The sequence below is a fragment of the Bifidobacterium leontopitheci genome, assembly GCF_009193355.1.
Lineage (GTDB): Bacteria > Actinomycetota > Actinomycetes > Actinomycetales > Bifidobacteriaceae > Bifidobacterium > Bifidobacterium leontopitheci.
Map to the genome: position 1 here is coordinate 1 of NZ_WBVT01000004.1, position 57,671 is coordinate 57,671.

42 protein-coding genes, 3 tRNA genes and 2 pseudogenes (1 of these 47 running past the window's edge) are annotated in these 57,671 nt (G+C 64.9%); 33 read left to right on the plus strand and 14 right to left on the minus strand.

Going from position 1 to position 57,671, the window contains the following annotated elements; genetic code table 11:
• The 10 genes and pseudogenes from F7D09_RS11040 to rho form a co-directional block, all read left to right on the plus strand.
• Nucleotides 1-894: ABC transporter permease (locus F7D09_RS11040; protein WP_193312276.1), on the plus strand; the 894-nt coding region annotated here is incomplete at its 5' end.
• Nucleotides 895-1,159: 265 nt separating this feature from the next.
• On the plus strand, nt 1,160-1,459 hold the full coding sequence (gene gatC, locus F7D09_RS01940; protein WP_152233763.1) for an Asp-tRNA(Asn)/Glu-tRNA(Gln) amidotransferase subunit GatC: 300 nt from the start codon (nt 1,160-1,162) through the stop codon (nt 1,457-1,459).
• A gap of 8 nt (nt 1,460-1,467) precedes the next feature.
• Entirely contained in the window at nt 1,468-3,012 is a 1,545-nt protein-coding gene (gatA, locus tag F7D09_RS01945) for an Asp-tRNA(Asn)/Glu-tRNA(Gln) amidotransferase subunit GatA (RefSeq protein ID WP_152233764.1), read from the plus strand.
• A 32-nt stretch (nt 3,013-3,044) separates the two neighbouring features.
• A complete protein-coding gene (gene gatB, locus F7D09_RS01950) occupies nt 3,045-4,544 on the plus strand; it encodes an Asp-tRNA(Asn)/Glu-tRNA(Gln) amidotransferase subunit GatB (RefSeq protein ID WP_152233765.1) in 1,500 nt (499 codons plus the stop codon).
• A gap of 205 nt (nt 4,545-4,749) precedes the next feature.
• A complete protein-coding gene (locus tag F7D09_RS01955; RefSeq protein ID WP_152233766.1) occupies nt 4,750-5,937 on the plus strand; it encodes a GNAT family N-acetyltransferase in 1,188 nt (395 codons plus the stop codon).
• Nucleotides 5,938-5,939: 2 nt separating this feature from the next.
• The gene (locus F7D09_RS01960) at nt 5,940-6,254 is read left to right on the plus strand and encodes a DUF2469 domain-containing protein (RefSeq protein WP_003838651.1); all 315 of its coding nucleotides are present in this window, start codon (nt 5,940-5,942) and stop codon (nt 6,252-6,254) included.
• 260 nt (nt 6,255-6,514) lie between these two features.
• Nucleotides 6,515-8,119 (plus strand): annotated as a pseudogene (locus F7D09_RS11325) (histidine-type phosphatase); the annotation flags it as partial.
• A 324-nt stretch (nt 8,120-8,443) separates the two neighbouring features.
• Nucleotides 8,444-9,583, plus strand: a complete 1,140-nt coding sequence (locus F7D09_RS11330; RefSeq protein ID WP_226835879.1) for a phosphatase PAP2 family protein — start codon at nt 8,444-8,446, stop codon at nt 9,581-9,583.
• Between the two features lie 208 nt (nt 9,584-9,791).
• On the plus strand, nt 9,792-11,411 hold the full coding sequence (locus F7D09_RS01970) for an NAD(P)/FAD-dependent oxidoreductase (RefSeq protein ID WP_152233768.1): 1,620 nt from the start codon (nt 9,792-9,794) through the stop codon (nt 11,409-11,411).
• 682 nt (nt 11,412-12,093) lie between these two features.
• Nucleotides 12,094-14,136, plus strand: a complete 2,043-nt coding sequence (gene rho / locus F7D09_RS01975; protein WP_152233769.1) for a transcription termination factor Rho — start codon at nt 12,094-12,096, stop codon at nt 14,134-14,136.
• 252 nt (nt 14,137-14,388) lie between these two features.
• Here rho and F7D09_RS01980 read toward each other — a convergent pair whose 3' ends face one another.
• Nucleotides 14,389-15,639 (minus strand): pyridoxal phosphate-dependent aminotransferase, encoded by a 1,251-nt coding sequence (locus tag F7D09_RS01980; protein ID WP_376862854.1) that lies wholly within the window; start codon nt 15,637-15,639, stop codon nt 14,389-14,391.
• Between the two features lie 219 nt (nt 15,640-15,858).
• Here F7D09_RS01980 and F7D09_RS01985 point away from each other — a divergent pair, with 219 nt between their 5' ends.
• The 4 genes from F7D09_RS01985 to F7D09_RS02000 all read left to right on the plus strand — a co-directional run bounded on the left by F7D09_RS01985 (nt 15,859) and on the right by F7D09_RS02000 (nt 20,477).
• Nucleotides 15,859-16,320: an Lrp/AsnC family transcriptional regulator gene (locus tag F7D09_RS01985; protein ID WP_376862852.1), complete on the plus strand. Its 462-nt coding sequence runs from the start codon at nt 15,859-15,861 to the stop codon at nt 16,318-16,320.
• A 39-nt stretch (nt 16,321-16,359) separates the two neighbouring features.
• Nucleotides 16,360-16,785 (plus strand): chorismate mutase, encoded by a 426-nt coding sequence (locus tag F7D09_RS01990; RefSeq protein WP_152233772.1) that lies wholly within the window; start codon nt 16,360-16,362, stop codon nt 16,783-16,785.
• Nucleotides 16,786-16,884: 99 nt separating this feature from the next.
• On the plus strand, nt 16,885-19,188 hold the full coding sequence (locus F7D09_RS01995) for a hypothetical protein (RefSeq protein WP_152233773.1): 2,304 nt from the start codon (nt 16,885-16,887) through the stop codon (nt 19,186-19,188).
• 86 nt (nt 19,189-19,274) lie between these two features.
• Nucleotides 19,275-20,477: an AbiH family protein gene (locus F7D09_RS02000; protein WP_152233774.1), complete on the plus strand. Its 1,203-nt coding sequence runs from the start codon at nt 19,275-19,277 to the stop codon at nt 20,475-20,477.
• Nucleotides 20,478-21,010: 533 nt separating this feature from the next.
• Here F7D09_RS02000 and valS read toward each other — a convergent pair.
• The 4 genes from valS to F7D09_RS02020 all read right to left on the minus strand — a co-directional run bounded on the left by valS (nt 21,011) and on the right by F7D09_RS02020 (nt 27,107).
• Nucleotides 21,011-23,755: a valine--tRNA ligase gene (gene valS, locus F7D09_RS02005; protein WP_152233775.1), complete on the minus strand. Its 2,745-nt coding sequence runs from the start codon at nt 23,753-23,755 to the stop codon at nt 21,011-21,013.
• 160 nt (nt 23,756-23,915) lie between these two features.
• Nucleotides 23,916-25,451, minus strand: coding sequence for an ABC transporter substrate-binding protein (locus tag F7D09_RS02010; protein WP_226835857.1), 1,536 nt, complete (start codon nt 25,449-25,451; stop codon nt 23,916-23,918).
• Nucleotides 25,452-25,631: 180 nt separating this feature from the next.
• Nucleotides 25,632-26,294: an endonuclease III gene (nth, locus tag F7D09_RS02015; protein WP_193312277.1), complete on the minus strand. Its 663-nt coding sequence runs from the start codon at nt 26,292-26,294 to the stop codon at nt 25,632-25,634.
• A 36-nt stretch (nt 26,295-26,330) separates the two neighbouring features.
• Complete coding sequence (locus tag F7D09_RS02020; RefSeq protein WP_152233777.1) at nt 26,331-27,107, minus strand: winged helix-turn-helix transcriptional regulator; 777 nt, start codon at nt 27,105-27,107, stop codon at nt 26,331-26,333.
• A gap of 302 nt (nt 27,108-27,409) precedes the next feature.
• On the opposite strand from F7D09_RS02020, the gene F7D09_RS02025 reads away from it, so the two are divergent.
• The gene (locus tag F7D09_RS02025) at nt 27,410-28,195 is read left to right on the plus strand and encodes a hypothetical protein (protein ID WP_226835859.1); all 786 of its coding nucleotides are present in this window, start codon (nt 27,410-27,412) and stop codon (nt 28,193-28,195) included.
• 191 nt (nt 28,196-28,386) lie between these two features.
• Here F7D09_RS02025 and F7D09_RS02030 read toward each other — a convergent pair whose 3' ends face one another.
• The 3 genes from F7D09_RS02030 to F7D09_RS02040 form a co-directional block, all read right to left on the minus strand.
• The gene (locus F7D09_RS02030) at nt 28,387-28,953 is read right to left on the minus strand and encodes a manganese efflux pump MntP (protein ID WP_152233778.1); all 567 of its coding nucleotides are present in this window, start codon (nt 28,951-28,953) and stop codon (nt 28,387-28,389) included.
• Between the two features lie 562 nt (nt 28,954-29,515).
• A complete protein-coding gene (locus F7D09_RS02035) occupies nt 29,516-30,007 on the minus strand; it encodes an inorganic diphosphatase (RefSeq protein ID WP_152233779.1) in 492 nt (163 codons plus the stop codon).
• A gap of 170 nt (nt 30,008-30,177) precedes the next feature.
• Nucleotides 30,178-32,499, minus strand: coding sequence for an alpha-1,4-glucan--maltose-1-phosphate maltosyltransferase (locus F7D09_RS02040; RefSeq protein ID WP_193312278.1), 2,322 nt, complete (start codon nt 32,497-32,499; stop codon nt 30,178-30,180).
• 322 nt (nt 32,500-32,821) lie between these two features.
• On the opposite strand from F7D09_RS02040, the gene F7D09_RS02045 reads away from it, so the two are divergent.
• Nucleotides 32,822-35,074: a peptidase gene (locus F7D09_RS02045; protein WP_226835861.1), complete on the plus strand. Its 2,253-nt coding sequence runs from the start codon at nt 32,822-32,824 to the stop codon at nt 35,072-35,074.
• 351 nt (nt 35,075-35,425) lie between these two features.
• Here the strand turns inward: F7D09_RS02045 and F7D09_RS02050 are convergent, their stop codons facing one another.
• Both F7D09_RS02050 and F7D09_RS02055 read right to left on the minus strand, forming a co-directional pair.
• The gene (locus F7D09_RS02050; protein WP_152233782.1) at nt 35,426-36,703 is read right to left on the minus strand and encodes an OFA family MFS transporter; all 1,278 of its coding nucleotides are present in this window, start codon (nt 36,701-36,703) and stop codon (nt 35,426-35,428) included.
• 707 nt (nt 36,704-37,410) lie between these two features.
• A tRNA-Met gene (locus F7D09_RS02055) sits at nt 37,411-37,487 on the minus strand.
• Nucleotides 37,488-37,654: 167 nt separating this feature from the next.
• Here F7D09_RS02055 and F7D09_RS02060 point away from each other — a divergent pair.
• The 12 genes from F7D09_RS02060 (at nt 37,655) to nucS (ending at nt 49,297) form a co-directional block, all read left to right on the plus strand.
• On the plus strand, nt 37,655-38,689 hold the full coding sequence (locus F7D09_RS02060) for a homoserine O-succinyltransferase (protein WP_152233783.1): 1,035 nt from the start codon (nt 37,655-37,657) through the stop codon (nt 38,687-38,689).
• Nucleotides 38,690-39,277: 588 nt separating this feature from the next.
• Complete coding sequence (gene atpB, locus F7D09_RS02065; RefSeq protein WP_152233784.1) at nt 39,278-40,078, plus strand: F0F1 ATP synthase subunit A; 801 nt, start codon at nt 39,278-39,280, stop codon at nt 40,076-40,078.
• A 153-nt stretch (nt 40,079-40,231) separates the two neighbouring features.
• A complete protein-coding gene (atpE, locus tag F7D09_RS02070; protein ID WP_152233785.1) occupies nt 40,232-40,462 on the plus strand; it encodes an ATP synthase F0 subunit C in 231 nt (76 codons plus the stop codon).
• 64 nt (nt 40,463-40,526) lie between these two features.
• A complete protein-coding gene (locus tag F7D09_RS02075; RefSeq protein ID WP_152233786.1) occupies nt 40,527-41,057 on the plus strand; it encodes a F0F1 ATP synthase subunit B in 531 nt (176 codons plus the stop codon).
• Between the two features lie 32 nt (nt 41,058-41,089).
• Nucleotides 41,090-41,917, plus strand: coding sequence for a F0F1 ATP synthase subunit delta (locus tag F7D09_RS02080; RefSeq protein WP_152233787.1), 828 nt, complete (start codon nt 41,090-41,092; stop codon nt 41,915-41,917).
• A 90-nt stretch (nt 41,918-42,007) separates the two neighbouring features.
• Nucleotides 42,008-43,690: a F0F1 ATP synthase subunit alpha gene (gene atpA / locus F7D09_RS02085; RefSeq protein ID WP_152233788.1), complete on the plus strand. Its 1,683-nt coding sequence runs from the start codon at nt 42,008-42,010 to the stop codon at nt 43,688-43,690.
• A 3-nt stretch (nt 43,691-43,693) separates the two neighbouring features.
• On the plus strand, nt 43,694-44,629 hold the full coding sequence (locus F7D09_RS02090; RefSeq protein WP_152233789.1) for a F0F1 ATP synthase subunit gamma: 936 nt from the start codon (nt 43,694-43,696) through the stop codon (nt 44,627-44,629).
• An 8-nt stretch (nt 44,630-44,637) separates the two neighbouring features.
• Complete coding sequence (gene atpD / locus F7D09_RS02095; RefSeq protein ID WP_152233790.1) at nt 44,638-46,122, plus strand: F0F1 ATP synthase subunit beta; 1,485 nt, start codon at nt 44,638-44,640, stop codon at nt 46,120-46,122.
• Nucleotide 46,123: 1 nt separating this feature from the next.
• Complete coding sequence (locus tag F7D09_RS02100) at nt 46,124-46,435, plus strand: F0F1 ATP synthase subunit epsilon (RefSeq protein ID WP_152233838.1); 312 nt, start codon at nt 46,124-46,126, stop codon at nt 46,433-46,435.
• Nucleotides 46,436-46,848: 413 nt separating this feature from the next.
• Entirely contained in the window at nt 46,849-47,820 is a 972-nt protein-coding gene (locus F7D09_RS02105; RefSeq protein WP_152233791.1) for a type IV toxin-antitoxin system AbiEi family antitoxin domain-containing protein, read from the plus strand.
• Nucleotides 47,821-47,957: 137 nt separating this feature from the next.
• On the plus strand, nt 47,958-48,281 hold the full coding sequence (locus F7D09_RS02110; protein ID WP_226835881.1) for a pentapeptide repeat-containing protein: 324 nt from the start codon (nt 47,958-47,960) through the stop codon (nt 48,279-48,281).
• Nucleotides 48,282-48,592: 311 nt separating this feature from the next.
• The gene (gene nucS / locus F7D09_RS02115; protein ID WP_152233792.1) at nt 48,593-49,297 is read left to right on the plus strand and encodes an endonuclease NucS; all 705 of its coding nucleotides are present in this window, start codon (nt 48,593-48,595) and stop codon (nt 49,295-49,297) included.
• Between the two features lie 716 nt (nt 49,298-50,013).
• On the opposite strand, the gene F7D09_RS02120 is transcribed toward nucS, so the two are convergent.
• Nucleotides 50,014-51,006: an FKBP-type peptidyl-prolyl cis-trans isomerase gene (locus tag F7D09_RS02120; protein WP_152233793.1), complete on the minus strand. Its 993-nt coding sequence runs from the start codon at nt 51,004-51,006 to the stop codon at nt 50,014-50,016.
• Nucleotides 51,007-51,098: 92 nt separating this feature from the next.
• Here F7D09_RS02120 and F7D09_RS02125 point away from each other — a divergent pair.
• From F7D09_RS02125 to F7D09_RS02135, 3 genes and pseudogenes are all read left to right on the plus strand, one after another.
• Nucleotides 51,099-52,247 (plus strand): annotated as a pseudogene (locus F7D09_RS02125) (hypothetical protein); the annotation flags it as partial.
• A 268-nt stretch (nt 52,248-52,515) separates the two neighbouring features.
• A complete protein-coding gene (locus tag F7D09_RS02130) occupies nt 52,516-53,520 on the plus strand; it encodes a hypothetical protein (RefSeq protein WP_152233840.1) in 1,005 nt (334 codons plus the stop codon).
• A 163-nt stretch (nt 53,521-53,683) separates the two neighbouring features.
• Nucleotides 53,684-54,661, plus strand: coding sequence for a co-chaperone YbbN (locus tag F7D09_RS02135; RefSeq protein ID WP_152233794.1), 978 nt, complete (start codon nt 53,684-53,686; stop codon nt 54,659-54,661).
• Nucleotides 54,662-54,808: 147 nt separating this feature from the next.
• Here the strand turns inward: F7D09_RS02135 and F7D09_RS02140 are convergent, their stop codons facing one another.
• The gene (locus F7D09_RS02140; RefSeq protein WP_152233795.1) at nt 54,809-55,438 is read right to left on the minus strand and encodes a CYTH domain-containing protein; all 630 of its coding nucleotides are present in this window, start codon (nt 55,436-55,438) and stop codon (nt 54,809-54,811) included.
• A 110-nt stretch (nt 55,439-55,548) separates the two neighbouring features.
• On the opposite strand from F7D09_RS02140, the gene F7D09_RS02145 reads away from it, so the two are divergent.
• Nucleotides 55,549-55,621, plus strand: a tRNA-Arg gene (locus tag F7D09_RS02145).
• 422 nt (nt 55,622-56,043) lie between these two features.
• Here F7D09_RS02145 and F7D09_RS02150 read toward each other — a convergent pair.
• Nucleotides 56,044-56,134: transfer RNA gene (locus F7D09_RS02150), tRNA-Leu, on the minus strand.
• A gap of 243 nt (nt 56,135-56,377) precedes the next feature.
• A complete protein-coding gene (locus tag F7D09_RS02155) occupies nt 56,378-57,391 on the minus strand; it encodes a LacI family DNA-binding transcriptional regulator (RefSeq protein ID WP_152233796.1) in 1,014 nt (337 codons plus the stop codon).
• Nucleotides 57,392-57,633: 242 nt separating this feature from the next.
• On the opposite strand from F7D09_RS02155, the gene F7D09_RS02160 reads away from it, so the two are divergent.
• Nucleotides 57,634-57,671, plus strand: the start of a protein-coding gene (locus F7D09_RS02160) for an enolase C-terminal domain-like protein (RefSeq protein ID WP_152233797.1). The gene runs 1,246 nt beyond the window's last position; only the first 38 of its 1,284 coding nucleotides appear in the window; the start codon lies at nt 57,634-57,636; its stop codon lies beyond the right edge, outside the window.

Here is a 57,671-nt window from a genome sequence, read left to right on the forward strand (position 1 = left end):
CGCTGGTCGGCCGCGTCAGATGTGTATAAGAGCCTGCTCTCTCGCACCAGACTCACGTTCTTCGGCGCGATGCGCGGCGAACTCGTCAAGGCGCTCAGCCTGACCTCCACCTACGTGCTGCTCATCATCAACGCGCTGCTCATGCCGGCCGGCACCGCGATCACGGCGTGGGCGATCGTCGCGCTCCACACGCACGACAGCACCGGCTCCACCATCGATGCCGGGCCGCTGGCCGGCTCGCTGCTGTGGCAGTCGGTGGGCGCATCGGTCAGCCTGTGCATGATCGTGGCCGGCATCTTCGGCGTGATGGCGGTCACCTCGGAATACGCGACCTCATCGATTCAGTCGTCGCTGACCGCCAATCCGCGCCGCGTGATGTTCCTGAACGCGAAGGCCATGGTCACCATGCTGCTCGCATTCGCCTCGTCGCTGGCCGGCCTACTGATGTCGTGGGGCGTGGCGGCCATGGCGTTCGCCGGTCCCGGCATACGGCCGCTCGGCGACGATGAAGGCGCGCTGCCGGTCGTCGCATTGCTGGGCGGCGCCGCGGTGCTCGCGCTGACGGCGGTGATGGCCTTGGGGTTCGGCGCGCTGTTCCGTTCCACGGTGGGCGGCGTCCTGACGGTCATCGGACTGCTGACGATCATCCCCTCGATCCTGAGCATGGCGACGCTGGCGGGGGAGCGGATGGCGTGGGTGCGTTCGGTGGTCGCCTGTATGCCGGGCAATGCCGCGTCGCAGTTCATGTCCGGACCGTCCGACGGTCTGGCGGCCAGCGCCGCCGATGGCGTATTCACTCCGAACTGGTGGCAGTCCGGCCTGATCCTGCTGGCGTGGGCGGTCGTCGTCTACGCGGCCGGCGTGCTCGTCGCCCGTCGCGCCGACGTCAAGTGACCGGCGTCATGCGGATTCGATGGTGGGCGTCCGTTGTCGGCGACGCCCACCATCGGATTATCGCTGCCGCGTCACGCTGCTCGCCCGCGCAGTGTGACGCGGTGCTGTGAGACATTGGAAACACTGGGTTTTCACTGTAGCGTCACTCTGCGCGGGCGAGCAGCGTGACGGTAGGGGCGTCTCGGCGTCGAGCCCTCGATGCCGCGTGTCCACCGGCGCCGTCGCCGACTCCTGCGTGTCACATACGGCTCATATAGTTAAGGCCATGCCTACATTCACACGCGAAGAAATCGAGCATTTGGGCGATCTCGCCCGAATCGCGCTCACCGATGAGGAGATCACCCGCCTGCAGGGCGAGCTGAACGTCATCGCAGACTCCATCAACAAGGTCCAGGAAGTCGCCGGCGACGACGTGCCGCCGACCGCGAACCCGGTGCCGCTGGAAGCCTACATGCGCCCGGACGTTCCGGCGACGCCGCTCACGCAGGCGGAGACGCTCGCGGGCGGGCCGAAGACCGAGGCCGGCATGTTCGTCGCGCCGCGAATCCTGGGAAGCGAGGAGTGAGAGACGCCATGACCAACGAAGCAACCAACGAGCTCGTCAAGCTGTCCGCCGCCGAGCAGGCCGCGAAGATCAAGGCCGGCGAGGTCTCCAGCCGTGAGCTGGTCGACGCGCATCTGGCCGTCATCGAAGCCGCCGAGCCGTCCATCAAGGCGTTCCTCAAGGTCTCCGCCGACGTGGCCCGCGAGCAGGCCGATGCGTTCGACAACAAGTCCGCTGACGAAAAGGCCGCTCTGCCGGAGTTGGCAGGTGTCCCGATCGCCATCAAGGACATGATCGTCACCAAGGGCATCGAGACCACCGCCGCCTCCAAGATCCTCGAAGGCTGGGTGCCGCCGTACGACGCGACCGTCATCGAGAAGCTCAAGGCCGCCGGCATGCCGATCCTCGGCAAGACCAACCTCGACGAGTTCGCGCAGGGCTCCTCGACCGAGCACTCCGCCTACCAGACCACGCACAACCCGTGGGACACCGAGCGCGTCCCCGGCGGTTCCGGCGGTGGCTCGGCCTCCGCGGTGGCCGCGTTCGAGGCCCCGCTCGCCCTCGGCACCGACACCGGCGGCTCGATTCGCCAGCCGGGCGCGCTGACCGGCACCGTCGGCGTCAAGCCGACCTACGGCGGCGTCTCCCGTTACGGCGCAATCGCCATGGCCTCCTCGCTCGACCAGATCGGCCCGGTCTCGCGCACCGTGCTCGACTCCGCGCTCCTGCAGGAGATCATCGGCGGCAACGACCGCCGCGACTCCACGTCCATCCCGGAGGGCCCGCGTCCGATGGCCGCCGCCGCGCGTGAAGGCGCGAAGCGCGACCTCAAGGGCATGAAGGTCGGCCTCGTCAAGGAGCTCGGCGGCGACGGCTACCAGCCCGGCGTCGAGGCCCGCTTCAACGAGGCCGTCAAGAAGCTCGAGGAGATGGGCGCCGAGATCGTCGAGGTCTCCTGCCCGCACTTCGAGTACGCGCTCGGCGCGTACTACATCATCATGCCGTCCGAGGTCAGCTCCAACCTGGCCCGCTACGACGGCATGCGCTACGGCCTGCGCGTCATGCCGCCGGCCGGCGTGCCGCAGACCGCCGCCAACATGATGGCCTACACCCGTGAGGCCGGCTTCGGCGACGAGGTCAAGCGCCGCATCATCCTCGGCACCTACGCCCTGTCCGCCGGCTACTACGACGCCTGGTACGGCTCCGCGCAGAAGGTCCGCACGCTGATCATCCGCGACTTCCACAACGCCTTCGAGAAGGCCGACGTGCTCGTCTCCCCGACCAGCCCGTCCACCGCCTTCAAGTTCGGCGAGAAGATGAACGACCCGCTGGCCATGTACATGAACGACATCGCCACGATCCCGGCGAACCTCGCCGGCGTGCCCGCCATGTCCATCCCGGCCGGCCTGAGCGACGACGGCCTGCCCACCGGCATCCAGTTCATCGCCCCGCAGCAGCGCGACGAGGTCATGTACAAGCCCGCCGCGGCGCTCGAGGCGGCCCTCGAGGAGGACTGGAACGGCCCGATCTGGAAGGACCTCAAGGCCCCGTGGCTGGATTCGCTCGCCAAGTGACGAAGTGACATCGAAGGAAAGAAAGCAACATCATGGCTGAAAAACTGATGAAGTACGCCGATGCCACCAAGAAGTACGATGTGGTGTTCGGCCTGGAGACGCACGTCGAGCTGTGCACGAAGACCAAGCTGTTCTGCCCGGCCGAAGTGAGCTTCGGCGGCGAGCCGAACACGCAGCTCACCCCGGTGAGCCTCGGTCTGCCCGGCTCCCTGCCGGTCGTCAACAAGACGGCGGTCGACTACGCGATCAAGCTGGGCCTCGCCCTGCACTGCGAGATCAACGAGTGGAGCCAGTTCGCCCGCAAGAACTACTTCTACCCGGACATGCCGCGCGACTACCAGATCTCCCAGTACGACAAGCCGACCAACGGCAACGGCTACCTGGACGTCGAGCTTGAGGACGGCACCGTGTTCCGCGTGCCGATCGAGCGCGCGCACATCGAGGACGACGCCGGCAAGAACACCCACGTGGGTGGCGCCGACGGCCGCATCGAAGGCGCCGACCACTCGCTGGTCGACTACAACCGCGCCGGCGTGCCGCTGATCGAGATCGTCACCAAGCCGATCGAGGGCGCGGGCGACCGCGCTCCGGAGATCGCCGGCGCCTACATGCGCGCCATCCGCGACATCGTGCGCGCGCTCGGCATCTCGCACGCCCGCATGGAGCAGGGCAACATGCGAGCCGACGTGAACGTCTCGCTGCGCCCCTCCGCGGACGCCCCGTACGGCACGCGTTCCGAAACCAAGAACGTGAACTCGTTCCGCGGCATCGAGAAGACCATCCAGTACGAGATCCGCCGTCAGGCCGCGCGCCTCGACGAAGGCAAGGAGATCCTGCAGGAGACCCGCCACTGGGACGAGTCCACGCAGACCACCGCCGGCGGCCGCGTCAAGTCCGACGCCGACGACTACCGCTACTTCCCCGATCCGGATCTGGTCATGCTCCACATCACCAAGGAGCACATCGCCGAGATGGAAGCCCAGATGCCGGAGATGCCACGCGAGCGCCGCAACCGTCTCAAGTCCGAGTGGGGACTTACGGACCTGCAGATGCGCGACATCCTCAACGCCGACGCGCTCGATCTGATCGAGGAGACCGTCAAGGCCGGTGCGAAGGCCGCCGGCGCCCGCAAGTGGTGGCTGGGCGAGCTCTCCCGCGAAGCCAACGCGAAGGGCGTCTCGCTTGAGGAGCTGCCGATCACCCCGGCCGACGTGGCCGAGGTCGAGAAGCTGATCGCAGCCGGCAAGCTCAACGACAAGCTCGCCAAGCAGACCGTCGTCGGCGTTCTGGCCGGCGAGGGCACCCCGGATGAGGTCGTCAAGAAGCACGGCTACAAGATCGTCGAGGATTCCGGCGCCATCGAGAAGGCCGTGGACGACGCGCTCGCCGCGAACCCCGACGTGGCCGAGAAGCTCAAGAGCGGCAACATGAAGCCGATGGGCGTCATCATCGGCGCCGTGATGAAGGCGACGCGCGGCCAGGCCGACGCGAAGGCCGTCACCAAGATCGTCATGGGCAAGATCAAGGCCTGAAGCCACCCTGGCGTGAGAACTCCCCGTCCGCAGCCAATCGGCTGCAGGCGGGGAGTTCGCGTTTTTCCGCCTTCCGCCGCTCCCGCACCTCACCCGCGCCCTCACACCGCGCAACGCCCCGCGCCCATTATCTTCCCAGAGAACAATCAGGCGCGTAGAATATCCTCAGACATCGAGTTATGTGAGTATCGCTGAGGAAATGGGAATGTCTGGAAACGTCGAATCGTCATTGGACCTGGAAACGCCGCGCGAGCTGCCCGCCCGTATCGTCATTCCGCCGATCAAGGGCGAGATGGTGCATCTGCGCCCCGCGAGCGTGGATGACCTGCCGCGCCTGGATGAGCTGGATGCCTATTACGGCGCCTCGCGTATCACCGGAAAGGACGCGCAGGCCGAACGCGCGGTCGTGCACACGTGGGTGCGTCGTTCCGAAGCCTGGGCGCACGGGCAGTCGCCCGACGAGTCCGGCGTGGGCGACCCCGAATCACGCCGCACGATCGCATGGGCCGTGCTCACCGACGCCGACCATGACGACGACGGCGAGGTCGACGCCGCCTCGACCGACAATGTCATCGGCATGATCTTCCTCATCGACATCGACGGCTGGTCGCGCTCCGCCCGCATCCAGGTGGTGCTGGGCCGCGACTTCCGCGGCCGCGGCTATTCGCGCGACCTCATGCCGCGCGTCATGACCTACGGTTTCGCGCCCGAACCGGCCGGACTGGGCCTGCACCGCATCTGGGTGGCCGTGCCCGAGAAGAACACCCGCTCGCGTTCCGTGTACCGCTCGCTCGGCTTCGAGCCGTCCGGCACGTCCCGTGACGCGCTGTGGGATGCGGAGAACGGCAAGTACCAGGACCTCATCGTCATGGATACGCTGGTCGACGAGTATGATCCGATCCGCTCGCTCGACGCGTTCGGCATGCACGTGATCGAGGACAATCCCGGCGTGCGTGAGGCGTTGAGCGCCCGCGAGCATTCCATCGCCATCCGCAAGACCTCTGGCGACGCCGGGCAGACGGGCGCCGGACAGACGAACGCCGAACAGACTGGCGCCGCGGACCGTGACGCACAGCCGGAGCGTGCGTCCGAGCCGTCGCGCGAGTCCCGCGCCGACTGGTCGGGCCGCGCGCACCAGCCGGCCGCGTCGGCGACCGGCGATGCCGCCGCCCATGTCGCCGGGGAGACGTCTGGCGATACGACTGCGACCGCCGCGGCCGCCGTCGCGCAGCCTGCCGACGCCGCGTCGAAGACCGCCGCCGACCATGCGCACGACGCGCCGCGCAGCGAGGAGGAAAGCAACTGGCCGTACGGGCAGAACGAACGCAAGTCGTCGAAAGAGGCGTGGTGGCGTATCCTTGGTCGCGGCCGTAAACGTGACGTGGAGGAGTGACCATGAGCGCCGAAGATCTCGACAACTATGAAACCGACGCGGAACTCGCCCTGTACAAGGAGTACCGCGACGTCATCAAGCTGTTCACCTACGTCGTCGAAACGGAACGACGGTTCTACTTGGCGAACAAGGTGGACTTCAACGTCCGCTCAGCCGGGCAGGACGTGTATTTCGACGTGCAGCTCACCGATGCGTGGGTGTGGGACGTGTACCGTTCGTCGCGGTTCGTCAAGAACGTGCGGATCGTCACGTTCAAGGATGTGAACGTCGAGGAAGTGCAGAAAACCGACATCGACATCCCCGACGACATCCACTGACGAACGTACGCCGGCGACGTTCCGGTAATGACGTTCCGGTAATGACGTGAGCAGACGGCCGGAACGTGAGGCATCCCCCACGTTCCGGCCGTCGCCGTTATCCATGAATTCACCGGACGTCGGCCGACAATTCACAGCCGTAACCTTGCGGCCGGGTGTCCCGTTCATCTGAACCGGTTATCCTCGCGCCCGTGAACAAGCAGCATCTTCAGCGCGGACTGTTCTCGTCCGTCGCCACTCTCGCAGCCGCCGCGACCCTGATGGTCGGCGGCGTCACCGTCTCCGCACCCGCGGCCGTCGCCCTTGAAAAGGACGGCCAGTACTACAGCAGCAAGCAGCCCTACGTCGCACCCGACGAGCAGACCGTCGCCTCCTACAGCAAGGCGCCGGCAGGCTACGCGCCCATCTACACCGAGTCGATGGCCCGCCACGGCTCGCGCGGCCTGTCGAGCTACAAGTACGACGCGCTGCTCATGAAGATGGCCGAAGCGGCCGCCAAGGACAACGGCTTCACCTCCGCCGCCGTCAAGGACGAGTTCCTCGCCAACCTCAAGGCCATCACCGCCGCCAACGTGGCCAACGGCTACGGCATGCTCACCGGCCAGGGCGCCGACCAGCATCAGGGTATCGGCGAGCGCGCCTACCAGCGCAACAAGACCCTGTTCGACGCCGCCGCCAAGAGCGGTGACAAGCAGGCCATCGCCTACCAGTCGTCCGGCGAGGCTCGCGCCACCGAATCCGGCGAGAACTTCGCGCGCGGCTTCAACGCGGCGTCCGGTGGCGAGCTGGCGGACAGCACCGTCACCCCGGCCGACCCCGCCGGCACCGGCGAGGCCGCCAAGTTCGACAAGACGCCGAACACGCTGTACTTCCACAAGACCGACAACCCCGACGGCACCACGAAGACCGGCGACGCGCTGAAGATCGCGCAGGAGTACGAGGACTTCATCGCCAACGACAAGACCATCGCCGGCGCCGAGGACACAATCGCCTCGGACCCGCAGCTGACGGCCGCCTCCCATGACCTGCTGCGCCAGATCTTCACCGACGACTTCCTCGCCAAGCTCGCCGACGGCGGCTACACGTGGTACAACACCGCGGACGGCACCAAGAACGGGGCCGTCAACTGCGCGCCCGGCGCCGACCCCGCCAAGGACGCGGACGCCTGCGGCGAAGCCAAGAAGAAGATCGCCTCCGAATACGACGCCGCGATGGACCTGTACAACCTGTACATCATCGCCGCCGACATGAAGAACGAGAACACCGGCAGCCACACGTTCGACTTCGACCGCTACTTCCGGGGCGACCACGCCGCCGACGCACGCCTGTTCGCGTGGGCGCTCGACGCCGAGGACTTCTACGAGAAGGGTCCGAGCCGCGCCGGCCAGAACGAGACGTACAAGATCGCCCAGCCGCTGCTCGACGACTTCTTCAACGCGATCGACAAGCGCGTGAACGGCGGCAAGACCGTCGCCACGTTCCGCTTCGCCCATGCCGAGACCATGATGCCGTTCGCGGCCCTCCTCGGCCTGCCCTACTCCACCCAGCAGGCGGCCGACAGCGCCACCGACGTGTACACGTACGACAACAACGAGTGGCGCGGCGAGAAGGTCACGCCTATGGCCGCCAACGTGCAGTGGGATGTCGTCGCCAAGCCCGGCAACGACCCGGCCACCGGCCGCGCCTACACGCCGCTCGTGCGCATGCTCTACAACGAGAAGGAGATCGGCTTCCGCGACGAGTGCATGCCGATCGCCAAGGACTCCCACTGGTACAAGCTCACCGAGCTCAAGACCTGCCTGAACGCCGACGCCGACGGCAAGCACAACACGTTGGGTGATGCCGCACGCCTGACCGACGGCTCCAACCCGCTCGTGCCGCTCGTCTCCGAGTACGCCAGCTGGTGGCAGGCCCCGCAGTTCAACGAGGACGGCACGCTCAAGTCCGCCGGCAAGGTGCTCAACCGGAAGGTCCTCGCCGAAAACGACGAGAAAGTCGTCGCCATCAACAACGCCGCAGCCAAGGGCGCCACCGCCACCACGCCCAGCGAGCAGCAGCAGCGGGCGCTCTCCGACCGCGACGCCGACAAGGACGTGGCCACCGCCTTCCGCGACGGCTTCGGACCGGTCATCGGCGCGTACTTCGCCGACGGATACAACGACGGCAACCTCGACAAGGTCGCGGCCGTCATGAACGACAACGGCTGGTCCGGCAACCCCGCCAAGAACGTCAACCAGTATCCGCGACCCTACGTCACGGACCGCGGCACGTGGGCGCCGATCGCCGACAAGGCCACCGGCTTCAACCAGAACACCGGCTCCAACGACCTCGCCGGCCTGCCCAAGAGCCTCAACATCATCAAGGTGAACACCGACGCGGACGGCAAGGCGCTCGGCTCCGACGGCAAGCTCCACGCGCCCGACTATCCGAAGAACTCGTACGAGGGCTCCTTCCCCTCCGGCCACACCAACAAGGCGTACTCGCGCGGCGTCGTGCTCGCCACGCTCGTCCCGCAGCTCGCCCCGGAGATCCTTGCGCGCACGTCGGAGGCCGGTAACAACCGCATCGTGCTCGGCGTGCACTATCCGCTCGACGTCATGGCCGGCCGCATCGGCGGACAGGCGTCCGTCGCCGCATACATGAACGAGCACGCCGATGAGGTCAAGGCCGCCTCCGACCAGCTGGTCGGCTACCTGACCGCACGTTGCAAGGCCGACGGCAACGGCGACACACTCGAGGAGTGCATCGCCAACACCGGCGCCGACGGCTCGAACGGCTACCGCAACAGCTTCGTGGACGCCGTTTCCACCAAGCCGGTCACTGACCGTGCCTCCGCACTGGAGGCGTATCGTGCGCGCATGACCTACGGCTTCGCCCGCACCGGCGCCGCCGGCAAGGCGTTCACCGCGCCGCAGGGCGCCTCCGCGCTGCTCGCCTACGCCTACCCGCAGCTGACCGACGCGCAGCGCGACGCCGTGCTCGCCGCCACCGCCATCGACTCCGGCTACCCGCTCGACGCCTCGTCGCAGGGCTGGGAGCGCATCGACCTCGCCGCCGCGCTCAGCGCGACCGTATCAATCGACCGCACAGGCAAGGTCGTCGCCGTCACGCCGGCGGCCAAGCCGTCCGTCGTCACCGTCACCGACAACGGCGGCAACGGCTCCCAGCACAACGGCCGACCGTCCAAGCCGACCGTCACCGTCGACGCGAACGCCGCGAACGGCGGCCAGCTGAGCCGCACCGGCGCCGACGTGAACGCCGTGGCCGTCGCCATGACGCTGCTCGCGCTCGCCGGCATCTCGCTGAGCCTGTGGAAGGTCCGGCGGTAAACCGCATAGGCTGACGCAACGGCCGGGGCCGGGCACGGAAGTGCCTGCCCCGGCCGTTGTCGTATGCGGTGCGGCGGCGGCAGCGGCTGGGTTGCGCTGCCGGGCGCCCGGCAACGCAACGGTTTTGTGAGCAAATGCCGGGTTCCCCCGCGCGCTTCCGGGGTTTCGTATAGACTATCCCTGATTTGTTTTGGTAAGGAGACCTCACGTGACGCAGAAACAATCCGTAGTGATTATCGGCGGCGGCCCTGCAGGCCTGACCGCAGCATGGGAGCTTGTCAACGACAACGGCTCCGACAAGTACGACGTGACCGTTCTGGAAGAGACGCACGAGTTCGGCGGCATCTCCCGCACCGTCAAGCACAACGGCAACCGCATGGACATCGGCGGCCACCGTTTCTTCTCCAAGGACGACCGCATCATGGACTGGTGGAAGAACGTCCTGCCGCTGCAGGGCGCCCCCAGCTACGACGACAAGAAGCTTGGCCGCGAACACGACATGGAGCCCGGCGGCCCCGACCCGGAAACCACCGACGAAGTGATGCTCAAGCGCCACCGCGTCTCGCGCATCTACTGGAACCGCCACTTCCTTGACTACCCGATCTCCCTGTCGTTCGGCACCTTCCGCGCCATGGGTCTCAAGCTGACCATCATCGCCGGCTTCAGCTACCTCAAGTCCATGTTCCACAAGCTGCCCGAAACCAGCCTCGAGAACTTCTACATCAACCGCTTCGGCCGCAAGCTCTACTCCATGTTCTTCGAGGGCTACACCGAGAAGCTGTGGGGACGCCACCCCTCCCAGATCTCCGCCGACTGGGGCGCCCAGCGCGTCAAGGGCCTGTCCATCCTCGGCGTTCTCAAGAACGCCTTCCAGAAGCTCCTGCCCAAGAAGCGTAGCAACAAGGAGGTCGAGACCTCCCTCATCGAAGAGTTCTGGTACCCCAAGTACGGCCCCGGCCAGCTGTGGGAGACCGTCGAGAAGCGTTGCGTCGACTCCGGCGTCAACGTCATCACCGGCGCCAAGGTCGTCGAAGTCCGCCAGTCGGCCGGCCACATCGACTCCGTCGTCTACCAGGACGCCGACGGCAAGCGCACCGAACTGCACGCCGACCAGTTCATCTCCTCCATGCCCATCAAGGACCTCGTCAACGCCATCGACGCCGCCTCCCACGACGACGCCTTCGCCGGCGAGCCCTCCGCCCCCGTCCCCGGCGACATGACCCACATCGCCAACGGCCTGCCCTACCGCGACTTCGTCACCGTCGGCCTGCTCGTCAAGCACCTGCGCCTCAAGAACACCACCGACATCCCCACCCTCGGCAACCCGCCGATCGTCCCCGACTGCTGGATCTACGTGCAGGACCCCGGCTACAAGGTCGGCCGCCTCCAGATCTTCAACAACTGGAGCCCCTACCTCGTCAAGGACGTCGACAACACCGTCTGGGTCGGCCTCGAATACTTCTGCGACGAAGGCGACGACTTCTGGAACATGACCGACGAGGAAGCCACCAAGTTCGCCATCTCCGAACTCACCCGCATGCGCGTCATCAGCGGCCCCCAGGACGTCCTCGACTCCCACCGCGAACGCGTCAAGAAAGCCTACCCCGCCTACTTCGACACCTACAAGGACATGCCCGAACTCGTCGAATACCTCGACTCCTTCGGCAACCTCTACTGCGTCGGCCGCAACGGCCAGCACCGCTACAACAACATGGACCACTCCATGGCCACCGCCATCGAAGCGGTCGACAACATCAAGAGCGGCAAGACGTCGAAGAAGAACGTGTGGTCGGTCAACACCGACAAGTCCTACCACGAGACGAAATAGCCGGCAACGGAGCGCCTTCTGCGTTGCGGGAGGCTCGACGTACCGTCGTACGCCTTCGCCTCCCGCGCCTTGAAGTCGCACGCGTTGCCGACTATTTCGTTCGGAATCGCACGTACGCCTTCGGCCTCAGACGGCGGTCTCCGCACACGCGGATTCCTTCTGCGACAGAAATCGGTGGCGGCGGAGTATCGTCCCGCCCCTCGGTGGAGGGCCAAGCCGGTGAACAGCGGAGCTGACTGTCCCGCTTCCTTGGCCCCCTCGGTGGAGGGGGCTGTCGCGGCCGAAGGCCGTGACTGGGGGAGCGCCACCCGCTACAGCGATTCCGATGCCCTGACAGAACGGTCCCCGATGATCATGTGATCGTCGGGGACCGTTCGTATTCAAGGGGCGGGCGTTGCGTCACTCTGCACGGGTTGAGCGTCACGCTGCTCGGGCTGCATGTCACTGTGCGCGGGTCGCCGTCATCACGACCTCGAATCCGCATGATTGTCCGCGAAGTCGCAAGCCTGCCGCCGTGCGCGCCGGTTTTGCGTTCGTCGTCGGAACGTTATACAGTATGGGAAGTCCGAAACGCATGGCGTGCGGCGGACGTTCACAGCGGTATGACCGCAATCATTCCTGTAAAGACTGTTGGTATACGGTCTGCTCATGCAATGCGGTCTGCTAAGGAAAGGCAAAACGAGTGGCAACGAGCCAGAATCTTGAGGATATGAAGCTGACTGAGCTCAAGGAGCTCGCCAAGCAAATGGGGCTTCGTGGTACGTCGACGATGAGGAAGCCGGAATTGGTAGCCACCCTGCAGGCAGCACGAAGCGGAGGCGCGGCGCCCGCCGGCGTCACGGTCCGTCCCGTAAAGACCCCGGTGCGCAAGCCCGAGACCACCAGCGACAACAACGCCCCCGCGGCGCAGCAGCCGGCCGCCCAGAGCGAGGCCGACACTACCGACCGTCAGTCCGAGCCCGTCGTGCGCACCGTCCGCACGTCCAAGCGCGTCTCCCGCCAGTCCGGCGCGCCCACCGTCACCGTCCAGCCGGCCGACACGACCGCCGACCAGCCGGCCGCCTCGCATCGCCGTGGCACCGACAGCGGCCGCGCGGCCGAAGTCGCCGCCAGCCTGTTCGACGAACTCAACATCTCCGCCTCCGACGGCGCGCCGAAGCACCGCACGGGCGACGACCGCTCCGACTCCCGCGACTCGCGCGAGAGCCGATTCTCCATGGACTTCGACGGCTTCGATTCCGGCACGCAGCGCCGTCGTCGCCGCAACTTCGAATCCCGCGGCGACCGGGCCGACCGCGGCGAGACCCGCGGCAGCGAGACCGTGCGCGACCTTGACGACATCCTCGCCACGCTGCCGGTGCAGAACGCCGACAACGACCGCCGCGCCGACCGCGACAGCCGTGACGACGAGGGCCGCGACGATTTCGTCCGCCGCACCCGCGACCGCGGTGAGACCCGCGGCACCATGAACGGCGATCGCCGTCAGCGTCGCCTGCGCGGCCGCGACCACTTCGACGAGCGTTCCGACCGCGCCGAGCGCACCGACACCCGCGTGGAGCGCCAGGAGCCGAACGACGACCTGGTGCCGGTCGCCGGCATCGTCGACGTGCTCGAATCCTATGCGTTCGTGCGCACCTCCGGCTATCTGCCCGGCCCGAACGACGTGTACATCTCCATGGGACAGGTCAAGAAGTACGGCCTGCGTAAGGGCGATGCCGTGCAGGGCTCCATCCGCGCCCCGCGTGAGGGCGAGCGTCGCAACCAGCGTCAGAAGTTCGTGCCGCTGCAGTCCGTCGACACCATCAACGGCCTGAGCGTCGAGGATGCGCAGAACCGTCCGCAGTTCGCCAAGCTGACGCCGCTATACCCGCAGGAGCGGCTCAAGATGGAGACCACGCCGACCAAGCTCACCGGCCGTCTCATCGACATCGTCTCCCCGATCGGCAAGGGCCAGCGTGGCCTCATCGTCTCCCCGCCGAAGGCAGGCAAGACGATCACGCTGCAGAACATCGCCAACTCGATCACCACGAACAACCCGGAAGTCCACCTGATGGTCGTGCTCGTGGACGAACGTCCCGAAGAGGTCACCGACATGGAGCGCACGGTGCAGGGTGAGGTCATCGCCTCCACCTTCGACCGTCCGGCCTCCGACCACACCACCGTCGCCGAGCTCGCCATCGAGCGTGCGAAGCGACTTGTGGAGCTCGGCCAGGATGTCGTCGTGCTGCTCGACTCGATGACCCGTCTCGCACGCGCCTACAACATCGCCGCCCCGGCCTCCGGCCGCATCCTGTCCGGTGGCGTGGACGCGCAGGCGCTCTACCCGCCGAAGAAGTTCTTCGGCGCCGCCCGCAACATCGAGAACGGCGGCTCGCTGACTATCATCAGCTCCGCGCTCGTCGAAACCGGCTCCAAGATGGACGAGGTGATCTTCGAGGAGTTCAAGGGCACCGGCAACATGGAGCTGCGCCTGAGCCGCGAACTGGCCGACAAGCGTCTCTTCCCGGCCATCGACGTGAACGCGTCCGGCACCCGCCGCGAGGAGCTCATCACCTCGCCGCAGGAGCTGCCGATCATCTACCGTCTGCGTCGCCTGCTCGGCGGCATGGAACCGGAACAGGCCTATCAGACGCTCGTGCCGCGCCTCAAGAAGACCGCGACGAACCGCGACTTCCTCGCCGCGATCGTGCAGCAGGCGAACGGCAACGCCGTCAACGGCAACTGAACGCTGAGCACTGCGCACTAAACGCTGCGCGCTGAATCGGTCCTGTGGCCGCCGTTTCCTCGTGAACGGCGGCCACACGCGTAACTGCGCAAGGGCGAGCACGGTGACGTCGCGTTGCTTGCGGATTGCGTCACTCTGCTCGCCCTTGCACAGTGACGCATCCTCGAAAACCATTGGAAATACTAGGTTTTTATGTGGATGTCACTGTGCTCGGGCGAGCAGAGTGACGTTGGTGACGTCATGTCACCAACGTCACGCCATGCGCACGATGTGATGGTATTCGGGCGTGTGCCGGCTCAGCGCGGGGTCGGCGTGACGTTCGGCGAACGCGCACAGCCGACGTACGCCCTCGCGCAGTTCGTCCGCGTCGCCGGCATAGGACAGCCGCACGAACCCTTCCCCGGCCTCGCCGAACGCGGTGCCCGGCACCACGGCGACGTGCTCCTCGTCCAGCAGCATCCGGCTGAAGCGGTCGGCGCTCATGCCGGTGCCGCGCACGTCCACGAACGCGTAGAACGCACCCTGCGGCGGCACCATGCGCAGCGCAAGGCACCTGTGCAACCCGTCGACCACGATCTGCCGCTTGGCGCGGTACTCCTCGCGCATGGCTGCGACCTGATCCTGCGGGCCATCCAACGCGGCCACGGCGGCGTACTGCGCGGTCGAGTTCACCGACGAATGCATGAGTTCGGCGAGCTTGCTGGTCTGCTCGATGATCCGCTCGGATCCCAGCAGATAGCCGATGCGCCAGCCGGTCATCGCGAACGTCTTCGACAGGCTCTCCACCACGATGGTGTGGTCATGCATGCCCGGCACGGCGGCGATCGACGGGGCCATGGGATCGTCGCCGGCTGCGGCGGCGTCCGTACCGCAGTCACCAAACACGAACGGGTGGTACACCTCGTCGCTGATCGCCCAGATGCCGTGCCGCTTGCACACGTCGGCGATGCGCGCCAGCTCGTCGGCAGGGGTCACCGCGCCGCTCGGATTGCCGGGGGAGTTGATGATGACGGCCTTCGTGCGCGGGGTGATCGCCGCTTCGATGTCGCGCGCGTCAAGACGCATGCGATTGCCGGGCCGCAGCGCCACGGTCACCGGGACGCCGCCGCACATGAGCACCTCGGCGTCGTACGAAGTGAAGAACGGCGAGGGGATGATGACCTCATCGCCCGGGTCGAGCACGGTCTTGAGCGCGAGATACAGGCCGATCGTGGCGCCGTCGACCGCTTGGATCTCGGTTTCAGGGCTGTAGCGCAGTCCCTTCACGCGCGCCGAATAGTCGGCGACGGCCTTGCGGAACGGTTCGATGCCCAGCACGTTCGTGTATTTCGTATGCCCTTCGCGGATCGAGCGGCAGGCCGCCTCGACGACGTGCGGCGCCGCGGTCGCGCTCGGCTCGCCCACGCACAGGGAGATGACATCGGGGATGCTCTCCACCCGGTCGAACACGTCTCGTATTCCGGAACGTGGAATGGACAATGCGTGGTCTGCAATGCGGGGCATGGTCATGTCAATACCGTCTTTCTGTGGATATTCATCGCGTATTCGCGCGGAGAATCGTAAAATTATTGCAACTACCGATAGTGTACAGTAATTATTCCCAATAATCGCTATATTGGCAGCAAAACAAATGAAAGTTCAATGCATGGATATGGAATATTCACATTCTGCCGACTGGAATCGCCATGGCCTTGAGCCGAAAAACCGGTTACGATGCGAAGTATGAAGGAACGGGAAGGGACGGACGGTACCGCCGTCATGGATGTGGACCAGCGCGACGCGATCATTCTCGACATGCTGGAGGCGGACGGACATGCCACGCTCGTCCAGATGTCGAAGGCGACCGGCCTGTCGGTGTCGGCGGTGCAGTCGCGCGTGCAGAAACTGGAACGCCGTGGGATCATCCGCGGATACAAGGCCGTCATCGACCATGAGCGCCGCGGACTGCCGATCAGCGCGTTCGTGTCGGTCACGCCGCTCGACTATTCGCAGGAGGCCGACATCCCGGAAAAACTGCATGGGCTCGACGGCGTGGTCTCATGCTATTCGATCGCCGGCGCGCCGAGCTTCATGCTGCTGGTGCGCGTCGCCTCGCCCGGCCGGCTCGAGGAGCTGCTGAACCTGATCCACCGCACGGTGCCGGTGAGCACCGAAAGCACGGTCATCCTGCAGACGTACTTCTGACACGGCGCAAGTTTCCCGGCCGGTGATAGGCTTGCAGTCATGAGCGAAACCGAACACAGTGACTGGCAGCCCTCCTCGTCGCAGCAGGACGGCGGCGAATACCAGACCGTCATCGACGCCGACACCGCGCAACGCGACCCCCAGACCGCGCTGGTCGTCGCCAAGATCAAGGCGCTGCGGCAGTCCATCGACAACGTGGACACGGCCATCGTCTCGCTGCTTGCCGAACGGTTCAAGTACACGTCGCGCGTCGGCGTGCTCAAGGCCGAAGCCGGGTTCGCGCCGGCAGACTACAAGCGCGAGGACTATCAGATCGAACGGCTCCACCGCATCGCTGTCGACGCCGGACTCGACCCGGACATCGCCGAAATGTACCGCGAATTCGTCGTCGCCGAAGCCAAGAAGCGGCATCAGCGCATCGCCGACGCGGGCGGCGACCCCGGCGTGCTCGACGTGTTCGCCTGATACCGTCCGCCATCATCCGCGCAGCCGCCACGCCCGAATGAACCAACGGGCGCGGCGGCGCAGCCGTGTCACCATCCGTGTAGCGCATCAGAGGAGCATATGAGCCGATACGACATCCTGACGCGCGGCCTCGCCGCAATCGTCACCACGGTGATGACCCTGTCGGCGGCCGCCTCACAGCAGACCGGACTGACGGTCGCGCTGCCCGAATCGGACGTCGAGTTCTCCAAGACGCAGAACGTGATGACCCTCACCGACACAGCCGGCGAGCCGGGCCGCCTGTACGTCGCCAACCAGTTCGCCGCCAACGGCAGCGGCACCATCGTCGACTATGAAAGCGGCGCCGCCAACGGTTCCGTGACCGCCGTCAGACTCGCCGCAACACCACGCCGCACCGTCGTCACCCACGACCGCGTCGCGTCACGGCAATACCCGCTGCCATGGAACGTGACGGTCATCTACGGGCTGAACGGGCCACAGACCGCGGCAGACGACATCGCCGGCGCCAGCGGACTGGTCGACATCCGCATCATCGTCGAGCCGAACCCGGATGTCGCAGGCGACTACGCGAACCGCAGCATCCCCGTCATCGCCTTCACCGTGCCGGACAGCGTCACCGACGACATCACCATCGGCGACGGCATGACATTGACATCCAAAGGCTCCGACTTCCTAGTCAGCGGTGTCGGCAAGCCGGGCGGGCGCACCGTCTTCGACTGCTACATGAACGCCAAACGGTTCTCCATGAGCCAGCTGGCGTTCGCATCGGTCCAAGCCGACGACACGACGTCGTTCACCGCCGCGCTTACGGCGATCGCCCAACAGGCGGACGGTCTGGTGGACACCCTCGTCACCACCGGATCGACCGCCGACCAGCAGCTCATCGACAAGCTCACCGCCATGCGCAACAGCGAAGAGAAGCTCGGCAAACAGGCCGTCGCCGAGAAAAGCGCGGCGCACAAGGCGGCGTTCGACGCCTACATGGCACAATACGTCAGCTCATACACGACGCACCTGTCAGGATCGATCGGCAGCTCCACGCAAATGCAGGCGCTCATCGGCACCGCCGGCGAGCTGAGCGGCGACACCCCGATGGCGCACGCCGTCACCGACCTGGCGAACGCGGTGAACGCGGTCAGCGCCGCCCACCAGCATGAAGGCGCGGTGAGGGCCATCGACGACGTGATCCGCAAGATCAGGCAGCGCGGCACTTCAGGGCTTGTTGACGAGATCAGCGAACAGATGGGGCAGGAAGCCACCAAAGGCACCACCGGATACAAGGCGGGGCAAAGCCAGCTGTCCACCGCGATGATCCCCTACTCGATGGCCTACACGGTCGCCTACACCAAGCATCTGAGCGAGCTGACCGGCGGCTCATCCGCCAACGCGGCGCAATACGAACAGCAGGCCAACGCCGCCACCAGCGAAGAGTTCGCCACCGGCTCCGACCATGCAGGCGACCGGCAGAAAGTCCAGTCCGCCATGGATTCGCTCGCCGCCGCGTCGGAACACACCGGCGCCGCGAACGCGCTCCAGCAGATCAGCGTGCAGTTCGCGAAGGAACTGAGCGTCGGGGACGATACGGCTGACGGCGGTGACTCAGCCGATGGTGACTCAGCTGATGGTGACGTCGCGGAAGATGACGTCGCGACGATACGATACGGCTGGGCCGGACCGGACGCCGACGCCGGCACGATGGCGGTGCGCGCCGAACGCAAGCGCGTCGCCGCCGTCACCAAGGCGAACCAGGAGGCCGCCGAACGCAAGGCCAAGGAGCTCGCCAGCGGCAAGAGCGACGACGATGCGCAGTCCAGCATGAACATCAACGACGTGATGGGCAGCGCCAGCGGACTCGGCATGCTCGGCGGCGCGGTCAAAGGCGGGGACGGCTCGGGCAAGAGCGCGGGGAGCGGCTCGTCGGGCGACGGCAAGGCCGGGAGCGGAACGTCGGGTTCCAGCTCGGCTGGTTCCGCCGGTTCCGGGGATGCCGCGGTGTCGACCGTCGCGCAGGTGTCGCCGGTCTACGGCATGGCCGGACGGCACCCGCGCGCACTGCTGCACGCGGACCTTTCCGGACTGATCGACGAGACCGTGGAGATCGGTTCCGCCGCCGACCTGCTGACCGCCGCGGCCGCCGCGCTGGCTGGCGGGAGTGCGGACGCGAGCGGGAGCGCGGGTGCTACTGGCGATGGTGGCGACGTGCGTGCAGACAGCGGCGACGCGAGCGTGGGTACGGACTCGAGGGGGAGCGCGGACGCGGCAGCCGACGACGACTCGCCTGCCGCGCGGCTTGCCGCGGCGTTCGCAGCTGCAGGCGACTCCGCCACCTACGACGTCATCTCCACCCTCAACCGGCACACCGACACTGTTCGTCTCCTCATCATCCGCCCCGCCGTGGGGTAGAGGCGGACGCGGCAGCGACTCTGGCGGCTATACTTGTGCGTCAGAATGGCGCTGAAATTGGCACCGGCACAGGGATTGGGGATTCGATGAATCAGGTCACCATCATCGGCAACGGGTTCGATATCGCATGCGGGTTGAAGTCCACCTATGCCGATTATTTCGCGCATATGATGAATGGCATCGAGCCGGGAACGTACCCTGATGGGTGGTGGAAACATGACGAGCCGGAAGCGTTTCCGATTGTTGCAGAACATGTGAAAGCTAAGGATCCGAAGATTTTCAGCGCGTGGGTGCCGATTTTTGCGTGGTTGCACGACTATCCGCAAAGTCGGAGTGTTGATAAGTTGACGTGGTGCGATGTGGAAAGCGCCATCAGGGATTTCGTCACCGGCTTGCACAGCATGGATACGGTCACGATGATCGACTGCTATGATCGCGATATCTCGGTCGGATCGCAAGTGTCGCAAGCTTACGAATGCTTATGTCAGTACTTTGACTATGCCGATTGCCGGCCTTATGACGACGCGTCGAAGGCATGGACCATCGGCTGGGATGCTCAGGGCCATGTCAATCTTCCATATCATGACTTTGCCCGGCTGTTCCTGCGCGAGCTGGAGAGGTTCGAGAAGAACTTCCGGGAGTACATTGGTTCATTGGTGACTGACGAATATCTGGGTACAGCTGAGAGTTTGTATACTGCCATCGATAATGCCAACACTAGTGCAGATGAGATAGCCAATCGTCATCTGGTTCTGAACTTCAACTTCACCGACCCTTTAGCGAGGGTATTGTATAAAACGGAATGTGGTAACGTGCATGGCACATGTAAGGACGGTACCGCGTTTTTCGGCTTCGCTCCTAAGAACGACGATCCGGCATGGTCCGACGCCTACATGTTCGCCAAGCATGTACGGTATCTGGAAGTGATGGACGGGTACAAGGCCGGTTGCTCCGAGTTCTGGAAAACGCTCAACAACCTTGATCATATCGACGTCATCAAGGTGTTCGGCTGCTCGTTGGAAGGCGGCAAGGACAACGCCGATTATCCATATTTCCGGCACATCTTCAGAAAGGCCCATCTTGAGGACGGCGGCACCTATCTCGGGTTCTACTACACCGAAGGCGCAAGCCGTGAGCGGCTGTTGGCCAATGCGGTCAAGCTGCTGAACGGTTACGGGGAGGATGTGGAGGCGTCCGGCGGGCAGCCGATTCAGGAAGGACTCGCGCGTAGGCTGGAGATCTGCGGCCAACTCGGTATCGGCGATCTGACCGATAAGGTTTCGCGATGATCTTTCGCAGACTCGTCGTTTCAGGCTCGTATCTGAAGACCCTGTAAGAAGCTAGCCGACGGTCAGAATCATACTGCCTGTGTCACAACTTGCACGAAAGGGCGGAATGTGCGAGTTGTGATACACTCCTCGGCCCGTTACCGCTCAGAAAGGCTCGTTTTTGCGTCACAACTTGCACATTGTGCCCTCGTGAGCGAGTTGTGACAACAATCCGTGTCACAACTCGCACGAAAGAGCGGAATGTGCAAGTTGTGACACACTCCTCGGCCCGAGCATTGAGCATCCGATGGTGCAGGACCGCCGCGAGAGACCGGATTCGATGCGTTTTCGCCCGCGCGGGAGGGCACATCCATGAATGGCCGTGTCCAGAATACTCAACAACGGGGTTTCTGCGTGTTCAAGAGCATTCCCCGCGCTTGGAACGCCATCAAGCGTCCATGTCAGGCGTTCAATACACAAACGGCCTCCCCGCCCGGTAATCCGAGGCGGGGAGGCCGTTACACTGCACGAGTTGCGTTGCTGCGAAGAAGCCCTTACTTCTTCGGCTTCTTCACCGGCGGCTCGCCGAGCTCGCTGGCGGTGATGTCGACGACATCATCCGCAGCGCCCTCGGCGTCGGCCGCAGCCTCCTCTTCGGCGTGCTTCTCCACGAGGTCGAACTTGCCGATCACGCGGCCGGCCTGCGCGATGTCGTCGAGAGAGGCGCGGATCGCCTCGACGCCCTCACGCGCGGCGGACAGCGCCACGGAGAGGATCGGCGTCTTCATGGAGACCTTCGCTTCGGACTTGATCTTGCGCAGCTGCTCCACGGCCTTGCCCGCCCAGGCGAGCGCCTCGGGCGACGCGCCGGTCGCGGCGGCCGCGTACGGTTCGGCGGTCGGCCATGCGGCGCGGTGCACGGAGCCTTCGCCCTCATGCATCCAGCTCCACACCTCTTCGGTGGCGAACGGCAGGTACGGGGCGAGCAGACGCGCAAAGGCGTCGAGGCCCAGTCCCAGCGTGGTGCGGGCGGAGAGCACGGCCTTCTCGCTCGGCGTCTTGCCGTGCGCGTCCGGCGTGCCGTAGGCGCGGTTCTTCACCAGCTCGATGTAGTCGTCGCAGAACTGCCAGAAGAAGCTTTCGATGACCTCCAGCGCCTTGGAGTGCTCGTACGCTTCGAGCGCCTCGGTGGCCTGTCGGATCACGATGGCCAGCTTCGCCATGACCGCGCGGTCGAGCGGCTCGGTCACGTCGGCCGGGTTCCATGCGGCGGTCGCGGCGGCGCCGACGTGATGGTTCTCGTCCTCGCGGCCGATGGCCAGCGCGAACTTGGTGGCGTTGAGCAGTTTGATGGCGAGGCGGCGGCCGATCTTCATCTGGCCTTCGTCATACGTGGCGTCGAGGCCCAGACGTGCGGATGCGGCCCAGTAGCGCACCGCGTCGGCGCCGAACTGCTTGATCGGCTTGTCCGGCACGACGACGTTGCCCTTGGACTTCGACATCTTCTTGTGGTCCGGGTCGAGGATCCAGCCGGAGAGGGTCGCGTGCGCCCACGGCAGGCACTTGTTCTCCAGGTGCGCGCGGTCCACGGTCGAGAACAGCCAGGTGCGGATGATGTCCTGGCCCTGCGGGCGCAGATCCATCGGGAACGTGGCCTTGAACAGCGCCTTGGACGCTTCGTCCGGCTCCTCCCAGTGGGTCACGATCTGCGGGGTGAGCGAGGAGGTCGCCCACGTGTCCATGATGTCCTGCTCGGCGGTGAAGCCTCCCGGCACGTCGCGCTGCGACTCGTCGTAGCCGTCCGGCACGTCGTTGGTCGGGTCGATCGGCAGCTGGTCCTCACGCGGGGTGATCGGGTGGTCGTAGTCGGCCGAACCGTCCTCCTTGACCGGGTACCACAACGGGAACGGCACGCCGAAGAAGCGCTGACGGGAGATCAGCCAGTCGCCGTTGAGACCGTGCACCCAGTTCTCGTAGCGCACGCGCATGAAGTCGGGGTGGAAGTTCAGCTCCTTGCCGCGTTCGATGAGCTCGGCGTTCAGCTTGGCGTCGGTGCCGCCGTTCTTCAGGTACCACTGGCGGGAGGTGACGATCTCGAGCGGCTTGTCGCCCTTCTCGTAGAAGTTCGTCATACGCTTGGTAGGCGTCGGCTCGCCGTCCAGGTCGCCGGATTCGCGCAGGTGGTCGACGATGATCTTGCGTGCGGAGAACGTGGTCTTGCCGGCCGTCTCCTCGAAGATCGCCTTGCCGCCCTCGTCGGTGATCCAGTCCGGTACCGTCATGATGATGCGGCCGTTGCGCTGGATGATCGGACGGGTGGGCAGGTTGAGGTCACGCCACCATTCGACGTCGGTCACGTCGCCGAAGGTGCAGCACATGGCGATGCCGGCGCCCTTGTCCATTTCGGCGGCCGGGTGCGCGAGGATCGGCACCTTGACCTTGAACAGCGGGGAGTACACGTACTGGCCGAAGTACTGCTTGTAGCGCTCGTCCTCGGGGTTCGCGATCAGCGAGGTGCAGGCGGCGAGCAGCTCGGGGCGGGTCGTCTCGATGTAGATCGGCGTGCCGTCCTCGAAGCGGAAGGCGACCTTGTGGTAGAAGCCGGGGTATTCGCGCGATTCGAGCTCGGCCTGGGCCACGGCGGTCTGGAACGTCACGTCCCACAGGCCGGGCGCGTCCTTCTGGTACGCCTCGCCGCGCGCGAGGTTGCGCAGGAACGCCTTCTGCGCCACACGCTGCGGGTGTTCGCCGATGGTGTGGTAGGTCTGCGACCAGTCGATCGACAGGCCGAGCGAGCGCCACAGCGCCTCGAACTGCTTCTCGTCCTGCGCGGTGAGCTTCTCGCACAGTTCGATGAAGTTCTTGCGGCTGATCGGCACCTGGTCCTTCGCGTCGATCTTCTTGCCGTCGGTGCCTTCGAACGGCGGCTTGAAGTCGGGGTCGTACTTGAGCGACGTGTCCACGCGCACCCCGTAGTAGTTCTGCACGCGGCGCTCGGTGGGCAGGCCGTTGTCGTCCCAGCCCATCGGGTAGAACACGTCGTAGCCGCGCATGCGCTTGTAGCGTGCGATCACGTCGGTGTGCGTGTAGCTGAACACGTGGCCGACGTGCAGGTGGCCGGAGACGGTGGGCGGCGGGGTGTCGATGGAGTAGACGGCCTTGCGGTCGCGGGTGCCGCCGAACTTGTAGACCTTATCGGCGTCCCACTCGGTACGCCACTTGTCCTCGAGGCCCTCCACGCCGACCTTGTCGGGCAGGGGGGTGAGGTGTGCGTTGATGATGCTGTTTTCCTCAGTCATAACCGCAAGTCTAGAAAGCAACGATGACAACGCGATTGCGGCGTGAGAGGCGGCGTGAGGGGCCGCCTGACGCACGTCTCGGCCCCGCCGTGCGGCCGTCGCGGAGCCTGCCGCCGGCGACCATGTGGCTGCCGGCGGCCGACCGGACGTCACGTGACCGTCACTCGGCCGTCGTCATGTCGGCCAGCGGCAGCTGCGTGTACGTCATGTTGACGGGGACGCCGGTCACCTTGGTGCTGTGGACGGTGATCGGGTTGCGCGTGCAGATCCAGTCGACCGGCGAATCGTCGTTGAGCGTCTTGATGAACGCCTGGAAGTTCTTCGCGTACTCGTCGGCGGTCGCGGACTGCTGCACCTTCGTCCACGCGTTCTGCGATTCGGTGCTGACGAACGCGATGTACGACTGGTTGTTCATGATCGTCTCGAAATCGTCCTCGCCGTCCGTCTCGTAGATCGTGAAGTCCCAGTCGCGCTTGTCGACCACGTTCTGCTGCCAGCCGGCCTGGTCGACCATGTTCACCGTGAGGTCCGCCTTCACCGGCTCCGGATACACGGTCTGGCTCAGCTGTTCGCCGACCTTCGAGCCGTAGTCCTTGAGGTACGTGAACGTGAGCGGGCGACGGGTGACGCTGAAACGGAAGTAGGCGACCAGCTCGTTGCCCTTGGCGATGTCGTGCGGGAACGCGTCGGTGCCGTTGGCGTCCTTGCTGTAGCCGTCGTCAAGCGGCGAGAGCGGCCCGTTGAGCACGGTGCCGCCGCCGAGCGCCGCGGTCATCTGGTCCTTGTCGATGAGGTAGCGCATCGCCTGACGGTAGCGTTTGTCGGACAGGATCGACTGCGTGTTGCTGCTGAACGCGAGCACGATCTTGCGGTTGCTCACGCCCTGCTCCTTGGCGACGTCCTTGGCGCTGACCGCGTCCGCGCCGGCCTTGTCGAGCGCGACGGCCGCGTCAACCTGGCCCTTGTTGAGCGCGTCCGCCAGTTCGGCGGTCGTGTTCCTGAACACGACGCTCACCTGCGCGGCCTTCGACAGGTCGCCCCAGTAGTTCGTGTTGCGTTGCAGCGTGAGCGGCTTGCCGGCCTGCCATGAGTCGACCGTGAACGGGCCGGAGGCGCTCGCCTGCGTGGCGTAGTCGATGCCGGCGTCCTGGTTGTAGACGATGCCGATGCGCGTGCTGAGTTTTTCGAGCAGGCGTGCGTCGGGCTTGGCGAGCTTGAGTACGAGCGTGTCGTCTTCGTTGCTCACTCCCGACAGTGCGGAGAGCTCACCGGAGCCCACGTATTTCTTGGTGATGACCTGCTGGAGCGACCAGACGGCGTCGGAGGCGTCGAGGGCGTCGCCGTTGGCGAACTTCGCGTTGTTGCGGATGGTCAGCCGGTAGGTCAGGCCGTCGTCGGAGACCTTCCATGACGAGGCGAGGCCGGGCTGCAGCTTGTTGTGGTCGTCGCGCGAGAGCAGCGTCTCGTAGACGTTGCCGATGAGCACACGGTCGAGCGATTCGTCGTCCACGGTGCGGATGTCGAGCGATTTCGGCGATCCGGTCACGCCGACGCTCACCTTGACGTCGTTCAGCTGGCCGCCGACGACCGGCAGCGAGACGCGATGGTTGATCAGCGACCAGCCCAGCCAGACGGCGCATCCGAGCACCGCCGCCACCACCACGAAGACGATGGAGGATTTCACTGAACTGTTCATGGAGCTTCTGCGTGACCTGTGCTGCATGTCAGCCCAGTGTAATGTGCGGGGTGAACGCGGGGCGGGACGGGATCAGGCTCACGGCGGAGTGCGGACGGTGCGGCGGAGCGGTTGGCTACGGTCGGCTGCGGCCGTGCGGCCGCAACGGCGGACGTCGCGCGGTGTGGTCGGTTGCGGCCGTCACGGCATCGCGGACGGACAGGTGTCGCGCAGCGGGCAGGCCGCGCAGTCCGGCCGCCGCGCGTGGCAGGTGGCCCGGCCGTGCAGGATCAGCCGGTGAGACAGGTCAGTCCACTCCTCGGGCGGGAAGCAGGCGCAGATCTCCTTCTCGATGCGCACCGGATCGGGGTGCGCGCTGTTCCAGTCGGTCCGCCAGCGCAGGCGGCCGGTGACGCGGATGACATGCGTGTCCACGGGGAATCCGGGCGTGTGGAACGCGTTGCCCAGCACCACGTTCGCGGTCTTGCGGCCCACGCCGGGCAGGGTGACCAGTTCGTCCATCGTGTGCGGCACCTCGCCGTCGAACCGGTCGCGCAGGGCGGCGGCGAGCCCCAGCAGATGCTTGGCCTTCGCATGGTAGAAGCCGAGAGGGCGGATGATGCCTTCGACCGTCTCGGGGTTTGCGGCCGCCAGCGACGCGGCGTCGGGGAACGTGGCGAACAGCTCCGGCGTGACCGTGTTCACGCGCTTGTCGGTCGTCTGCGCGCTGAGCACGGTGGCGATGAGCAGCTGCAGCGGCGTGGTGAAGTCGAGCGCGCATTTCGGGTGCGGGAATGCGGTGACGAGCAGCGCGTACTCGTCGTGCATGCGTTGCAGCCGGGCTCGTTTGGATTCGCGTGGCATGGGATCGTGGCAGGCGTGCGGACGTCGCGTCTGCGGCTATTTGCGGGCGCCGCCGTGCGGCTGCGGCGTCTTGGAGCCGGTGGAGTCCGACGCGTCGATCATCGGCTGGCTGTCCTCGTCGGGGGCGTCGAACCGGTAGCCGACGTTGCGCACGGTGCCGATGAGATGCTCGTATTCGCCGCCCAGTTTGGCGCGCAGACGACGGATGTGCACGTCGACCGTGCGCGTGCCGCCGTAGTAGTCGTAGCCCCAGACCTCCTGCAGCAGTTGGGCGCGCGTGAACACACGGCCGGGATGCTGCACCAGGTACTTGAGCAGCTCGAACTCCTTGTAGGCGAGGTCGATCGGACGGCCGTGCAGCGACGCCGTGTAGCCGTTGGTGTCCACCACGAGGTCGCCGGAGCGGATCTGCCCGTCCTCCGTGTGCACGGACTCTTCGCCGCCGGTCGCGCCGGACATCGGCGTATTGCCGCGTTCCGCCACGAGCCGCAGACGGCCTTCGACCTCGGCGGGCGAAGCGGTGGAGACCACCACGTCGGCGATGCCCCACTGCGAGTTGACGACGGTGAAGCCGCCCTCGGTGAGCACCAGCACGATCGGCGTGGACAGGCCGGAGGCATGGATCAGCCGGCACAGGGTCTTGGCCGTGGCCAGGTCGTCGCGCGCGTCGAGGAACAGGATGGTGCTCTCAGGCATTTTGACCAGGCTTGCGGCGTCCATCGGCAGGACGCGAACGCGGTGGGAGAGCAGCGCCAGCGAGGGGAGCACGGTGGCGGGGTCGCTTGCGAAGGTCATCAATGTCAGATCAGTCATCGCTCCCCTTTCTTCGTGAAGTACCATTTACCGTATACGGAACTGCCATGCAGGCTGCGGTAATGGTCCATATTGTAGGCGCACAATGTGGACAGCGAACGCATTATGGACGTGGCCGGCCCGGTCGGCGTCAGCCGGTGGCCGTCATCGTTCGCGCCGGCCGTCGCATCGTTGCGTCCGCGGTGCGCCGCCGTGTTGTGGGCGGCTGACGCTAGGCTTGGGTGCGAAGGTTCCGTGGGCCGGGCCATGTGGCCGCGGCCGCGGTGCGGCGTGCATGAATGGATGCGGAAAGGTTGATGACGATGGCCGATGACGTGCGTGACGACGGCAGGAGCAGGGTCGATGAGGCGCGTGGCGCGCATCGTGGCGTGCCCGCCGGACGGGTGCTCGCCGTGCAGCTGGTCGCGTATCTGCTGTTGTTCGTGGTGACGGTCGGCCTGCAGTTCGTGCTGGGCGTCGAGCAGCCGGTGGTGCGTGGCGTGGTCGTGGCGATGGTCGCGGTGCTGCTGCTCGGCTTCCAGCTGGGATGGCCGTTCCGTACCGGCTGGGCCGAACGGTTCATCGGTCTGGTCGCCGGCGTGTTGTCCGTGGTGTGTGCGGTGACGCCGGCCGCGAGCCACGTGTTCTACCCGGCGTATGGCGGCCGTCTTGCCGACGAGGGCAAGCCGGTGATGTACACGTTGGTGCGGTGGGCCGCCTGTTTTGCGATTCTGCTGATCGCCGTGACAATCGTCTCGTTCGGCCGGCAGATGGCCCGCGCGGAGCGTAGCCATCTGATCCGTGCGCTGTCGCACTGCATGACCGGTGCCGTTGCCGCGGTGAGCGCCGCCGGCTGGTGTTTCCTGCCCGATCTGGTGTCGATGGGCGCCGCCTCGCCCGATGACGGCCTGATGACCGGGTTCCTTGCGGTGATGGCCGTATGCGTGGTGTTCGCGGCGCTGTTCGCTGTCTGCTCCGTGCCATGGGCCCGTGAGGCGGATCCTGCCGAGGATGCGCGGGTGCCGTGGCTGGGCATCGGCCTGCTGCCGGTCATGTTGTGCGGCGTGATGATCTTCGCCGCCGCCTTCGTCATGCAGCTGCTCGCGTAAGATCCCGTTTCGCCTCGCGCTCCCTTTGAGGGGGTGATTACTCCTGTTCCCCTTGAGGGGCGAGCGCTCTTATTCTTTCCGCTCCCCTTGAGGGGAGCTGTCACGCAGTGACTGAGGGGTGTTCCCCGTCAACAACAATGCCTGTGTCCCTTTACGGAACACAGGCATTCATTGTTGTGCCAGGAAAATCGTCACCATGCGATGAAGCCGAGATGCTCGAGCAGCACCTTGACGCCGATCGCGATGAGCACCAGACCGCCGGCGATTTGCGCGGGCTTCTGCCAGCGTGCGCCGAACGCGCGGCCGATGTAGATGCCGGCCATGGAGAACAGGGCGGTCACGACGCCCATCGCGGTGACGGTGAACGCGATGTTCAGCTTCATCAGCCCCAGGCTCACGCCCACGGCGAACGCGTCGATGCTGCACGCGACGGCGAGGGGAAGCATGTGCTTCCAATCGAATTCAGGCGTCTCCTTCTCGTTCTCCTCGTCTTCGTCGAACGCCTCGCGGATCATGTTGCCGCCGATGATCAGCAGCAGGCCGAAGATGATCCAATGGTCGATCGCCGTCACATACGAGGCGAGCGCCGAAGCCGCGAAGATGCCGAGCAGCGGGAACAGGGCCTGGAATCCACCGAACCACAGGCCGCACTTCAGCGCGTCGACGAACCGGGCTTTTTTCACGGTCAGGCCCTTGCCGATCGAAACGGCGAAGGCATCCATGGCGACGGAGATGGAGATGAGCAGTATTTGAATCATAGTGAATAGCGGGTTCATCCCATCGGTTCCCCGTGGGATGGGCCTCGACGGGGTTCTCCCGCCTACGCCTAGGGACACCGACACTGAGAACTGCCGGTCCTGCAAGCCGGCTTTGAATCCAAGCGAATGCTGTTCGCATGTCGTCAATTACGAGGGAACAGTATACCACGCACGTGGTGACTGTCATCTGCACATGGTGACTGTCACCTGCACGTGATGACTGTCACATCGCGTCATCGCGATATCCCTACGTCACTCTGCTCGCCCTTGCACAGTGATGCGCGCTGGTCGCACATGGGTCGTGGTGTGCTGGAAATACACGTGTGGCCCGCATCGAAACCGATACGGGCCACAAGATGTGTCAGCGTAGGTCAGCCCACTGGGCTTCGCTGACGGAGATCACTTCGTCGCGTTCGCGAGACGCTCGCGCGCCTCCTTGATCTCCTTCTCGGCCACGGTCCTGCAATTATGGACGGCCTGCGGCCGGCTCAATGTTGGCTCGGATGCTGTCGCATCCTCGCACGTGGCCGCCGCGAAGCCCACTGGGCTTCGCTGAAGGAAATCACTTCGCCGCGGCGAGACGCTCGCGCGCCTCAGCGATCTCCTTCTCGGCCACGTCCGCGCCGGTCCAGTAGTCGCCGGGCTTGACTTCCTTGCCGGGCTCCAGGGCCTTGTACTGCTCGAAGAAGTGCTTGATCTCCTTGAGGTGGTACTCGTTGACGTCCTTGACGTCCTTGACGCCGTCATAGCGCACGTCGGCAGGCACGCACAGCACCTTGTCGTCGCCGCCTTCCTCGTCCTCCATGTGGTACAGGCCCACGGCGCGGCACTCGATGACGCAGCCCGGGAACACGGAGTTGGTGACCATCACGAGCGCGTCCAGCGGATCGCCGTCCTCGCCCAGCGTGCCCTCGATGTAGCCGTAGTCGTCCGGGTAACCCATGGCGGTGAACAGCTCGCGGTCCAGGAAGACGCGGCCGGTCTCCTGGTCCACTTCGTACTTGTTCTTGGAGCCGCGCGGGATCTCGACCACGACGTTGAAGGTTTCTGCCATGTCTGTTCTCCTTAGAAATCGACAGTTGCATTGACACGCATAACAATACCGCGTCGCGTCGGTCGCGTCCAATGCGGGAGCCACCGTGCAACCGGCGCGGGTCCGCATACGGAAAAGCCCCCGCGAAGGGGGCTTTTCCAACGGAACGCCGTTCCTTTATCGGCTATCCGTCAGTATTCGACGGTCAGGATGTGCGCCACGTCCGCCCACGGGGCGAGCGAGACGAAGTTGTCCCAGCTCCAGTCGAACTCGCGGCCGGTCAGCTCGTCGCGCACGTGGGCGCCGCGGGCCGGGTCGATGCCGAAGTCGGGCAGCTCCACATGCACCATCGACTGGTGCGCGTCATGGCCGTCGAGGTTGACCACGACGATCAGCGTCTCCGGCTTGCCGGTGCCAGTCAGCTCGGCCGGCGTGTGGCGTGCGAAGGCGAGGATGTTCGGGTCCGAGGTCTCCAGCACGGTGAGGTTGTGGTAGCCGAACAGGCTCACGTGCTCGCGGCGGATGCGGTTGAGGTTCGTGAGCAGCTCGGCGATGCCGTACTTGCCGGCGTCCGACCAGTTGCGCACCTTGATCTCGTACTTCTCGTTGTCGATCTGCTCCTCGAAGCCGGGGCGCTGCCTGTTCTCGATGAGCTCGAAGCCGTTGTAGATGCCCCACGACGGCGAGCCCATGGCGGCGAGCACCGCGCGCACCGCGTGGCCGGCGATGCCGTTGTCGCGCACGTAGGCGGTGAGGATGTCCGGCGTGGTGGGCCAGAACGTGTTGTGCTGGTAGTAGCCGTCGTCGCCGTTGGTCTCCTCGAAGTACTCGGCCAGCTCCTTCTTCGTGTTGCGCCACGGGAAGTAGCAGTGCGACTGCGTGAAGCCGACGTAGCTCAGGGCGCGCATCATGCCCGGGCGGGTGAACGCCTCGGCGAGGAACAGCACCTCCGGATGGCGCTTCGTGACGGCGGCGATGACGTCCTGCCAGAATCGCACCGGCTTGGTGTGCGGGTTGTCGACGCGGAAGATGGTCACGCCCGCCTCGATCCACAGCTCCATCACGCGTTCGACTTCCTTCTCGATGCCGGGCATGTCGGCGTTGAAGTCGATCGGGTAGATGTCCTGATACTTCTTCGGCGGGTTCTCGGCGAACGCGATGGAGCCGTCCGGCTTGTGGCGGAACCATTCCGGATGCGCCTTGACCCACGGGTGGTCGGGCGAGCACTGCAGCGCGAAGTCGAGCGCGATCTCGAGGCCCAGCTCGTGCGCCTTGGCGGTGAGCGCCTTGAAGTCGTCCATGTCGCCGAGCAGCGGGTCGACCGTGTCATGGCCTCCCAGCTCGCTGCCGATGCCGAACGGCGAGCCCGGGTCGTCGGGGCCGGCGACCAGCGTGTTGTTCTTGCCCTTGCGGTTGGTCACGCCGATCGGGAAGATCGGCGGCAGGTACACGATGTCGAATCCTTCGGCCTTCGCGCGCTCGAGTCCGGTCACGGAGGTCTTCAGCGTGCCCTGGACGATCTTGCCGGTCGTCGGGTCGACGTACGCGCCTTCGGAACGCGGGAAGAACTGGTACCAGGCGGCGAAGCTGGACTTCGGACGCTGCACGAGGAAGCGCTGCGGCTGGCTGGGGGAGATGCCGTCGCGCAGCGGGTTGGTGGCGTGCAGGCCGGTGACGGTCTCGCTGGTCGCCGCGGCCAGACGGTCCTTGGCGTCCAGCGTCTTGTCGGCCATGGTCGCGGCCGCTTCGGCCAGCTCCTTGCGCTGTGCCGCGTTGAGGCCAGCGTCCTTGGTCTTCGCCCAGCGGGCGAGCAGGTTGGAGCCGGTCTCCAGCGCGTTCTCCACGTCGTCGCCGACCTTGACCTTGATGGCCGCGTCATGCAGCCAGGACGTGTAGGTGTCCTCCCAGCCTTCGATGGTGACGGTCCACTCGCCGAGCTGACGCTTGATGGCGGCGAATCCGTCCTCCCACGGCTTGAGGTCGCTGTGTTCGCCGGCGGCGAGCGTCGCCTGCCAGCGGTCGAGGCCGGGGTTCGTGCACGTCATGGGCACGCGGGCCATCTCCTTGCCGCGGTGGTTGCGCAGCACGGCGGTCGCGCCGACCTTGGTGCGGCCTTCGATGAACACCTGCGCGGTGACCGTGAACGGCTCGCCGAGCTCGACGCGCGCGGGGTAGCGGCCGGACTCCTCGTTCGGCGTGATGTCCATGACGGCGATGCGGCCGAACTGGGCCGGATCGGTCACGGGCAGGGTCTGCGCGGGGACTTCGCCGTGATGGAAGTCGACGGTGGCGGCCGGCTTGGCGGCGCGGGTGCGTCGGGTGGTCTTGGATGCGGTCTTCGCCGCGCTCTTCGTTGTGCTGCGGGTCTTCGCGGTGCGCGTGGTCGTCGCGCGCGAGGTCTGCCTTCCTGCCGAACGGCGGGTCGTGGTTGCCGCGGATGAGGTTTCCTGCGACGTGGCCGATTGAGATGAATTACTGCTTAGCGCTTGCGCGCCCTTCTTGTCTTCTGCCATGAGGCCCATTGTATACGGGTTTCCGCCATTTGCCGCGGTTTCTCGCATGGTGGGAGGCCGTTGGGGAACGGTTGCGTTTCGGTTTGGTGATGATTTGGTGACGGTTCTGTGATGGTCGGCCGGCAAACGTCGCAAATGAATCGATTCATTGTGGATAACTCACGATCCGCAGCTCGCGACACGCCGAAAAAGGGCCGTTTCGGGCAAGCTCCGACCACATCACCTGAAATTCGCCCGGTCGGCGCGCGAACTATGGCATGCTTGCTGCACCCGTCCAGTGGGGATGCGACGGCGTTATCAGAAGGGACAACGAATGAGCAGCATGGTATTGAAACGGATGAAAGCCGCGGTCGGCGCTCTGCTCGCGCTGGTCGTGACGCTTGCGATGATGGTCGCGGCACGGCCCGCCTCGGCGGCGACGCTGCCGCGGCCCGACCCGGGCACATACCTGCCGTACCAGTTCGGCGGCACGCAGATCATCGGCGCGATGGCGAAGGACGACACCAATTACTACTACTGCATCGAGGCCGGCGTGCAGATCGACTACCGGCTGGGCGCCGCCACGAAGGTGACCGACAACGACAAGGCGCGGCGTCTCGGCTGGCTGATGGACCACTACCGGGGCGGCAGCGCCGAAGACCACGCGGCGATCGCCGTGCTCGCCCACGACCATTTCGACCTCAAGCCGGCCGCATGGGCCGAACGCCGCGCCGTGATCATGGCCGCCTACCCGGCGTTGGCGGCAAAGGCGAACCAGCTATGGGCCGAGGCGGGCGAGCATGCGCCGGCCGGCGCCACGATCGAGCGCACGTACGCCGAAGGCATCCGCGAAGGCAAGGTCACCGTATCGGTCACCAACGCCGCCGGAAAACGCATCGCCGGCATCGCCTACACGGCGATCCTGGACGGTCCGGCCACGTTCTCGAACGGACAGTCGCAGGTCAGCGGCGTCTCCGGCACGTCCCCGATCACGTACGCGTGGAAGGCCACCGGCGCCGGCGACGTGAAGGCGCGGGTGCGCTACGACCGCAAGCAGGTCGACCATGTGGAAAGCGGACAGGACCTCGTCCGTTTCGGCGGCTCGTCGCAGGTCGACGGCACCGCGGTGAACTTCACGGTGCAACGGCACTTCCGCCCGACGTTGAGCACGGTGACGTCGCAGAAGATCGTGGACGCCGGCGAGCCGGTCTCCGATACGGTCACGGCCGGCGTCGCAAGCGGCCACCATTGGCCGGACGGGCTTGAACTTGCGGCCGAAGGCTGGTATTTCGACAGGCTGGACGCGGACGACGTCGAGGACGGCCCGATCATGCCCAAGGGCGACGAGAGCGCGCAGGAGTTCCTGGAACGGCTGCGCAAGGCCGGGTACAAGCCTGCCGCATACGGTACGACGACGTTCACCGCGCCCGGTCAGAGCCGGGACGTGCAGGCGGTGACCAAGCCGGGCGGCGACGAACCGTACCGCGCGCCGGCGGCAGGCGGATTCGGCACATGGGTGTGGGCGTTCGAGCTGGACGGGCAGTCGGCGAAGGCGAAACAGTATCTCGAGGACGACGTGGTCAGCGGATTCCTTGAATATACGGAGACGAACTCGAACCGGTCACGGCTGACCGTCGAATCGACGGTGACCGAGCACACCGGCGTCGTGGGGTCCGAGATCAGCGACATCATCACCGTGGCCGGCTTCCCGGACGACCACGGCGACTTCAGGGGCGACGACGAACTCGGCATCGGCGCCGACCGCGACACCGCGACGGTCAGCGTGTGGTGGGCCGGAGACCCGGACGACCAGGCCAACGACGAACAGTACCGTCCGCAAGGCGCCGAGCCACCGGCCGAAGACGAGCATCACCGTCTGGTCGGCACATGGGAATACGCGGCGGTCAACGGGCGCATCCGCGTCGGTGCGGGCGCGCCGGACGTCAACGGCGATCCGGTGCACATCGTGGCCGAAAACCACGGCTGGTACGTGTTCGTCTGGAACTTCGAGGGTGACGACCGCGTGATGCCCGCCACCAGCCCGTACGACGACGCGTGGGAGCGCGTGCGCATCTGGGAGGTCGCCAAGCCGCGCGTGCCGACATTGACCACGCAGGTCAAACCCGATCACGTGCTCGTCGGCGAACCGTTCCACGACACCGCTCGCATCCTCGGCGACGTGCCCGAAGGCGCCTACGTGACGTTCACCGCCTATGAGGCCGTGGGGCCTGACGACGTGCCGGGCGTGAACGGCACGCTGCTGCACGAGGTGCGCGTGGACGTGGACCACACCCTGTTCGAGCAGACCGTCTCCAGTCCCGAGACGCGCTCGCCAGAGCCCGGACTCGTGTACTGGCAGGCGTCGCTGGTCTCGGCGGACGGCGACGTGATCGCCTCGCACGCGCTGGGCGTCGAAGGGGAGACCGTGACCGTCGAGGAGCCGCCGGAACCGGAGGAACCCGAGGAAGAGGAGCCGGAAGAGCCCGAAGAGCCGGAGATGCCGAAGGCCGGCGCCGCGGTGACGGTCGCCATGGCGCTCGCCGCCGGAACCGCCGCAGCCGGCGCCCTGCTGCTCCTGCATCGCCGGCGCCGCTGAGCGAGGACCACCGTCGGCGCCGCCGCTCTCGGCCCCCTCGGCGGAGGGTCGAGCCGTATAGCAAACAGCAGAGCTGTTTGTAGGCGAGGTGCGAGCGACAGCGAGCCGGCATTGAGCCTGCCGCAGGCCCTTGGTGCGGGACGCTGTCAGTGACGCCGGCCCGCACACCCTTGGCCCCCTCGGTGGAGGGGGCTCCCGCGAAGCGGGTGGGGGAGCGTCACCCGCAGACCGGCTGTCCCGCTTGCCTGGCCCCCTCGGTGGAGGGGGCTCCCGCGAAGCGGGTGGGGGAGCGTCACCCGCTTGCTGCACAAGATCCTGCAGCGCAGCGGCAGGCGCTCCCCCGGCGGCCGGTCAGGCGAGTTCGCGCTTGCCGCCGCGCCTGCCGGCGATCTTCACCGCGGTGATGCTGATGAGCGCCACGGCGAACAGGATGGTGATCACCGGGATCAGCGCCGCATAGCGATGCGCCTGGTCGGGCGCGTGCGTGACGACGAACGAGGCGAGCTGATTGCCCGAAAGCCCCGCGACCGCCCATGCGCTGAGCGCCAGGCCGTGCGTCGTGGAGACGGTCTTCGTGCCGAAATGCTGGTCGAGCAGCACCGGCAACGTGGAGAATCCGCCGCCGTACCCGGCGTTGACGAGGAACAGCATGGCCAGCACCGCCCACAGCATCGAATGCTCGATGCTGCCGGTGATGATCTGCAGCAGGCAGACGACGATCGACATGTCGAAGATCACCTGATACACGCTCTCGCGGTGCTTGAGATGATCGGACAGCGTGGAGAAGCCGACACGTCCCAGTGTGTTGAACAGGGCGTCCATCGCCAGCACCAGTCCGATGACGCCGGCGATGGCGACGGAGAACGACGCGGCGTCGAGCGAGGCGTAGCGCGGAAGCGTCTCCAGCACGTCATGCAGGATGTCCTTCTCCTGACTGATCAGCGCCAGACCGCACGTGATGTTGAGGTAGAAGGCGATCCAGATGCCCCAGAACCTTGGCGTGCGCAGCACCTTCAGACGGCTGACGTGCGAGGTCGCCGGATCGTAGACCCATCCAGCCGGCCGGCGGATGAGCAGGAAGCCGGCGAACATCATCAGCGCGTACACCACGGCGAGGATGTAGAACATGCCGGTCAGGCCGACGGTCGCGATCAGCCACTCCATGACCGGGCTGGCGATGGCCTTGGCGAGACCGAAGCCGGCGACGGCGATGCCGGTGGCGAGGCCTTTGTTGTCGGAGAACCACAGCATGAGGTTCTTCACCGGCGTCAGATAGCCGACGCCCAGTCCGATGCCCATGATCACGCCGTAGCAGAGGAACACGCCCGGCAGGAATCCGAGCGCGATGCTCACGCCGGTGCCTGCGAAACCGACCGTGAAACAGGCCATCGACACGAGCGCCGACCGGCGGATGTCGCGTTCCACCATCGGCCCGGCGAACGCGGCGGACATGCCGAGGAAGAAGATCGCGAGCGAGAACGCCCATTCCACGGAGGCCGGGCTCGCATGGAGCTGGTCGGCGATCGACTGCTTGAACACGCTCCAGCAGTAGACGGTGCCGATCGGGATGTGGATGAGCAGAGCCGGCGCGATGGCGCTGGTCCAACGGTTGTGCGCGAGTGATGCCATGGAAACGGTCCCTTGCATGATGATGGTCGGATGGTGGTCTGCCGGAGGGAGGGAACACGACGATATCGACGTCAAACGCACGTGGATGATGTGCGTTTCGTCGGCATCGCGGATTCCGTCGACGCCGACAACCAGCAATATACCGCCCTTCGTGCGCCGCACACGCCCATGTCGACGGCATGGTCATATGAAATACTTCACATCCGCTGTTCAGCCGAATCCTCACAACCGACCGTGCTCCGCCACGGCGCTCCGGTACGTTCGGTCAACAAACCACGACCGACCGTACTCGAACGGGCTCTACGAGTACGTTTCGTCGAGAAAGAGATGACGGACCGTACTCGAATCGTCGCTACGAGTACGGTTCGTTGGGAATTTGCAACCAACCGTACTCTAACGTCCGCTACGGATACGTTCGGTCGATGCAAAAGTGACGAAACGTACCCGAACGGTTCCTACGAGTACGTTCGGTCGGGGATTTCACGACGGAACGTACTCTAACGTCCGCTACGAGTACGTTTTGTTGAGAAAGAGATGACGAACCGTACCCGAACGGGTTCTACGAGTACGTTCGGTCGAGAAAGATGTGACAAACCGTACTCGAACCGTCGCTGCGAGTACGTTTTGTTGGGAACCGGGTGCGGCCGGTCGGGAACGAATTCGAAAACGCAGAAGGCCGGGAACCTTGCGATTCCCGGCCTTCCGATTGGTAGCGGGGCATGGATTTGAACCATGGACCTCTGGGTTATGAGCCCAGCGAGCTACCGAGCTGCTCCACCCCGCGCCGGCTGTTTTCAAACAGCTCTATCTAAGATACGGGAGAGTTGGGATATGTCAAGTCGGCGTGTCGCGATTTTGCGCTCAGTGAATCGCGCGGATTGATAGCGGACCATAACCAACGCCGATAACGGCATGGCGTCGCGTTATCCCGGCTCTTGCCATAATGAGAACATGCCTATCAAGATCCCCAGCGGCCTGCCCGCACGCGCAATCCTCGACTCGGAGCGCATCTTCGCCCTCGAAAAGCCCGAGGCGGAGCTCCAGCGCGTCCGCCCTCTCAAGCTGGTGATCCTGAACCTCATGCCCAAGAAGATCGAGACGGAGACCCAGCTGCTGCGTCTCATCTCGAAGAGCCCGCTGCAGGTCGAGATCGACTTCATGAAGACCTCCACCCACGAGCCCACGCACGTCAGCCACGACCATCTCGTCAAGTTCTACGAGACGCTCGACGCCTTCCGCGACAACTATTACGACGGATTCGTGGTCACGGGCGCCCCGGTCGAGCACCTGCCGTTCGAGCAGGTCGACTACTGGGACGAGTTCAAGGCCATCCTCGACTGGGCCTCCACGCACGTGTTCTCCACGATGTACCTGTGCTGGGGCGCGATGGGCGCGCTCAACTACCGTTACGGCGTGCGCAAGGTCGACCTGCCCGAGAAGATCTTCGGCGTGTTCCCGCAGTATCTGCAGGACGAGTACTGCTTCCTGACCAACGGCTTCGACGAGATCGCCCTGCAGCCGCACTCTAGGCTGGCAGGCGTGGACGAGGCGGACGTGAAGGCGAACCGCGACCTGCAGGTGCTTACGTGGGGTCCCGAATCCGGCCCCGGCCTGATCGCCACACGCGACTTCTCCGAAGTGTTCGCGCTCGGCCACTGGGAGTACGGCAAGACCACCCTGCAGGAGGAGTACGAGCGCGACATGGCCAAGGGTCTGACCAACGTGCCGTTCCCGTCCAACTACTTCCCGCACGACGACCCGCATCTCGAGCCGTTGTTCGCGTGGCGCGCGCACGCCAACCTGCTGTGGCGCAACTGGCTGAACTGGGTGTACCAGACCACGCCGTACGACCTGACCGAGGTGCCGCGGCTGCGTGCCGAGAAGAAGCTCGGCACCGACCGGTTCCGTCACGAGCCGGACAGTCCTCGCCGTGACGGCTTCGCGCCGTTCCTGCATGACGGCTACGGCGTGATCCGCGGCGAGTGACGTTCGTTCGGTCACGTTCGTTCGGTCACGTTCGCACAGTGACGTCCGTGCGCAACTGCCAGACAACGTCACTCGATGACGCATGAGCAGACGTCGTCGTCGACTGTCAGTGCCGACACGACATATACGACATCGATATCAAATAAGTCGTATTTCGTGACATCAAAAACCGTTCATCGCGTCTAATAAGACGACCGTATCGGCATTGTCGAAATACTATGTGAGACACGGTGGCCAAAAACCGAAAACCGCAACGTTTTTTGTCCATGGCATGTGACCCAGATGTTTAAAAAAAGTGTCCACATAGTGAGAAAATGACCATTATGTTACCGCTCACAATTTTGCACTCGAAAACCCTGTAAACGCTTGGAAAATCAGGCGTGTTGCATGTTGTCCAAACCCGTCATAGGATATTTCAATAGTCATTCGGAGATGAATGCTTGAGACTGGACTCCGGATGCCTCCGGATCGTCTTGGGCAGTCCCCGGAAACGGCTGGACGGAGAGTAACCTCACGTCACCATTCGCCTCAACCGTTGACTCGACAGACGATAGACGTAAGACAAGAGATGCGAGCAGGAGGCGCAATATGAGCGAAGCAATGGGTATGCTCTTGGCGGCAGAACCGGACCTTCCTACTATCGATGATTTTCTTCCTCGCGGAATCCTGTTCCAGGGAACCCCGTTCGAGATCAACCGCATCATCCTGATCCGCATCGTGGCCACCGTGCTGCTGCTCGTGGTGCTCGGCATCACGGCCAAGCGCGCGAAGCTCATTCCGGGCCGTTGGCAGGGTGTGGTCGAGATGGGCATCGATTTCGTGCGTGACAGCGTGGTGTACCAGATCATGGGCGAGGTGCGCGGCAAGCGTTACCTGCCGATGATCTCCACGCTGTTCTTCACGATCTTCGTATTCAACCTGTGCGGCATCATTCCGGGCATGAACATGGCGGCGACCGCCACCGTGGTCATGCCGCTGGTCTTCGCCGTATGGGTGCTTATCCAGTACTGGATCACCGCAGTGCGTGAAAAGGGCCTGTGGGGCTACATCCGCGACGAATGCTTCCCCAAGGGCGTTCCGTGGCCGGTGTACATCCTGCTGGCGCCGATCCAGCTGTGCGAGCTGGTCCTGATCCGCCCCGCGTCACTGACCATCCGACTCTTCGCCAACATGGTCTCCGGCCACCTTCTGGTCGCCACCACCCTGGCGTTCGCCCAGTACTGGGTGATCGAGTCGGCCAACAAGCTCGCCGGCATCCCCGTCGGCATGCTGTGGTTCCTCTTCGGACTCGTGCTCACCCTGTTCGAGGCGTTCGTCGCCTTCCTGCAGGCCTACGTGTTCGCCATCCTCTCGACGGTGTACATCAGCATGAGCTACCCGGAGGACTGACGCACCCGCCGGACTACGTCCGGCAGCGGCAACCCTGAACAGATAACTGAACGCAACGCGAACCCGGTACACGCGGCCGCATCACGGCGGTCGGCAGGCAACCGGACGCAGGCATCAAGATTTTTTAACGGTACCGTTAGAAAGGAAACAGAAATGGACATCATTACTCTCGCGGAGGTCGCCGGCAACCTGTCCGTCATCGGCTACGGTCTCGCCACCCTCGGCCCTGGCCTGGGCCTGGGCATCCTGTTCGGCAAGGCGATGGAGTCCACCGCCCGCCAGCCCGAGGTCTCCGGCAAGATCCAGATGATCATGTTCATCGGCCTCGCCCTGGTCGAGGTGCTGGGCCTGCTCGGCTTCGTGGCCGCCCTGATCGTCAAGTAAGACGAACGGCGGTTCCCACCCGTTTCTCGACATTGAGACATTGAACGATTGAAAGGAGGACTTCATGGTGACGCTCGCTGAGACTGACGGCATCGCGCTGTTCATCCCCAAGACCTATGACATCGTGTGGTCCCTGATCATCCTCGTCATCGTCGCGGTGTTCTTCTACAAGTTCTTCATGCCGAAGTTCAACGCCATTTTCGATGAGCGTGCGGCGAAGATCGAAGGCAACATCGCCAAGGCCGAGGCGGCCAAGAAGGATGCGGACGAAGCCAAGCGCAAGTACGAGGCCCAGCTGAGCACGGCTCGCGTCGAAGCGTCCAAGATCCGTGACGACGCCCGCGCCGAAGCCTCGCACATCATCGCGGACGCCCGCTCCCGCGCCGAATCCGACGCGGCGCAGATCACGGCCAACGCGCAGCGCTCCATCGAGTCGCAGCAGCAGCAGGCCATGGTCAGCCTCAAGGGCGAAGTCGGGGCGCTTGCCACGGCACTGGCCGGCAAGATCCTCGGCGCCAAGCTTGAGAGCGACGACGTGCAGTCCTCGATGATCGACAAGATGATCGACGAGCTGGACACGAGCGACAAGAAGTGACCGAAGCGTTTTCCAGGAAAGGGAGGTGACCAATGCGAGGAGAGGCATCCCGCATCTCGGACCGCACTGCGCGTGACGAGATGGCACCCAAGCTGCGCGCTGCCGGCGAGGACGCATGGCGTATCGGCAACGAACTGTTCACGATCACCAACGTGCTCGACCACAACGTTCAGCTGGAAAGGGCCCTCACCGACCCGTCACGTCCGGTAGCGGATAAGGTGGCGGTGCTCGACGACCTCATCGGCAAGCAGGCCCACCCTGTGACCGTGGAGATCATGAGCAGCCTCGTCGGCCTCAAGTGGAGCAAGGCGTCCCACATCGCCAACGCCACCGAGGACTTCGGCGTCGACGCGATGATGTACTACGCCGACGCCACCGGCGTCACGCTGCGCGTCTCCGTGGAACTCGCCGAGCTGCATTCCGCGCTGCTCAACCTGCCCGTGGTGCGCTCCAAGCTGCATGACGAGAGCGTGCCCGCCGAGGCGCGCATCAAGCTGCTCGACGCGCTCATCGGCCAGACGAAGCTCAACGCGATCACGCTCCGACTGGCCCGCCACGCCACCTGCAACCCGCGCAACCGCCGCTACCTGGAGACCATCCAGTGGCTGATCAACAAGCTCTCCCGCCACATGGGCGAGTCGATGATCACCGTGACGACCGCGGCGCCGCTCACCATCGAGCAGATCAAGCGTCTGGTGGCCGTGTACACCGCCAAGCTCAACCATCCGGTCCACATCAATTCGGTGGTCGACCCGAAGGTCATCGGCGGCATGCGCATCCAGATCGGCGATGAGGTCACGGACAACACCGTGGTCGCGCAGCTGCAGAAGTTGCACCGATCGGTGAAGGCCAGCGCCTGACACGATTCCCTCCCCGCCCGGCAGCGTGCGCGACGCCGTGCGCCGGGGGAGCGGAACCCCACAGAATTTTTCCAACAATAAGGAGTGATCATGGCAGAACTTACCATTGATCCCGCCACGATACGCAAGGCGCTCGATGATTTCGTCGAGTCGTACAAGCCGAGCGACAACCCCACCCAGGAGGTGGGCTACGTCGCCACGGCCGGCGACGGCATTGCGCACGTGACGGGACTGCCTGGTTGCATGGCCAACGAGCTGCTGACCTTCGAGGACGGCACGCTCGGCCTGGCGTTTAACCTTGACGCTCGTGAGATCGGCGTGGTTATCCTCGGCGATTTCGCTGGCATCGAGGAAGGCCAGGAGGTCCGACGCACCGGCGAAGTGCTCTCCGTGCCTGTTGGTGACGGCTACCTCGGCCGCACCGTGGACCCGCTGGGCAACCCGATCGATGGCCTGGGCGAGATCAAGGGCATCGAGGGTCGTCGCATCCTCGAGGCGCAGGCCCCTGACGTCATGCACCGCCACCCGGTCGACGAGCCCATGTCGACCGGCCTCAAGGCCATCGACGCGATGACGCCGATCGGCCGCGGCCAGCGTCAGCTCATCATCGGCGACCGTCAGACGGGCAAGACCGCCATCGCGATCGACACGATCATCAACCAGAAGGCGAACTGGGAGTCCGGCGACCCGAAGAAGCAGGTGCGCTGCATCTACGTCGCGGTCGGCCAGAAGGGTTCGACCATCGCGTCCGTCAAGCAGAGCCTCGAAGAGGCCGGCGCCATGGAATACACCACGATCGTGGCCTCCCCGGCGTCCGACTCCGCAGGCTTCAAGTACATCGCCCCGTACACCGGCTCGGCCATCGGCCAGCACTGGATGTACCACGGCAAGCACGTGCTCATCGTCTTCGACGACCTGTCCAAGCAGGCCGAAGCCTACCGTTCGATCTCGCTGCTGCTGCGTCGTCCGCCGGGGCGTGAGGCGTACCCGGGCGACGTCTTCTACCTGCACTCCCGTCTGCTCGAACGCTGCGCCAAGCTGTCCGACGACCTCGGCGGCGGCTCGATGACCGGCCTGCCGATCGTGGAGACCAAGGCGAACGACGTGTCCGCGTACATCCCGACCAACGTGATCTCCATCACCGACGGCCAGATCTTCCTCCAGTCCGACCTGTTCAACGCCAACCAGCGTCCTGCAGTGGACGTCGGCATCTCCGTGTCCCGAGTGGGCGGCGCCGCACAGACCAAGGCACTGAAGAAGGTCTCCGGCACGCTGAAGATCTCGCTGGCGCAGTACCGTTCGCTGGAATCCTTCGCGATGTTCGCGTCCGACCTGGACGCCGCGTCCAAGGCCCAGCTCAACCGCGGTTCGCACCTGACCGAGCTGCTCAAGCAGCCGCAGTTCTCGCCGTACTCGATGGAGCAGGAGGTCGTCTCCGTGTGGGCCGGCACCCACGGCAAGATGGACGACCTGCCGCTCGAGGACGTCCTGCCGTTCGAGCACGCCATGCTCGACTGGCTCGACCACAACACCGACATCCTCAAGACCATCCACGACACCGAGAACTTCACCGCCGACACCGAAGCGGCCCTCGACAAGGCCGTGGACGAGTTCCGCGAGACCTACGTGACCAAGGCCGGCAAGCCGCTCGTCACCCACAAGAAGGCCCCGTCCAAGAACCCGACGCCGGTCGAGCAGGAGAAGATCGTCGCCAACGCCGACAAGCCGCAGCACGATCCGAACAAGCACCCGATGGCTGGAGAAAAGAAGTAGCCCATGGGATCGCAACTCGCATTGAAGAGCAGGATCGCCTCCACGGGATCGCTGGAGAAGATTTTCAACGCCCAGGAGATGATCGCGTCTTCGCATATCGCCAAGGCCCGCACCGTGGCGCTGAATGCGAAGCCCTATGCCGATGCGATTTCCGATGCCGTCCAGGCTGTGGTAGCCCACACCCATATCACGCATCCGATCGTGAAGAAGGAGGAGGACAACCCCCGTGTTGCCGTCCTCGCCCTCACGGCGGATCGTGGTATGGCCGGCGCGTACACCTCGTCGATTATCCGTGAGACCGAGGATCTGCTCGCCCGCCTTGACGCTGCCGGCAAACAGCCGCAGCTCTACGTGTATGGCCGTCGCGGCGTGACGTACTACAAGTACCGCAACCGCGCCATCGCCGACACGTGGGAGGGCGATACCGACAAGCCCGGCGTCGAAATCGCAGAAGCCATTTCCAACGCACTCATGTCCGCCTACATGAAGCCGGCGAGCCAGGGTGGAGTCTCCGAACTCTACATCGTCTACACCGAGTTCATCAACATGGTGGTGCAGAAGGTGCGTGTGCTGCGCATGCTGCCCGTCGAGGTCGTCGAGGCCAAGGTCGAACCCGGCCCGGACATGGCCCGGGACAGCGACGCCGAGGCCGAGGCGCAGAAGGTGCGTCCGCTGTACCGCTTCGAGCCGAGCCTGGAAGAGGTGCTGGATGCGGTGCTGCCGAAGTACATCCAGTCCCGAATCCACGAATGCCTCTTGGAAGCCGCCGCGTCCGAGACCGCAAGCAGGCAGAACGCCATGCACACGGCGACGGACAACGCGCGCAACCTGATCGACTCGCTCACCCGTAAGCTCAACGCCTCCAGGCAGGCCTCGATCACTCAGGAACTTACCGAAATTATCGGCAGCGCCGACGCGCTGAACAACAAGGAAGAGTAGGAACGCATATGGCTGAAACTCAGACCACAGCGGCTCCCGAGACGGCTGCAGAGCCGACCGATGGACGTGTGACGCGAATCCAGGGTTCGGTTATCGACGTCGAATTCCCGGTGGGCCACCTGCCCGATATCTACAACGCACTGACCGTGGAGCTGACCAACACCGGCGCCCACGAGGAGGGCGAGACCGCCCACGAGATCACCCTTGAGGTCGAGCAGCACCTGGGTGACTCCACCGTGCGCGCCGTGGCCCTGAAGCCGACCGACGGCCTCGTGCGCGGCGCCACCGTGCACGACACCGGCAGCTCCATCTCGGTGCCCGTCGGCGACGTGACCCTCGGCCACGTGTTCGACGTGACCGGCCACGTGCTCAACAAGAAGCCCGACGAGACCATCAAGGTCACCGAGCGTTGGCCCATCCACCGCAAGCCGCCGGCATTCGACCAGCTGGAGTCCAAGACCCAGATGTTCGAGACCGGCATCAAGGTCATCGACCTGCTCACCCCGTACGTGCAGGGCGGCAAGATCGGTCTGTTCGGCGGCGCAGGCGTCGGCAAGACCGTGCTCATCCAGGAGATGATCCAGCGCGTGGCGCAGAACCACGGCGGCGTGTCCGTGTTCGCCGGCGTCGGCGAGCGCACCCGTGAGGGCAACGACCTCATCGGCGAGATGGGCGAGGCCGGCGTGCTCCAGAAGACCGCCCTGGTCTTCGGCCAGATGGACGAGCAGCCGGGCACCCGTCTGCGCGTGCCGCTGACCGCACTGACCATGGCCGAGTACTTCCGCGACGTGCAGAACCAGGACGTGCTGCTGTTCATCGACAACATCTTCCGCTTCACGCAGGCCGGTTCCGAGGTGTCCACGCTGCTGGGCCGTATGCCTTCCGCCGTGGGCTACCAGCCGAACCTGGCCGACGAGATGGGCGCCCTTCAGGAGCGCATCACCTCGACGCGAGGCCACTCCATCACCTCGCTGCAGGCCATCTACGTGCCGGCCGACGATTACACCGACCCGGCCCCGGCCACGACCTTCGCCCACCTCGACGCGACCACCGAGCTTTCTCGTGACATCGCCTCGAAGGGCATCTACCCGGCCGTGGACCCGCTGAGCTCGACCTCGCGAATCCTTGACCCGCGTTACGTGGGCCAGGCCCACTACGAGTGCGCCAACCGCGTCAAGGCGATCCTGCAGCGTAACAAGGAGCTGCAGGACATCATCGCCCTGATCGGTATCGACGAGCTCTCGGAAGAGGACAAGACCACCGTCAACCGCGCCCGCCGTATCGAGCAGTTCCTCGGCCAGAACTTCTACGTGGCTGAGAAGTTCACCGGCCGTCCGGGCTCCTACGTGCCGGCCGACGAGACCATCGAGGCCTTCACCCGCATCTGCGACGGCGTGTACGACGACGTCCCGGAGCAGGCGTTCTCCGGCATCGGCGGCATCGACGACCTCGAGAAGAAGTGGCACGACATGCAGAAGGAACTGGGTGAGTGAGATGGCAGATTCGTCACAGGCCTTGATTCAGGTCAACATCGTCGCCGCCGATCACCCCGTGTGGCATGGCACGGCGAAGTCCGTCACCATCCCCGCCTCGGAAGGCGGCATGGGCATCCTGGCCGACCACGAGCCCGTGCTCACGGTGATCAAGGGAGGCACGGTCTCGGTCGTGGATCCCGCAGGTGAGCGCCATGCGTTCGAGGTCACTGACGGATTCATCTCCTTCGACTCCAACCGGCTGACCGTCGCCGTCGAGCGCGGCCGCGACGTGGTGCGCACCACGTCCGAGCCGGCCGGCGACGAGGCCTGATTCCTCGCGCCTCGTACTGGTATTGACGAGGATTAAGGCCCGTCGGATCGGTTTCGATCCGGCGGGCCTTTCTGTATTTCTTGTGCGGGGCGGTGGGGCGAGCCTCTCCACCTTCAGCCCTAAGATGCACAATGTGCGCCTTAAGCCGGAATTATGAAGATAGAGTGAAGGCATAGGGCGGATTGTGTACCTTGAGGCGCACAATCCTGCCCCGAAATATCCCAAGCTGCACATTGTGCATCTTGGGGGAGCCGAATCGATCCGGGCATCGCTGCCGGCCGACGCCGGACATCGCTGTCAAACCACGCCGGGTATCGAGCGCGACACGCCGAAATTGTGGATAACTGCCAAGCTCCGACCACATAACCCGGTTGAAGATGCGCGCGGGCACACAGAGTCCGTACGATTCGGGCATGGGACGTGCAAAGGAATACGCGGACATCGAGCCGCTGGCCATACAGGCCGAACGTGACGGATTGCTGCTGCGCTGCGCGAATGAGCCGCAGCGCCGACTGATGGACCGGCATAGCATGGCGGGGCGGCTCATGCAGGTTGCCGTGGGCATGTACTGCCAAAAGGAGTTTTGGGAACGGCTCAGCTATTACGAACGCGGACTCAGCATGATTCGCACCGTCGCGGCAGAGCATCCCGATTGGGTGATGGGCTACGTTTCGGCGGCTTGGCTGTGGGGTCTTACGGAAAGCCTGTACCTTCACCGCGCGGTTCACGTGGTGCGCGCCGATAACAGTCGGACGAGGAACGGCTGGAACGTGACTTTCCACCATGCGCGTGACATCGACGTGCGCCAGCGCCATGGGATATTGGTGACCGACTTGGTATGCACGGTGTTCGATTGCGCGCGGAGCCTGTCATTTGGCGAGGGGCTTGCGATCGCTGATGCGGCGATGCGTATGTACCGGTTGACAAGGGAGCAATTGGAGCGGTATTGCGAAAGCCACGCCCGGTGCAAAGGCATTGCCGCGGCGCGGAAGGTGATACGTTTCGCCGATCCGCTCAGTGAGAACGGCGGCGAATCCAAGGTCCGTGCGCTGATATTGGATTGGGGATTCCGTCGGCCCCGCCTGCAGGTGACTATGGTCGATCCGGTCAACGGACGCAAGCGGCGTGTCGACTTTTTCTGGGAGACCGATGACGGCAGGATCATCATTCTGGAGCTTGACGGACGCGAAAAATACGAGAATCCGACGATGACCGGCGGCCGGGATGCCATCTCGGTCATCCTTGACGAGAAGGATCGGGAGACGAATCTGGCGTTGAGCCGAAAGGTGACCATAGTCAGAACCACCATAAGGGAGATCTTCGAACGTCCATGGGATCTTAAGAAGAAGCTGATGCTTGCCGGCGCCCCCATGGGCGATAAGTGACGCTTCGCTTCGTGTGACGTTCTGCCTCGCGGAATCTGCGGTTTCGTAGGGCGTCCTGTCTCCCGAGGGCTGCTGGTTTGCGCGACGTTCCGGTCTGCGGGGCGTTTTGGTCTGCGAGGTCTGCGGAATCACTGGCTTTGCGGGCTGCCGGATCTGTTGGATCGGCTGAATCTGCTGGTCTGCGGCGTGTTCGCCTGCGACGTTCTGAACTGCGACGTTCTGAACTGCGTCGTTCTGAACTGCATCGTTCTGAACTGCATCGTTCTGAACTGCATCGTTCTGAACTGCATCGTTCTGAACTGCATCGTTCTGAACTGCGTCGTGTTGAACCGCGTCGTTCTGATCTGCATCGTGTTGGATTTGCTGGTCTGCGACGTGCTGGTCCGCAACACTCTGAGTCGCGCGGTATTCCTCATTCCCGCGGTGTTCCGCGCCTTCGCCGCTATCCGGCTTCTCCCTAAGATACACAATGTGCGCCTTAAGCCGGAATTATGGAGATAGAGTGAAGGCATAGGGCGGATTGTGTACCTTGAGGCGCACAATCCTGCCCCGAAATATCCCAAGCTGCACATTGTGTATCTTGCAGAAAGGGGGAAGGGAAGGGGAAGGAATCGAGAAGAAACGGAGCAAAAGCGAAGAAACGGAGCATGAGCGCAGGCCCGCTCCACGAGTCGACTCGCCGAGCGCGGCCGTGCGTTGTTCATAGGCCTTCAGAGATGGGGCCACCGCAAAGCGACTCGCCATGGCCTCCCGTACGGTACACTGAACTGCTGTGCGCATTATTGTTGCTGATTGCTCCGCCGTATACTCCGGCCGTCTGAACGCCTCCCTGCCGCTCGCCAAGCGCGTGCTCCTCATCAAGGCCGACAACAGTCTGCTCATCTTCTCCGAACTCGGCTCCTACAAGCCGCTCAACTGGATGACCGCCCCCTGCACTATCAAAGAGGTCGTCGTCCCCGCCGACGAAGCCGCCGCCGAACAGCCGCAACCCGAACGCCTCCTGCGCGTCAGCGCCGACAAATCCAACGACATCCTCGAAGTCACCCTCTACCACATCTACTCCGACCAGGACTTCGACCTCGGCCTCGACCCCGGCCTCGTCAAAGATGGCGTCGAAGACCACCTCCAGCGCTACCTCGCCGAACAGATCCAACGCATCGGCGACGGCGCGAAACTCATCCGCCGCGAATACCCCACCGCCATCGGCCCCGTCGACATCATGGCCGTCAACTCCGACGGCGAACACGTCGCCATCGAAATCAAACGCCACGGCGGCATCGACGGCGTCGAACAGCTCACCCGCTACTGCGACCTCCTCAACCGCGACCCCCTCCTCGCCCCCGTCCACGGCATCTTCGCCGCCCAGACCATCACCCCCCAAGCCCGCGTCCTCGCCGAAGACCGCGGCTTCCGATGCCTCATCCTCGACTATGAGGAGATGAAGAACACCGAAGACGACTCCCTGCGCCTCTTCTGAACACGGCCTGACGGCGCGTTGCCTGCGTTGCTCTTCGGTTGCTGTGCCTGAGCACAGCTGCCCTCGGTGCGCCTTGGTACCGCGCACGTCATGCCGTGTTCAGTCTGAACGGTACGCGACGGCGCGTTACCTGCGTTGCTCCTCGGTCGACGTGCCTGAGCACGCCTTCCCTCGGTGCGCCTTGGTACCGCGCGCGTCGCGTACCGTTCAGCCACACGGCCTGACGGCGCGTTACCTGCGTTGCTCCTCGGTCGACGTGCCTGAGCACGCCTTCCCTCAGCTGAGCCGGTAAGCCCGTAGCCCGGTGGGCTGCGGGTAGGCGAAGTGAGCGGCTGTGCCGCGAAGGCCGCGTGAAACGCGGCGCTTGGTACCGCGCGCGTCGCGCACCGTTCAGTTTTCCTGTTGTGCCCCTGCTGGCGGGGGCTGTCGGCGAAGCCGACTGGGGGTGGTGCGCTTCGCGCGAGAACCTTGGCTGCTGATCACGGCGGCCTTTTCACCGAAAGGCCAGTTCGGGCGTCAATCGTCCAGTGCGGGTGACCACCCTCAGTCTCGCTGCGCTCGACAGCTCCCGCCGGCGGGAGCGGGATTCTCGTTTCGTTCGTTCCCGCCGGCGGGAGCGGAGGCGCAGTGGCTCTCCCACGCATCCCCGCCCGCATACGCAAAAGCCCCGCGTTGTGCGGGGCTTTCTCGCTATCGACCGGGATTCCGGCCGTCTGTCAGTAGGCGGCGAGGATGTCGACCACGAAGACGAGCGTCGAGTTCGCCGGGATCGAGCCGGCGGCCTTGTTGCCGTAGCCGAGGTCCGGCGGAATCACGAGCAGCACCTGCGAGCCGACCGTCTGGCCGACCATGCCCTGCTGCCAGCCTTCGATCACCGTGTTCGAGCCGCCGCTGTACGTGTCGGCGTCGAGCGTCGTGTTCTTGTCCCACGAGGAGTCGAACTGCTTGCCGTCAAGCAGCCAGCCGGTGTACTTCACCTTCACGGTGTTCTTGTTCGTGACCGTCTTGCCCTTGCCCTTGATGAGCGTCTGCGCGACCAGCTTGTCGCTGCCCTTGTAGCCGTTCATCGTGATCGACGGCTTGCCGTCCTTCGCGCGCGTCACCTTCGGCAGATTGGCGGGCACGTCCTTGACCTCCTCGCCGGTGGCCTTCGTGTAGTCCTTCGACTTGGAGACGAACGTGAGCACCATGATGTACGAGGTGCCCGAGGAGTTCGAGTCGTTCACGCCGAACGCGATCGTCGTGTTGAGCTTGCGGCCCACGAGCAGTTCTCGGTAGGCGGCGGTGACGTTCTGGTTGGACAGGTCGAGGGAGCAGTCCGGGGTGTTCTTCTCCCACGTGCTGTCCAGTTCGGAGCCGTCCTTCACGCTGATGGCGATGCCCTGCGAGCAGACGCGGTCGTCGTTGCCGATGACGGCTCCGTTGCCGTTCTGCAGTACCGCGTAGCTGTTGTTGTCGACCGACTTGGGGGTCTTGAACGCGATGGTCGGCTTCTTGCCGAGCTCGCCGGTCGCGGTGATGCCCGGAATCTGCTTCATGTCCTTCAGGGCGCTGGTGTCGGACGACTGGGACGAGGTGGAGTCCGACTTCTTCGACGAGGAGTCCGAGTCGTTCGACCCGCCGCACGCGGCCAGGGTGATGCACATGCCCGCCGCGCAGACGGCTGCGAGTGCGCGCGGGACGATGGATGTGAGTGTGAACTTACGCATGACCTCAACACTAGCGGCAAACCATGATTTTCCGGTGGCGATTTTCCGCTCTCAGCCGCCGCTTAGACACCGCATAGTAGAATGGACAAGCTATGAAAGATAAGAAACAGACGTCAACAGAGCATGAGCTTGACGAGCCGAAGCGCAAGAGCGCTGCTCGCCCGACCCGTCATGCCCGTTTCATGCGCGGCGTGGTGACGCCGATTTTCGGTCTTCTTGCCGTAGCCGCCATCGGTTTGGGCATCATGAACGCAACCTACTGGAAGCCCAGTTCCCAGATCACCGCGACGACCAGCGTCAAGGGGGCGCAGTACGTCGTCACCGATCCCGGCGTGCTGCCGCTGATCGACGACGCGGTGCGGATCACCGTGACCGCATCGGGCGGCACGTCAGGCACGACGTCATCTGGAAACACGTCGTCCGAGAACACGTCGTCCGACAGCACGTCGTCCGACACCGCCGATGCCGCGTCCGACGGCGTGTGCTTGGCCTTGGGCACGAACAAGGACGTGACCGGCTGGCTTGCCGGCAGCTCGTACATCCGCGTGACCGGCATGAGCGACTGGTCGACGCTGAGCTGGGAGAAAAGCGCGGCGCAGGGCTCGTCCGCAGCGGGCGACGGCGACGTGTCGTTCAAGGATTCCGACATGTGGTCGAAGACCGTCTGCGATCCGAGCAAGGTGACGCTCGACGCGAAGACCTCCGCCGACTCCGGCACCGTCGCGGTCATCGACCTCGGCAAGGCGACCAGCGCCAAGGTGAGCCTGCACTGGACGCGGCATCAGCTGCCCGACTTCGCCATGCCGTTCTACTTCGCCGGTGGCCTGTTGGCCATCCTCGCGGTGCTGTCCGCCACGTTGTTCGCGGTGCCGCCGCATAAGCGCCGCAAGCGTGAGGTGGTCGGCAGCGCCGAGACCGCGGCCCAGGGCGAGGAGGTCGCCATCAGCGAGGCGCTCGCCGGCAGTCTGGCCGGGCTCAAGTCGGCGGTCAGTTTCAAGCCGAAATCGAAACGCCGCCGCCACGCCGCTCATCGTGCGGGCGCGCCGGCCGCAGCCGAGCCGGGCGGCGAAACGACGGACGGCTCCGATTCCGGCCAGCCGGTCGTCATCGATCCATCCAACCGCAACCTGGTCGCCGACCAGCAGGCGCAGAACGCCCAGCCGGACGATTCCGAGACGTCCGTGATCACGGCGAGCGAGCTGCAGGCGTATTTCGCGCGCCTGTCGGCCGAGAATTCCGAATACGAGTCCGACAGCGAGACAGCAGATGTCGAGTCGGCGGATGCCGAGACAGCAGACGACGAAACCGTGGACGGCGTCACGCTCGACGCTGCCGTAACGGATACCGCAAGCCGCCTGTCCGGTCTGCAGGGCGTCGCGACCGACAGCGACGTCAATCAGAACAACGACCAACACGATGATGTCGCTCACGACGATACGGACGGAAAGGAGACCGGACATGACGGCGAATGAGACGACCATGAACAGGCCGACGGCCGGCAGGCGCACCATGCGCAGGCGGCTCACCTGCGCCACGGCGGCCGCGCTCGCGCTGATGACGATGCTCAGCGGCTGCGAGGGCAAGGTGCCGAAGACCGCCGCGCCGACCGTGAAGGACAGCGAGATCATCGACGTGACCGTCAGCAGGGAGCGGCAGATTCGTAAGAACATCCTCGACGTGCTCAAGCAGGCCGACGAGACCAAGGACGCCACCGGGCTCGCGGCGCGCGTCTCCGGGCCGCAGCTGCAGATCCGCACCAGCCAGCTGAACATCGCGAAGGCGACGAACAGCGACATCAGCGCCCGCGCCACCATCCCCGACAAGGCCGAGCAGGTCATCATCCCCACCAACAACGAGTGGCCGCGCGTGATCTACACGATCACCACCACCACCGAGGACCAGCAGGCCAAGCGGTTGCTGGTCCTGCGTCAGGAGTCCGCGCGGCAGAACTACAAGCTGTGGGCGATGACAAGGCTGCTCGAGGACGTGTCGCTGCCGAAGTTCGCAGTCGCCGACCAGGGCAACACCATGGGCGACGCCGACGACGACAATCTGGTGATGACGCCCAGGCAGGCGGTCGAGCGGTATGCCGACGTGTTGCAGAACGGCGACAAGAGCGAGTATGCGTCCAGCTTCTCCAACGACCAGTTCCGCCAGTCGCTGGCCAAGCAGTACAGCGACGTGCAGGTGGGCGTGGCGCGCAACAACGGCACGCAGCAGCAGGCGTTCACGCCGGTCACCGACCAGATCGCCGTGATGCGGTCCACCGCGGACGGAGGCGACCTGGTGGTGGCGCAGATCAACTGCGACTGGACGCGCACGATGGGCGAGGGGCGCGAGTCGCGGCCCGCGTCCGACGACGAGAAGGTGCTGTTCGGCAGCACGAAGGCGACGAGTTCGCTGGTCGCCACGTACGTGAACGTCGTGGCGATCTACGTGCCGCTGGCCAACTCCAAGGAGAAGGCCACGGTCGTCGCCGCCGACCAGCAGGTCGTGAGCGTGAAGGCGAAGTGACGCGGCCCGCGGCTACGGCTGTGCGGCTGACGGTTTGATGATTGAGATGACGATGTGGCGGTCGGCGAACGAGCCGGCCGCCACATCGCGTTTACGGCTATAGTGGAACGCGGTATCGCACGTGTGGCGGCGTGCATGAGACGTGATATGGAGGCACAGGCATATGGCACAGCAGCAGGAGTTCCATCCCGGACTGTCGCTCGCGGGCGCGGTCGATCTTGAATCGTTGAAGCATCAGGTCAAGGCCGAACCCGGTCAGGCCGGCGGCGCGCCGGCGGCGGGCGGCTACGTCATCGACACCACGGAGAACACGTTCCAGTCGATGGTGCAGACCTCGGCCACGTTCCCGATCCTGCTGCTCCTGTGGATCCCCACCGACGACCGGCTGTTCCCCATGGCCCGCGCGCTCGGCGACGCGGTGAACGGCCTCAAGGGCCAGATTCAGCTCTCCCGCATCGACATCTCCAAGTATCCGTCGATCGCGCAGGCGTTCCAGGTACAGGGCGCGCCGGCCCTGTTCGCGCTGATCGGCGGCCGTCCGATGCCGATCCTGCAGGGTCTGCCGGGTGACGACGAGCTCAAGCAGATCACCGATCAGGTGATTCCGAAGCTCATTTCGGTCGCGCAGCAGTCCGGCGTGACCGGCACCGCGCCCTATTCCGGCGATCCGAACGACGCCGGCGACGGCGGTGACGGCACGGGTGCCGCCGGTGCGGCCGCCCAGGCGGTGCCGCCGGAACATCAGCAGGCGCATCAGCTCGCGCAGCAGGGCGACTACGCCGGCGCGGCGGCGGCCTACGCGCAGGTGCTCGAGGCCGATCCGAACGACAAGCTGGCCGCGCGCGAACGCGCCAAGGCGCTGCTGCTGGCCCGCTCTGCCGATGCGGACGTGCGCGAGGTGCGCAAGGCGGCCGCCGACCGTCCGGATGACGTGGACGCGCAGCTCGCCGTCGCCGACGTGGACATGATCGGCGGCCAGATCGAGGACGCGTTCTCGCGGCTGCTGGATTATCTTGCCGCCGGCCACAGCGATCAGGTGGAGCCGGTGCGCAAGCGGCTGCTCGAATACTTCCAGATCCCCGAGGCGAACGACGAGCGCGTCAAGCGTGCGCGCCGCCGTCTCGCCACGCTCATGTACTGAGCGTGGCGAGACGTCACGCTGCTCGCCCGGCCCGCCCATGGCCCCCTCGGTGGAGGGGGCTGTCAGCGAAGCTGACTGGGGGAGCGCCAGCGGCCGAAGGTCGCCCGGAACATAGCCTCCCGATGGCCTATCCCCGGCGGATGCCGGTCAGCGCGAGATGCGGTTCTTGCCGAACAGCGTCTGGAACCGCGGGCCCTCCTGCGCGAGCTCGCGGCGGAAATCGTTGGCCCATTGCGAGAACGGATGCCCGGCGAGCCCGTCGTTGCTGAAGCGCGGCTGGTCGGTCACCTCGGTCACGCAGAACGACGGGATCTGCAGGTTCGTCACCGGGCCGCTACGCTCCGCCTCCGCGATGACGAGCGGCGCGTTCGCCCCGCCGAACACGTCGATGCTCCAGCCGTCCTCGCCGATCCATGCGGAGAACCGGTTCTTGATGATGGGCGCCCCGCCACGCATCATGAGTTCGGCGGCGATGCGCGCGTCGATCTCGCGTTCCGCCTCATACCGGGTGCCGCCCACGGACGGGCCTTTGACGGTGACGAACGCCTCGTTGAACTTGTCGCGATACCGTTGCAGCACGGTCAGCGGATCGGTCTGCGCGGTCATGTCGATGCGCAGCGACCGTGTTTGCAGCCGCACGCGCAACGCATAGTTGCCGTCATGCACGTAGTAGCTCTGCACGATGAGATGCGGTGCGTCGCCGTCGTCCAGTTCGCGCGGCAGCGCGCGGCAGTAGAACCGCCGCTCGTACTCGAAGTCGTTCATAGCGATGTCCATACCACCACAGTGTAGCCGGTGGGCGGCTGATTCGGGGGATGCGTGGCTTGCATTGGCCGCGCGATGGTGTATAGTAATCAAGTTGCTTGCCATATGGCCGGCAATGGCTCGGGTTCGTAGCTCAGTGGATAGAGCGTCTGTCTCCGGAACAGAAGGTCGTGGGTTCGAATCCCATCGAGCCCACGGAATGCCCGCTCACTCGCGCGATTGCGCCGGGGGAGCGGGCTTTTGCGTATGCGGCGGTCCTGACCGCATCATGTCACGATCTCATCGACAAACCGTACTCGTAGGACGTGCTACGAGTACGGTCCGTCGAGAATGATGCGACGTAACGTATCCGGACGGGGCGGTACGAGTACGTTCGGTCAAGAAAACCTGACGAACCGTACTCGGACGGGTGCTGCGAGTACGGTCCGTCGAGAATGATGCGACGGAACGTATCCGGACGGGGCGGTACGAGTACGTTCGGTCAAGAAAACCTGACGAACCGTACTCGTGGGCGTGTTACGGGTACGTTCCGTCGAAGGGGAGGACCACCGTTTGGCGGCTGAAACGCGAAGTGCGGCATGGAGCCGATCAGCTTCATGCCGCACTTCGCGAAATCATGGTGTCCGAGATGGGACTTGAACCCACACGCCTGTATAAAATAGGCACAAGCACCTCAAGCTTGCGCGTCTACCATTCCGCCACTCGGACAAGTGTCGTTGAGACAACGAGTGAATACTTTACCCACTTCATTGTCATATGTCAACATCGTGGCGTCGTCGGCAAGTCGCGGCGTGACGTTCTGCTGTCTGTCACAGCGTGTACCTACCCGCTGTGACAGCAGGCGGCCGGCATGGCAAAGCCGCGCCGTCCGCCCCGTCACGCGGCTTTCGCCCGCCCCGTCACGCGGCTTTCGCCCGCCCCGTCACGCGGCTTTCGTCACGCGAGTTGCCGTCACGCGGCCTTCGGCACGGCGGTGCTTTCGCGCACCACGAGCCGGGTGGGCAGGATCAGGTAGTGGTCGTCCACGCTGTCAGCGCGTGCGTCGAGGATCATGTCGACGGCCTTGCGCGCGATCAGGTCGAACGGCTGGTTGACGGTGGTGAGTGCCGGGTACAGGTATTCGCCGGGGTAGACGTTGTCGAAGCCGACGATGGAGAGGTCTTCGGGCAGCTGCATGCCGCGCTGCCGGGCGGCGCGGTACACGTTGAGCGCGGTGGCGTCGTTGCAGGCGAAGATCGCCGTCGGCCGCTTGCCGGAGGGCAGGTCGAGCAGCGTGCAGGCGGCCTGGTAGCCGCGTTCCGGCGTGTAGTCGCCGTACGCGGTCAGCTCCGGGTCGGGTACGATGCCGGCGCGTCGCAGCGCGGTGGTGTAGCCGCCGTAGCGCGCCTGCGCGGACTCGGCGTTCTGCGGCCCGGTGATGATGCCGATGCGCTTGTGGCCGAGTTTGATGAGGTGCTCGGTGGCGATCAGGCCGCCGGTCCAGTTGTCGATGCCGACGCCGAGCGTGTCGGACGGCACCTCGCCCACCGGATCGATGATGACGAATGGAATGTTACGCGACCTGAGCAGTGATTTTTCCTCTTCCGTCACGGTGGAGAGGACGAGAATCACGCCCAGAGGGTTGCGGTTGAGGATTTCACGAAACGTTTCCTCGCTGCGCTTGCCGCGGCCGGTCTGGGTGATGGTGATGCCGATCGGCAGGGATTTCGCATATTTCGTGGTTTCCGCGATGATGGCGTTCGTGCCGTTCGCCATGACCTCGGTCAGCACGAGCTCGATGGTCTGCGACGTCTTCGTGGTGACCAGCGACTTGGTGTACCCGACGGACGCCATGATCGCCTCGATGCGTTCGCGTGTCTCGCGTGACACGCCTTCGCGCCCGTTGATGACCTTGGATACGGTGGCATTGGATACGCCGGCGAGTCGTGCGATTTCGCTGACTTTCGGCTTCTTGGCGTCGTTCATCGGAGAACCTCTTTTCGCGTGAGCGATGGTGTCGTGGCGGAAAGGACGGACCGCTCTGTTCCGTCACTACATTTCCATTGTAAACCTATTCGGAGAAAAACAAAGAAAATTTCTGAAATAATTTGGTACTTTTCACGAAAGGCGATACACTGATAACCAACAGACAACCAAGAACGCAACGGCACCGCACATGACGCAGTCCATGGGCGCAGCGGCCGTAACCGCCCGGCGAAGGAGCCACCATGAGCACCATCACCAACGTACAGACCTACGATCTGCG

Coding starts and splice junctions, on each gene's coding strand:
- gatC (WP_152233763.1), top strand. CDS start 1,160: ATGCCTACATTCACACGCGAAGAAATCGAGCATTTGGGCGATCTCGCC.
- gatA (WP_152233764.1), top strand. CDS start 1,468: ATGACCAACGAAGCAACCAACGAGCTCGTCAAGCTGTCCGCCGCCGAG.
- gatB (WP_152233765.1), top strand. CDS start 3,045: ATGGCTGAAAAACTGATGAAGTACGCCGATGCCACCAAGAAGTACGAT.
- F7D09_RS01955 (WP_152233766.1), top strand. CDS start 4,750: ATGTCTGGAAACGTCGAATCGTCATTGGACCTGGAAACGCCGCGCGAG.
- F7D09_RS01960 (WP_003838651.1), top strand. CDS start 5,940: ATGAGCGCCGAAGATCTCGACAACTATGAAACCGACGCGGAACTCGCC.
- F7D09_RS11330 (WP_226835879.1), top strand. CDS start 8,444: ATGAACGACAACGGCTGGTCCGGCAACCCCGCCAAGAACGTCAACCAG.
- F7D09_RS01980 (WP_376862854.1), bottom strand. CDS start 15,639: ATGCCCCGCATTGCAGACCACGCATTGTCCATTCCACGTTCCGGAATA.
- F7D09_RS01985 (WP_376862852.1), top strand. CDS start 15,859: ATGAAGGAACGGGAAGGGACGGACGGTACCGCCGTCATGGATGTGGAC.
- F7D09_RS01990 (WP_152233772.1), top strand. CDS start 16,360: ATGAGCGAAACCGAACACAGTGACTGGCAGCCCTCCTCGTCGCAGCAG.
- F7D09_RS01995 (WP_152233773.1), top strand. CDS start 16,885: ATGAGCCGATACGACATCCTGACGCGCGGCCTCGCCGCAATCGTCACC.
- F7D09_RS02000 (WP_152233774.1), top strand. CDS start 19,275: ATGAATCAGGTCACCATCATCGGCAACGGGTTCGATATCGCATGCGGG.
- valS (WP_152233775.1), bottom strand. CDS start 23,755: ATGACTGAGGAAAACAGCATCATCAACGCACACCTCACCCCCCTGCCC.
- F7D09_RS02010 (WP_226835857.1), bottom strand. CDS start 25,451: ATGAACAGTTCAGTGAAATCCTCCATCGTCTTCGTGGTGGTGGCGGCG.
- nth (WP_193312277.1), bottom strand. CDS start 26,294: ATGCCACGCGAATCCAAACGAGCCCGGCTGCAACGCATGCACGACGAG.
- F7D09_RS02020 (WP_152233777.1), bottom strand. CDS start 27,107: ATGACTGATCTGACATTGATGACCTTCGCAAGCGACCCCGCCACCGTG.
- F7D09_RS02025 (WP_226835859.1), top strand. CDS start 27,410: ATGGCCGATGACGTGCGTGACGACGGCAGGAGCAGGGTCGATGAGGCG.
- F7D09_RS02030 (WP_152233778.1), bottom strand. CDS start 28,953: ATGATTCAAATACTGCTCATCTCCATCTCCGTCGCCATGGATGCCTTC.
- F7D09_RS02035 (WP_152233779.1), bottom strand. CDS start 30,007: ATGGCAGAAACCTTCAACGTCGTGGTCGAGATCCCGCGCGGCTCCAAG.
- F7D09_RS02040 (WP_193312278.1), bottom strand. CDS start 32,499: ATGGCAGAAGACAAGAAGGGCGCGCAAGCGCTAAGCAGTAATTCATCT.
- F7D09_RS02045 (WP_226835861.1), top strand. CDS start 32,822: ATGGTATTGAAACGGATGAAAGCCGCGGTCGGCGCTCTGCTCGCGCTG.
- F7D09_RS02050 (WP_152233782.1), bottom strand. CDS start 36,703: ATGGCATCACTCGCGCACAACCGTTGGACCAGCGCCATCGCGCCGGCT.
- F7D09_RS02060 (WP_152233783.1), top strand. CDS start 37,655: ATGCCTATCAAGATCCCCAGCGGCCTGCCCGCACGCGCAATCCTCGAC.
- atpB (WP_152233784.1), top strand. CDS start 39,278: ATGAGCGAAGCAATGGGTATGCTCTTGGCGGCAGAACCGGACCTTCCT.
- atpE (WP_152233785.1), top strand. CDS start 40,232: ATGGACATCATTACTCTCGCGGAGGTCGCCGGCAACCTGTCCGTCATC.
- F7D09_RS02075 (WP_152233786.1), top strand. CDS start 40,527: ATGGTGACGCTCGCTGAGACTGACGGCATCGCGCTGTTCATCCCCAAG.
- F7D09_RS02080 (WP_152233787.1), top strand. CDS start 41,090: ATGCGAGGAGAGGCATCCCGCATCTCGGACCGCACTGCGCGTGACGAG.
- atpA (WP_152233788.1), top strand. CDS start 42,008: ATGGCAGAACTTACCATTGATCCCGCCACGATACGCAAGGCGCTCGAT.
- F7D09_RS02090 (WP_152233789.1), top strand. CDS start 43,694: ATGGGATCGCAACTCGCATTGAAGAGCAGGATCGCCTCCACGGGATCG.
- atpD (WP_152233790.1), top strand. CDS start 44,638: ATGGCTGAAACTCAGACCACAGCGGCTCCCGAGACGGCTGCAGAGCCG.
- F7D09_RS02100 (WP_152233838.1), top strand. CDS start 46,124: ATGGCAGATTCGTCACAGGCCTTGATTCAGGTCAACATCGTCGCCGCC.
- F7D09_RS02105 (WP_152233791.1), top strand. CDS start 46,849: ATGGGACGTGCAAAGGAATACGCGGACATCGAGCCGCTGGCCATACAG.
- F7D09_RS02120 (WP_152233793.1), bottom strand. CDS start 51,006: ATGCGTAAGTTCACACTCACATCCATCGTCCCGCGCGCACTCGCAGCC.
- F7D09_RS02130 (WP_152233840.1), top strand. CDS start 52,516: ATGCGCAGGCGGCTCACCTGCGCCACGGCGGCCGCGCTCGCGCTGATG.
- F7D09_RS02135 (WP_152233794.1), top strand. CDS start 53,684: ATGGCACAGCAGCAGGAGTTCCATCCCGGACTGTCGCTCGCGGGCGCG.
- F7D09_RS02140 (WP_152233795.1), bottom strand. CDS start 55,438: ATGGACATCGCTATGAACGACTTCGAGTACGAGCGGCGGTTCTACTGC.
- F7D09_RS02155 (WP_152233796.1), bottom strand. CDS start 57,391: ATGAACGACGCCAAGAAGCCGAAAGTCAGCGAAATCGCACGACTCGCC.